Source organism: Rhizobium sp. SVR5-2C, assembly GCF_056755115.1.
Genome location: NZ_JBNDHT010000043.1, coordinates 1 through 47,227 on the forward strand (window position 1 = coordinate 1; position 47,227 = coordinate 47,227).

A 47,227-nucleotide genomic window follows, 5' to 3' on the forward strand; every position below is an offset into this window, starting at 1 on the left:
CTTCAGGATCGTCTAGGCGTATCACCGGCGACGATCCGGCGCGATATCGACAAGCTTCACGACTTAGGTAAAGCCAAGAAGGTCTATGGCGGTGTTTCAGCGTTTGAGCTTGGGGGGCGGTCGCCCGCAAGGCCTTATGACGAAAATCGCGACATCGCCGTTGAAGCCAAGCGCGCGATAGCGAGCCGCGCTGCATCGCTGCTCCGAGACGGGGACTCGATCATCGTTCACGCAGGCTCCACTTGCTTTCAGCTCGGCGTCCTGCTGGCGAAACGGAACCTGCGCATTTTCACGAACTCGATGCCTCTTGCAGCTTATCTCGGTGAGCATGGCAGCTGTCACCTGACTGTTGCTGGTGGCGAGCTTTATCGCGAGCCCGGCATCATCCATGATCCTTCGGCGGGAGCACCCGACTACTTTGCCTCACGGTTTTTTGTAGGCACGCAGGGCATCGGGAGCGCAGGGCTTCTTGAATCGCACCCGCTCCTGGTGAAGGCAATTGGGGAACTCAGCAATTGCGCTGATGAGGTCGTCTTACTTGCCGACAGCCGGAAGTTCTCCATACAGCCCCGCAATCTTGTTCTGCCTCTGTCGCGGGTCGGAACCGTTGTCACGGACGATGGCCTTTCTGACGCCGACGCCAAGATGCTCGAAAGCGCTGGAATATCGATCCTCATTGCAATTGTGGGAGGCCCGTGATGAAAGCACATCATCCAATCGCGGTGTTTGACCTCGGCAAAACCAACTCGAAGCTCTTCGTGATTGATGGAGACGGCAATGTCGTTGCCGAACGGCGCACGAGGCCGGTCTGGCGGGAGCATGCAGATCTCCGCGTCCTCGACGAGGACACCCTGTTTGCATGGATGAAGCGCGAGCTTGAGCAGGCAGTCGAGGCACATGGCGTGCGGCATGTTACGTTCTCCGGGCATGGATGCACCTTTGCACTGATCGGCAATAATACGCTTTGCCATCCGATCCTCGATTACGAGCAGGAACCCCCACAAGCGGTGGCCGCGCGGATCGATGCCTTGATCCCGAGCTTTTCGGAAACCTTTTCCCCTCGCCTGCCGCTCGGCTTCAACTATGGCCGGCATGTGCTCTGGCTCGCGGACCGCGATCCGAGGACACTTGAAGCAACCGATGCGATTCTCGCCTATCCCCAATTCTGGTCATGGAAATTCTCCGGGAAGGCCGTTTCCGAAGTCTCCTACCTCGGCTGCCATTCCCATCTGTGGGCTCCGATTGCCGATGATTTCAGCAGCCTGGTCGACGGTCAGGGCTGGCGTTCGAAAATGCCCGAATTCGCAGCCGCCGGTGCGTTGCTGGGTAATCACCGGGTCGCGCTCGGCAATGGCGATGCTGTCGATGTTTCCGTGCATAACGGCGTGCACGACAGCAACTCGGCGCTCTTCTACTATCGGTCCCTTGGCTTTGATGATTTCACGCTGATTTCGACTGGCACCTGGGTCATCATCTTCAATCAGGCCTGCCCTCTCGATGCGCTCGACCGAGACCGCGACATGCTCGCCAATGTCACCGTCGACCATGCGCCGGCCGCGACCATCCGCTTCATGGGCGGGCGTGAATATGATGTAGCAAGCGATGGCTGGACCAAGTCGATTTCGGTTGCGGCCATCGAAGCTGTCATCACCAAAGGCAGCTTTGCCCTGCCCTCCTTCGCCGCGGCTGGACCTTTCCCGGATGCAGAAGGTCGTTTTGCCGGCCCCTCCGTATCCGGCGAGGAACGTGCTGCCGTCGCGTTACTCTATGTCACGCTGATGACCGATCTTTCGCTTGATCTCATCCGCTCTGAAAACGAGATCGTCATCGACGGAGGTCTGGTCAAGACCGACCAATACGCGCCAATGCTGGCTGCATTACGAAACCAGACGGTCTTCACCAGTGCCAATCCCGAGGGCAGCGCCTTCGGAGCGGCAGCACTCGTGTTCCGCCAGGCGGGGTTGCGGCCTTTCAAAAATGTATCCGAAAAAATCCGCCCAGCCGAGATCAAGGGCCTCGAAGACTACCGTCGCGAATGGCGACGTCGTGTCGAGGAGATCCATTCGCGCTCGCCGAACACGATCCTGGTGAAGGAGATGAGGGAATGAGTACAGTTGCCGCACCCGATCGAAGTGACGCTCCCGTCCTCGAAATGCTGAACATCAGCAAGACCTTCGGCAACAGCCGCGCGCTGACCAATGTGTCGCTGACGGCCTATCCCGGCGAGGTTCACGCCCTGATGGGCGAGAATGGCGCAGGAAAGTCGACCTTGATGAAGGTGCTGTCGGGCGCCTATGTCGCCGATCCCGGCGGCAGCATCCTTGTCAGCGGCCGGCCTGCAGTTTCGGGCGATCCAATCAAGGCGAAGGCCAATGGCATCGCCGTCATTTATCAGGAATTGTCGCTCGCGCCGAACTTGACGGTTGCCCAGAACATGTTCCTGGGGGCTGAGCCTTCGCGCATGGGCTTGGTCGATCGCGTGGATATCAGAAAACGTGCCGAGCCGATCCTCAAGCGGCTCGGCATCAGCTTTTCGCCGAACCAGCTGGTCTCGACGCTGTCGCTCGGCGAGCGCCAGATGGTCGAAATTGCCCGGGCGCTGACGACGGACGCGCGCATCATCGTCATGGACGAGCCGACGACATCACTCACGAGCCGCGAGACCGAGAAGCTCTTCGAGGTTATCGCGAGCCTTAAGGCGCATGGGATCGCCATCATCTATATCAGCCACCGCATGGAAGAGATTTATGCGCTCGCCGATCGCGTCAGCGTGCTGCGCGACAGCGCCTATGTCGGAACGCTGGAGCGCAGCGAGCTTTCTGCCGCGCGTCTCGTTTCGATGATGGTCGGGCGCGATCTTTCCTCTTTTTACAAGAAGGAGCATCGCGCCGCCAGGCATGATCGCAAGGTCGTGCTATCAGTCAAGAACATCGGCGACGGCCGCCGCGTGCATGACTGCTCCGTCGATGCCTGCGCCGGCGAGGTACTCGGCATTGCAGGCCTGGTCGGTTCGGGACGCACCGAACTTGCCCGACTGATCTACGGCGCGGACCACAAGACGTCGGGAAGCGTCCTGCTTGATGGCCGCGAGCTTTCGCTGAACGGACCGCGAAGCGCCCTAGACGCAGGCATTGCCTATCTGACAGAGGACCGGAAGGGGCTTGGCCTCTTCCTCGACATGTCAATCAACGAGAACATCAATATCGGCGTGATTTCGGAAGATGCGCGTTCGGGCGGCTTTCTGGACTTCGGCAAGGCCAAGAAGCGGGCGGACAGCGCCGTTTCATCGCTTTCTATCCGCACGAAAAGCACGTCGATCAATGTCGGAGCCCTATCTGGCGGCAACCAGCAGAAGGTACTGCTTGCCCGTCTGCTCGAGACCAAGCCGCGGGTGATTATCCTCGACGAGCCGACGCGCGGTGTCGACGTGGGCGCGAAGTCGGAAATCTATCGCATCATCGACGAGCTTGCCCAGAGCGGCATCGCCATCGTCGTCATCTCCAGCGACCTACCCGAAATCATCGGCATCGCCGACCGCGTGCTGGTCATGCGCGAGGGCCGTATCGCGGGCGAGATCGTCGGATCCGAAGATCAACCGATCGGGCAGGAAGCCATCATGGCCCTGTCCACCGGCCCCGCCAAGCGAGACGCATAGAGCGCGACAAAAGAGAGAACCCGAAATGAGCGCAACGCAAAGCGAACAGACAGCAACGGACAAGATGAAGCTGCGGTCGACACTAACTGCCCTCGGCATGCTTCCCGTCCTCATTATTTTGGCGATCGGCTTTCATCTTCTCAGCGGCCGCTTCCTGAGCGTCAACAACCTGTCGATCGTCATGCAGCAGGCATCGATCAACACGGTGCTCGCGGCCGGCATGACCTTCGTCATCCTGACTGGCGGCATCGATCTCTCAGTGGGTTCGATCCTTGCGGCGTCCGCAATGGTCGGCGTCATCGTCTCGCTCTGGCCTGATATCGGCATGTTGGGCATCTCGGCCGCCATTGCCGTGGGTCTCGCCTGCGGCGTCGTCAACGGCTCGATCATCGCCTTTCTGAAGCTGCCGCCCTTCATCGTGACGCTCGGTTCGCTGACGGCCATGCGCGGCATCGCCCGACTGCTCGGCAATGATACGACCGTCTTCAACCCGGATCTGCCCTTCGACTTCATCGGCAACGGCAATTTCCTCGGTGTCCCGTGGCTTGCGATCATCGCGCTGCTAACGATCCTGATCTCCTGGGTTATCCTCAAGCGCAGCGTGCTCGGCACGTGGATCTATGCCGTCGGCGGCAATGTGGAAGCCGCGCGCCTGACGGGCATCAAGGTGCCGCTGGTCCTCCTCTTCGTTTATTCGATGTCCGGCCTTCTTTCCGGGCTCGGCGGGGTCATGTCGGCGGCGCGTCTCTACGCAGCCAACGGCCTGCAGCTTGGCCAGGCTTATGAGCTGGATGCGATCGCTGCCGTCATTCTCGGCGGCACCAGCTTCGTCGGCGGCGTCGGCTCGATCTGGGGAACGCTGATCGGAGCTCTCATCATCGCCGTTCTGTCGAACGGCCTCATCCTCGTCGGTGTCTCGGACATCTGGCAGTACATCATCAAGGGGCTTGTCATCATCGTTGCCGTGGCGCTCGACCGCTACCGGCTGAAAGGGCTTAGCCGCACCTGATGTGCGGCTCGAGGGACCGGGGTTACCGGATAACAGGGCGCAGGAAGCGCCATAAGGAGGAAATATGCGTATGATCTCTAAACTGCTCGCAGCCACCGCTCTGGCGGCAGCCATCGCCATGCCGGCTGCGGCAAAGGACCTTCAGAAGATCGGCATTTCGGTCGGCCTTCTCGGCAACCCGTTCTTCGTTGCGACCATCAAGGGCATCGAGGATCGTGCGAAGGAAATCAATCCGAACGTTCAGGTCACTTCGGTATCGGCCGACTATGACCTCAACAAGCAGGTTTCGCAGATCGACAGCTTCATCGCCGCCGGCGTTGACATCATCATGTTGAATGCCGTCGACGCCAAGGCAATCGCACCGGCCGTCAAGAAGGCACAGGCCGCCGGCGTCATCGTTGCCGCCTTCGACGTTTCGGCGCCCGGCGCCGACGTCACCGTCATGACAAACAACGTCAAGGCCGGTGAGGAGGCTTGCCAGTACATCGTCGATCAGCTGAAGGGTAAGGGCGACGTCGTCATCATCAACGGACCAGCTTCCTCCTCGATCCTCGACCGCGTCCAGGGTTGCAAGAACGTGCTGTCGAAGAGCCCCGACATCAAGATCCTCTCCGACGATCAGAACGGCCAGGGTTCGCGCGATGGCGGCCTCGCCGTCATGCAGGGTCTGCTGACGCGCTTCGACAAGATCGACGCCGTCTTCGCGATCAACGATCCGACGGGCATCGGCGCGGAACTCGCCGCCAAGCAGCTGAACCGCAACGAGTTCTTCATCACCGCCGTCGACGGCGCGCCCGATATCGAAAAGTCGCTTGCCAGCGGCAATTCGATGATCAAGGCTTCCGCTTCGCAGGATCCTTACGTGATGGCAGGCGATGCGCTCAAGATGGCCGTCGACGTTCTGAACGGCAAGAAGCCGGCGCAAAACACCGTCCTCCTCGACCCGAAGCTGATCACCGCTGACAACGTCAAGGATTACAAGGGCTGGACCGCAGCTCGCTAAGGTCTCCTCCCGGGCGGCCCGCCATTGCCTCGAGCGGGCGGGCCGCTAATTTCAATGCCAATCGGAAAGCGGCGTCCCATGTCCAAAATCGGTGTTCATTCCTTCGTCTGGAGCGCCGGCTCGTCGAAGAACGAGCTGGAAAAGGCTCTCGCAAGATCGCACGAACTCGGCTTCAAGCTGATCGAATTTTCCTATCTCGATCCGAAGCAAGTGGATGTGAAGTGGCTTGCGGCGCACCTCCAGGAGCTCGGCCTCGATGTCGCCGTCAGCATGGGTCTCCCCTCCGAGGGTGATATTTCCAGCGATGATCCGGCCGTCGTTTCAAATGGTCGGGACATCCTTGAGCGCGCCGTGGCGCTCGTACGCGACCTGGGCGGCACGAAGCTCGCTGGCATTCTGAGCTCGGCGCACGGCAAACAGGAACATGCGCTGACCAGAAAGGGCTGGGAGACCAGCGTTTCCGCGCTATCGAAAGTCGCCGACCAGGCAAAGGCCGCCGGCGTCACCCTCAATCTCGAAGTCGTCAACCGGTTCGAGAGCAACATGCTCAACACCGCCGCACAGGGCATGGCCTATATCAAGGACACCGGCGCCTCAAACGTCTTCCTGCATCTCGATACCTTCCACATGAACATCGAGGAAGCTGATGTGGGCCTGGCGATCCGCCATGCAGCCGACAAGATCGGCTACGTGCATATCGGCGAAAGCCATCGCGGATACCTCGGTACGGGCAATATCGATTTCGCCGCCATTTTCGATGCGCTGGTCGCTATCGGCTGGAACGATTACGTGACGTTCGAATCCTTTTCGACAGCCATCGTCGACAAGGATCTTTCCCTGAAGACAGCGATCTGGCGCAATCTCTGGGATGACAACGTGGCGCTAGCCAAGCATGCGCGCCAGTTCATCGAGCTTGGGCTGGAGACCGCCGGACGCAAGGCCGAGCTCGTTCGCCAGGCCCACGTCCATGGACCATAAGCGACGTCCAATCCTTGCCGCCCAAGTGGAAGTCGACCGGGTTGCAGACGATCAATCGTCTCCGCAGACAGCCGATCAGTCTCCTCCCGGTCCTCACAAAGTGTTTCCGATTGTTGCTAGGAAAGAACTTCGCATAACGGACGATCGAGACGGGTATTATGGGCGATAACGAGATCGGCGGGATCGACCATGGCATGCAGAAGTACAAAGTCAACCAACCAGCCGGCGACCAGTCCCCCGGTGATGTCGGTCAAGCGTAAGGTCAGCGGTATCGGAGTGCTCGGTTGGCGCAGCCCACCGTAGACGCCGGTAACGCCACCGATTTCACCCGTTTCGCTGAATGTGAAGCTGACGGCGCCGAACTCGACGATCTCATCCCTTATGGCTGATACCGATGGTTTCCGTGTCGATGATCGCACCCGTTAAAGCAAAACCCGCTCGTGCCCCTGTGCTTGTGGGCAACCTTTCCTATATGGACGTCACGATCAACGACCGCCGCTGCGGCGGAAAAAAAAGAGGCCAATGAGGGTAACTCATGGATGAAGCGTGGACAGTCAGCCGTGGACCGATTGCCGCGACCGATTTCGATGTGCGAAAGGCCGAAGCGATCAACGCCATGCTAGTTCGCCCGGCGGGCGTTCTGCCGATGAAGGCGGGGGAGCCGATCCGCCCGTTCGCCCTTGGTCTGTTCAACGAACTGCGCGCGCTACTCAAACCCGGCTATGGCGTGACCTGTCTGCGCCGCGCCACCGCCTTCTATGTCTATTCGAAACGCTATTATTTCGCGAGCGCCCAGCCAGACTCGATGCGCCATGACATCGACGGAAGGGCGGTCGAGCCGCTCAGCCCCGCGGACCGGCTTGCAGCGCAAAGAAGTTTTTTCAAACTGAAGCAGAACTATGCCGACGACATGGAAGGTGCCGCTACGCCAGACGGACAGTCGGACTGATCGCTCCGCGACCGCCAATTCGTGCCTTTTGCCGAAGGGCGCAGATGCCGGCAACTGGCGCGGCCCGGCCGCTGTCTGGCTCTCCTTGCCCGCTTCGGCACTCGACGCGGGCTCGCCGAACGAACCCCTCAGACGGCTGACAGATCGGCTCTGCCCAGTGTAGAAGACGGGCCAATCGATCTAAGACCGCGAGGCGGGAGCGCGACTTCTGGACAGTCGCCCGAATAGGATCGGACCTGTTCTGAATGCTCGATGATTTCGAATATGCATCGGAAATTGCGCGACCGGCAGCCGACTGACATCTTGCGCGCCGGATCCGGGACCGGCGCGCCGTCACCAGATCCGGGATCCAGGAATCTCCGATTCGACAACGGGCTCTCGCGCAATCGCCAAGGAGGATGTGCCACCGCCATCCCACCGGGGCGGGCCATAATGTCGCTCTCGAGCGGCGTGTCGCGAGACGCCTCGAAAGGTCCCGAGAGGGTGCTAGCGATTTGTTTTTGTTAATAGATATTAACCTTTGTACGGCTGACAACTGGCTTCAACCGCAGTTGCGTGCACGGGGATTTTCCCTGTCACGACAAGAGCATAGCCCTCGCCATAGACTGTTTCGATGCGAACGCCCTCGCACGTCGAGAGGACCTTGCGGAGACGCGCAATATGCACATCGACTGTCCGCAGGCCGATACCGGGCGTGGAAGGCCAAACGGCGGAACGCAGGTGCTGACGCGAACAAGCCGTTCCTGCCGCCTCGGACAGGAAGCGAAGGATCCGGGCCTCGATCGAAGACAGGCGCATCGGCTTTTCGCCGCCGAAGATATGATCGGCGCCGGGGGTTGCCAGGGGGATCTGTAAAGCGGCCGCGCCCGCAGTTTTGCGCGCTCGCCGGAGGAAATCCAGTAAACGGTCCGGTGCGAGCGGCCGTACGATTGCGTCGTCGAGTCCGGCCTTGATCATCTGGAGATGCATCGGCGTCATGCCGGCGCCCATCAGGGCGCAGACCGCAAAGCCCGCCCGTTTCGCGAACCTGCAAAGCGCCACGACATCGCCGCGCCATGTTTGGCCGTCGAACACGACGGCCAGCAGCCCTTGCTCGCTCACGCGGGCTTCGACATCGTGATCATTGTCGGCGAGCTCGCATCGAAAGCCCGCTACACGCAGGATATGGTCCAGCAGCAGATAGAGTTCCGGATCTTCGGTACAGATAAGAACAGGCAATCCGTGAAGAAGGACCTGCGGTTCAGCTCGGCGCGAATTCGCCGCCGTTGATGTCGAGGATCGCGCCATTGATGAAACCGGCCTCCCTGGATCCGAGAAATGCGATTGCCGCTGCCACCTCCTCCACCGTGCCCAGCCGTCCTGCGGGAATGCGGGATAAGGCCTCCCGGTTTGTCGGACTGGAGGCCGGTCCGGTCATGGCCGTAAGGATCCGCCCAGGTGCAACGACGTTCGCCGTGATACCGAAGCCGGCATATTGCGTCACGATCGAGCGCGACAAACCGGCAAGAGCGGCCTTCGAGACCGCATAGGCCGCACCTGCAATGCGCGGCCGGGTGCGGCCGGCCACCGAGCCCACCAGAATGATGCGTCCGAATCCCTGTTCCTGCATGACGGGAAGGACCGACTTGCAGCAGAGCATGGCGCCCGTCAGGTTGATCGCGAGAACCTCGTCCCACTCGCTGGGGGACAGGCTTCCGACCGCCGCCGGACCCTTCGCGCCTTTCGGTGAGATGCCGGCACTGGCAACGAAAACCGAAGGCGCGGCAAAGCGCCCCCGGACATCTGCGAAGAAACCGTCGATTGCCTCCGGATCCCGGACGTCGGCCTGAAGTGCGAGCACCCTTTCCGGGCCGCCGATCTCGGTCAGCGCTGCGCCTGCCGTCTTCACGGAGCTCGCACCATGTCCGAAGACCGCGACACGATATCCATCCTGCAGGAGACGGCTGGCCGTCGCCAGCCCGATACCCGACGTCCCGCCGCTGACGACGGCGACCGGCGCGCCCTCCGTCGCGCTCATGCGGCTTCGTCCATCGCGGCAAAGAGCGACAACGGTGGATGAGCTTCCGGATCGGTGATCACTTCGATCATCAGGGGGTCGACGCCCGAAAGCCCCGTCCTGATCGCATGAGTGAGTGCTCCGGGATCGCTGATGCGAACAGCAGGGCAACCGCAGGCCTCGGCAATCTTCCGGTGATCGACGCTGGAAAAGTGGCAGGCGCTGGTAAACCGGCCGAACTTCACGGTCTCCGCGTCTCGCTGGAAGGCGAGGATGCCGTTGTTGAGGACGATGATCAGCACCGGAATATTACTGCGCACCATGGTCTCGAGCTCAGCCCAGCTGTGGGCGAAACCGCCGTCGCCGACAAGAACGACCACGGGCTTCTCGGGTTCCGCAAGCTTTGCGCCAAGCGCCAGCGGCAGACCCCACCCAAGTCCCGCGAGACCGCGCGGGGTGATGAAGCGCATGCCGGGCGAAAGCCCACGAAGCTGTCCGGCAACCCACATCGACGAGTAGCTGGCATCGGCGAGAATGGTGGTATCGGATGTCAGCTGCGACTGAAGCTCGCGCATGATCCGCTCCGGCCGGATCGGCGACGCATCGGACTTGCTGACGCCAGCGCGGTCGGCCTCGAACTTCGCCCAGCAGTCGCGGATGCGATCTTCCAATTCCGGGCGTGCGGCGCGCCGCCGCGACAGATCGTGCCGTACGAGAGCCGTCCGCAGCGCATCGATGGTTTCGGCAGCGTCGCCGGAAAGCCGCACAGCCTCGTAGGTGCGGCCGATTTCTGAAGGATCGACATCGATGTGAATGACTGTTGCGGCGGGATCGATCTGGCGCCAGCTGTCGGTACCATTCTGGTTCGTCCGGGTTCCGACGAGCAGGACGAGGTCTGCCTCTTCGACGAGCGGAAGAGTGTGGCGACCGAGCGATCTCGGCCCGACGAGGGCTCCGAGCACGCCTGCAGACAGCGGATGGTGCTCGTCGACAGCACCCTTGCCCATATTGGTGGTGAACACCGGGAGCGACGCTTCTTCTTGCAACTTCGCAAGAGAGGAGGCGGCATGGCTTGCATGGATGCCGCCGCCGGCAATGACGACGGGCGCGCGGGCCGCAGCGATCAGGGCGGCCGCGCGCGCAATGTCGCTGTCTGCCGGGCGGTTGCGGTCGAGCGGCCAGTGCCCGAGACTTGCGGCGCGGCGTAGGGCTGGCGCCTCGATCCTTGCACGCAGCAGATCGGCAGGCAGCAAGAGCGCCGACGGCCCCGGCCGTCCGGTCGCCGCGGCCGTGAAGGCGGCGTCAACATAGTCGTCGATGCGCTCGGGCACGACGACCTTGCGCACCCATTTGGTGCAGGACTGGAAAAGAGCGATGTGATCGAGTTCCTGGAAAGCGTTGCGATCAGCCTGGTCCCGCTCAACCTCCTGGACGAGAGCAACAATCGGGACAGAGGCCTTCATGGCTTCGGCGAGCGGCGGCACGAGCAGCGTTGCTGCAGGCCCGTTCTGTGCGGCAACCACGCCGACTTTCCCCGAGCGCCGGGCATAACCGTCGGCCATGGTGCCGCCCATGTTCTCCTGGCGATAGGCGATCTGGCGGATCCCGATCGCCTCAGCCGCAAGGATGACGGCAGACGGCAGGCTCTGGGCGAAGATCATCGAAACGTCGTGGCGCTTCAGGCTGAGCGCAATGCGTTCAGCAACGGTATGGGTTTCTTTGACGCTGGTCATCGGGAAGCCTCGAATTCTTGAACGGCAGGTGTGGAGAGAAAATCAGCGAAGGTTGCGACGATCGCCTCCGCCTCATAGGGCGTCATTGCGGTCGACAGAGATGCCGCCGCTCCGTTTGGCAGCATGATGCCACGCTGGAGAAAGTGGTCGCAGAGCGCATTGCCGATGCTGCTTTCGGCCGGCGTCGGATAACCGCTGCGGAAATCGCGCGGCGGCGCCTTCTTCGTGTGAATGCGGAAGAGCGATGCCGCACCGGTGACGCTGAACGAGGCGCCGCTGCGGCCGATTGCCTCCCGCAGGCCGGACCGCACTTGATCCCCCAGCTTTTCAAGAGCGTCAAAGGCCTCCTCCGTCATCGCCTCCATGGCAACGCGGCCTGCAACCATCGAAACTGGATTTGCAGAAAATGTCCCGCCCTGCGGCAGGAGCGGTTTACCCTTGTCATTGGCAAAGACGCTCATCACGCCGGAACGGCCGCCGATGGCGCCGACGGGAAAGCCACCGCCGATGATCTTGCCACAGGCGATCAGGTCAGGCTCCATGCGGTAGCGGTCCGAAGCGCCGTGATAGGATTGCCGGAGATTGAGGACCTCGTCGGCGACGACCAGGATGCCATGCCGGCGCGCTGATGCCTGCAAGGCTTTGAGGAAGTCCGGATCCGGCCCGATCAGGCCGGCCCTGCTCGGCATTGGGTCAACCAGGATGCAGGCGGTTGTCGCGGCGACCTCATCCATACGCCGTTCAAGTCCGGCGGTGTCGTTGAACCGGATCACGGCGACGTCCTCGGCGACCGACGACGGGGTTCCGCGATAGACGGCGACGGCCGCGGGACGGTTCTCGTCCCCCCAGACGGAGGGCGCGCTCGCCTGCCCGGCCTCGGCCCAGTCATAGGCGCCATGGTAGGCGCCCTCCACGCGAATGATGCCGGAACGCCCGGTAAAAGCGCGGGCGGCCTTGATCGCGAACATGACCGCTTCCGTGCCGCTGTTGACGAAACGGACCTGCTCGATCGCCGGGATGCGATCGACCAGGAGCTCCGCCAGGGAGATTTCATGCTCGGTCGGATTGGAGAAGCATGTCCCGCGGTGAAGAAGATCGGCGACGGCTTCTGCGACCGGCAGGAAGCCGTGACCATGAATGAGTGTGGTGAAATTGTTGTTGAGGTCCAGGTATCGGTTGCCATCGACATCGAGGAGGTAAGCCCCTTCCCCGCGCGCGATGTAGAGCGGAACAGGCTGGCGCTCGACGGTGACGCGCGTTACGCCGGACGGAAAGATTTTCCGGCTCCTGTTGAAAAAATGTTGCGAACGGGCGCGCGACAGCGGCCGCCCTCCTGAAATGTCACGAGTATGAAGCATCTTTCTCCTCCGGAACGCACCATGCGTCCACACATTGCGATTTTGTTACAACAAAAATCACAATGCCGAAAAAGTTGCAACAAAAAAATCAGCCAGCCAGGGTAGCCGCTCCGCCGGGGCGCGAAAGTGCCGCCCTCTTCAGGCTGCGATAGCCGTCCCGGATGTCGTTCTCGATGGCGGCCCGTACGGCGGAAGCGTCCTTGTCGGCCAGCCCCTCGATCGCGACCATGTGGTTGTGAACACCATAGCGCTGCTCGGCAAATTCCGGGTAGAGATCGTGGAAGGACGAGCCGACGCGTAGCCAGAGGATCTCGATGGTTGCCAGGAGGTGCGGCATGCCGCACAGGCGGTAGATGGTAAAATGGAATTCCTTGTTGTCGTGGAGGGCATCGCGGTAGCGCTTCTCCTCGAGCGAGAGATTAATCTTTTTCTGAATGCTCATAAGGACTTGGACAGTCCCGTCGGTGGCGTTTGCCGTTCCCTTTTCGGCCGCCAGGCCCTCAAGCGCGAGCCGCATCTGGGTCACTTCATACAGGCCGGCCAGATCGAGATGCGGCACAATCACCGTCTTCGGTCCGGACATGACGAGCGCACCCTCGAAGACCAGCCTATTGATCGCCTCGCGCGCCGGGGTAGAGCCGACGCCCAGCGTTTCCGCAACGGTTCGAATTGGAAGCTTCTTGCCGGGACTGTAAGCGCCGCGCGCAAGCTGCTCCTTCAATGCTTCATAGACGAAGTCGCTAAGCCTTCCCTGGTACCCCTCCAGGTCGGCCTGACTTCCGGTTGTGTCTTCCCTCATATTTCCTCCCCAGGCATTGACACGCATCAATTTTTGTTGCAACAAAATGAACATTGCAGCAATATTACGTCTTAATGTGACAGCATAACGAGATTGTGAACATTCGCAACGCCGCATGTGCGCTGCCCCTGCACTGCCCACAGGCAGCACCTGGCCAACCGTATCAAAGGATGGCTGCGATGCATGCGAACGATTCCCAAGGAGGAGATAATTTGATCGGTGCTCCAGTCCATATTATCAACGCATGCAAGCAGTATGGCGCCTTCAGCGCGGTCAAGGACGTGTCCCTGGAGGTGGCGGCCGGCGAGTTCGTCTCCATCCTCGGGCCATCGGGTTCAGGCAAGACCTCACTCCTGACCATGATCGCCGGCTTTGAGCTGCCGAGCTCCGGCCAGATCGTCATCGGCGGGCGCGATGTCACCCGACTTGCGCCGAACCACCGCAATATCGGCATGGTCTTCCAGCGCTATGCGCTCTTCCCGCACATGACGATCGCCGAGAACGTCGCCTTCCCGCTGAAGATGCGGAAGGTCGCGCGGGCCGAACGCGATCGCCGGGTTGCCGAAACTCTCGATCTGGTCCAGCTCGCGACTTTCGCGGACCGGTATCCGCATCAGTTGTCCGGCGGGCAGCAGCAGCGTGTCGCGCTTGCCCGCGCCATCGTCTTCGAGCCGCCGGTACTCTTGATGGACGAGCCGCTCGGCGCGCTCGACAAGAAGCTGCGCGAGGCGTTGCAGCTCGAGATCAAGCAGCTGCAGCAGCGGCTGGGCGCCACCGTGATCTATGTGACCCACGACCAGGAGGAGGCGCTGACGATGTCGGACCGCGTTGCCGTCATGGCGGGCGGCCAGATCGTCCAGGCCGGAAGCCCGTCTGCGCTTTATGGGCGGCCGCAAACGCCTTTCGTCGCCGATTTCATCGGGCGGATGAGCTTCGCCGAGGCGGTCTATCTCGGGATTCGTGATGGCGCGCATCTGGTTCAGCTTGGTGAGTCCGTCGTTTTGCAGGCTGCCGACGTCGAAGAGCCGCTGAGCCCGGGCACGCGTCTCAGGATTGCCATGCGTCCGGAGCGGCTGGCGCTTACGGCGCACGGAAAGGGCGGGCGGAATTCCATTCCCGGCACCCTCGAGGCGAGCGTTTTTGCCGGTGCCTTCGACCTGCATCTGGTGCGCGCCGAGACCGACGGCAATCCGCTTCTGCAGATCCAGATGCCGGCCGAGACAGGCCGGGGCGCCTTTGCAGCGGGCATGCGGGTGGACGTCGTCGCCGATCCGCGGAACCTGCACGTCTTCGAACTGGCGGGAGCGTGAGCATGGACATGCCGGTTCCACGAAAGGTCGCCCGCGCCCGACGGATAAAGGCGCGCCGCGTGACGCCAGCGGGGCGCTACGGGCCGGCCCTGTCGGTTGCGCTGATCCTGCCGCTGCTTTGCCTGTTCGCCCTTGGCTTCCTCTACCCGATCGCAAGGCTCGTGCTCATCAGCTTCGGCGACGGCGCGCCCAATCTCGACCAGTACCGGCGCGTCTTCGAGACGCCGCTCTATATTGGGGTCCTGGTGCGCACGATATACGCCGCGGCGATGGTGACGGTCTTCAGCCTCATTCTCGGCTATCCGGTGGCGATCGCGATGGCGCGCGCGAAAGGACGCATGGCCCTTGTCATCGCCGCTGCGGTCCTCATTCCGCTCTGGACCTCGGTCCTCGTGCGCTCCTATGCCTGGATCGTGCTCCTGCAAAGAAGCGGCCTCGTCAACGTGCTCCTCACCGAGAGCGGTTTTGTTTCCTCGCCGCTGAAGCTGCTCTACACGGACGGCGCGGTGATCCTGGCGATGACCCATGTGCTGATGCCCTTCATGATCCTTCCGATCGCCAATGCACTGCGCTCGATCCCGCCCGACTATGCGAGGGCGGCCCGCAGCCTTGGAGCCGGCCCGGCCACGTGCTTCCTGCGCGTCACGCTGCCGCTATCGCTTCCCGGCGTGTTCGCCGGAAGCGTCATGTGCTTCATCCTGGCGATCGGCTTCTACATCACCCCGGCCCTCGTCGGCGGGCCGGAGGCGATGACCATGGCGACACTGATCGCCCAGCAGACCACAGTCGTCCTCGACTGGCCGTTTGCGGCCGCCCTTTCGAGTGTGCTTCTCCTGGTCACGCTTTTGGCCGTCGCCATCTTCCGCCGTGCGCTTTCGATCAGCAAAGGATTGAGCAGTGTCGCCTGATTTTCCAGTCACCTCTTCGAGCCCGACCCATCCTTTGTTGCGCGCCGCTGGTCGGCTTGCAGCCGGCCTTGGAACCGGCAGCATCCTGTTCTTCCTGCTGTTGCCGACGCTTCTCGTGATCCCGATGTCGCTCAACGCAACAGCCTACATCCAGCTGCCGCCGAGCAGCCTGACGCTCAAGTGGTATCTCGACTATCTGTCGGATCCGGACTGGCAGGCAGCGACGATCTTCAGTCTGAAGATCGCGCTCTCGACGACCGCGCTCGCGACCGCCGCCGGGACACTTGCGTCGCTTGCGATCGTGCGGGGCGTGCTTCCCGGCCGGGGCGCGATCCAGGCGCTCGCAATGGCGCCGATGATCGTCCCGCATGTCGTCTTCGGCGTTGCGCTCTATCTGGTCTTCTCACCGATCGGACTGACGGGCAATTTCGCGGGCTTCCTGATCGCCCATAGCGTGCTGTCGATCCCTTACGTAGTGATCACGGTCGGCGCGGCCCTGGAGCGGTTCGACCCGTCACTGGAGCTGGCGGCGCTGAGTTGCGGAGCCTCGCGCACCCGGGCGCTGCTCAGCGTCGTCTTTCCCGTCATTGCCCCTGCAATCGCTGCGGCCGCGGTCTTCGCCTTCCTTGCCTCGTTCGACGAGGCGACGGTCGCCTTCTTCATTTCGGACACCGGCGGCAAGACGATCAGCCGCAAGATGTTCGAAGACATCGATTTCAACCTGACCCCTGTGATTGCAGCAGTTTCGACCATGATGGTCGCCATCTCGCTCCTGCTGATGGGATCAGTCGAGCTCCTGAGAGGCCGCCGGGAGGAGTAGGCGGCCATTTTTCATGACGTGAGGAAAGACATGCATAGATCAATGACATTTCTTGCCGCCTTCTCGATGGCTCTCAATCTTGCCGTGCTGTTGCCGGAAAGGGCCGCCGCCGAAGAGCAGGTGGTGATTGCGACCACGGGCGGCGCCTATGATGCCGCGCTCAGAAAATACTGGTTCGATCCTTTCACAGCCGAGACGGGGATCAAGGTCGTCTCTGTCGCCGCGACCAATGCCGAGATGCGGGCAAAGGCGACCGCCATGGTCAAGACCGGTAACGTGACCTGGGATCTTTACCCCGACGGCGAGATCCAGGCGGGCTCGGATGCCCATAAGGCGACCTCTGAAGATCTCGGCGGGTTCTGCGAGACTTTCAAGGGCCGCTCCGATCTGGTTGGAGACGCCTGTATCGGCGCTGGCGCGCGACTTTTCTCGACAGCGACGCTGATGGTCTACAAGTCCGACGCCTTTTCCGGCGCAGCACCGGCGACCTGGGCAGACATGTGGGACACGAAGCGCTTTCCGGGAGGGCGGGCCTTTCCCAATTTCGACGACCCATGGCGGGTCATGGCTGCCGCATTGCTTGCGGACGGCGTAGCGAAGGACAAGCTGTTTCCCTTGGATATCGACCGGGCGCTCAAGAAGCTCGAAACCATCCGCGCCGACATTTCCGTCTGGTGGAAGACAGGCGACCAGAGCGTTCAAGGCTTCCGCAATGGCGACTACTCAATCGGCGAGATCTGGCTGACGCGTGCCAATGCGCTGAAGGAGGAAGGACGCGCTGTCGGCTGGTCCAACAAGGCATCCTTTCTGGTCGGCGACCGCCTGACGGTGATCAAGGGCGCCCCGAACCGGGAGAATGCCTTGAAACTCATCGCCTACTGGCTGGATAGCCCCGAGGCGCAGGCTCGGGTTTGCGAGGAGCTTCTGTGCACACCGCCAAGCAATAAGGCGATCGCGGTCATGTCTCCCGCGGCGCGCGCGGCGCAACCGAGCGAGGAAGATCTGCGCGATCACATTGTCGTTCCAGATGCTGACTGGATCAACACCAACGCAGCCATGATGCTCGAGCGCTGGAACGCCTGGATCCGCTAGAGGATAGAATGCGCGGCCGGCGTCATATGGCCGGCCGCATTTGCGCACCGCCATTGAGGCTTCGTCCTGCCGTTCATGGGTACAGGCGCTCGCAAAACTGGGCGGGTCCGACACGACGAGCGCCAAAGCCTCCCGCCAGTCCACGCACGATATCGATCTTAGCGATGAGCGTCGGCTTTGGTCGATTGTAGCGGCCGGAAGGTAGAGGACTATCACCACTGTTTGGGGAGGCAGCCGGGTTGATGGGAAGCAAGGATAATGAATCAGGGGGCCTCGCGTCAGCGCGCTAAAGCATGGGTATCCCAACGATAAGGATCGCGATTAGTCCTGTTATCATGAGCGAGGTTTCAATCAGGAATGTTGCCACATGGCGGCCCGTCATGTTCGGAAAATTGGATTTCACGTAAAGGTCCTTCTTGGGTTATTTTTCTAACAAGCCCACTATAGCACGCACATGCATAGAATTTTTTTATTTTTTCGGCTGACGTATCGAAGAGCGTGGTGGGTTGCCTTGTTTAAAACCGTTCGGGGCGCACAGGAACGGAGCGCGACCGGCGGAACCGTACCGGTTCGTCGACGCCGGCCCGGAAACTCAGGGCGACCATCGGCCCGACGCCCGGTGCCGTCATCAGCAGCTTGCAGGTGTCGTCGCTCTCGGCCAGCCGTTCCATGAGGTGGTTCGTCGCCGGTTCCGGCTGCTACTCGCTGTTAACGTAGCGCCAATTCATCATTGACGAGCAGCCTTTTCTGCCTACCTCATTATCGACGCTAATGCGCCAACCCACAGCAACCTACAGCAACCTACAGCAACCTACAGCGCCTGGCCGCGGCAACCCTTTCCCGGTCTAAATAGCCGGTGCCGTGGTCTGCGACAGGGTTCGCCTTCTTTGCAACACAGACGAGCCCTGTTCGTACGCCGGCATCACTTCACCGCGCTGTTCGACGCTCTCGAAATCGCACGCTCATGCAGCGCGACTTTGGGAAGCTCAAGCCGTTAATGGCCCATGGGATCTCTCCACCCCTACGAAGTCCAATGCGGCAAGGGCTCGTCATTTTTGAACATTTTGCGCGAGCCTTGGTCGTACCCTCCTAAACACCGGCATGCCTTGATCGAACTGGAACTCAGCGCCCGCTCGACTCGTTGATTCGATGGATTGCGCACGTTGCCTCTCTTGCAAGCGCATCCGGCCAGCAATGCTGGCGACCTGACCCCTCATCCACTCTCCACAGGCAGGCGGGGTTCTTTTTGTCCGTACGGTATCGAACGGGAACGCTCCCTGATGCTGATCGTTGATTGGGATGGCCGCGCGATAGTCTTCCTTACCTCAGTCGCCAGCCGACTAGCCTCCGGCTGGTGCCGCGTGGTCACCTTTTCTCCGTAGCCTGCCCCGCTTCGGCGGGGCTTTCTTTGGGAACATTACCGAACCAGACTTGTTGGAAGAGTGATCGGGCGGCGAACTTCCTGTTCACATGATGACACCCTTCATCATGATGTCGTCAGGTTCCACGTGCCGTAGGACTTTCGTAGGTTCACTACGGCATGAAGGACGGCGGGGGTTCGGTTCGTGAGTCGAGCCCTCGTCGTACAGACTATCTCCCGATGACGGCCGAACCAGTCCGGCGAATGGCGTCCGCAATGGCGGTGATGCTCTGTCGCGCACATGCGCACCAAAGAACGAAAGGGATCGTCCCCTGCCATTCGTCGAACGGCGCCGGCTTGGAATGCGCCACCCAAGCATGAAGCAGGTATCGAGGGTATTCGTCATAGGCCCGCTGCGTCACGCCGTTCATCGTTGCGCCGCCGGGGTTCTGCGGATTGTTGGAGTAACCGCCTTCGTTCACCAGCACCTTGGCGAGAGAACGTGCGAATTCTTTTGCAGAGTCGATGACCTGAATTGTTGAGCTCCAGATTGTGTTGGGTTAAGCGAAAGGCGGTCGCGAAGGGTGCCTGCTCATCCTGATATCTTGCGATAACGGGGCAGATTGCCGCCTGATATAGATAGTAGGTCTTGAGCACCTCACGGACGTTAGAGAGCGTCCGCAAGGGGTGAGTGGTTAAGCTGCGGCCCGCTCTTTCCTAATTTTTCGAGGTGCGCGAATGTTCTGGGATTTCTTCACGCTTGCTTTGATTTTCACTATGCTGCTCGTCGGTCGCGAAGCGCGGACAGTGCTTGCGAAGGCGCGACTATCAAACTGGCGCAGCTTCACACTCCGCTAATCGTCTCGGTTCGAAAGGTGCCCAGTGGATCTTAAACGGCGGTTATCACCTTACCGGTTCATTTCGATGGTCGAATCAGCAGATCCCAATCTACGTCCTCGGGTCGCACGTCCTCCTGCAGCAAAAGGAGACCCGGCAAGGCCCAGACCCGATGCTGGGTCTCTCCCCGTCACGGCCAGGTTATCTCCGGCCACGCGGCAACGAATGTTTTAATCGCCAGCTGCGGAGTTCCCCCCCGCCTCCCAAGGATTCTGAAAACTTGTCACGGCGCCCTATTTCACTCTCAAGCAAGGGAGGCTCTGATGAGATTTTACGTTTATGCCATTCATACCGACGAGACGCGAAACCGTCTGCACGATGTCTTTGACAATAGCGCTGACGCCGAGGCGCTTGAGAAGCACATGCAGGAGCAAATTCAACCCGGTGACAACTACTTCGTTACGATGTTCCCTGCTGAGAACGTCGATGAAGCCAGGGCCAAGGCGGACGAGATGCGCCCACTGCCTCAGCTGAATAGTTGATTTTCTACAGCTTCGCGATCGACGTCGATGTCAGGCCCTGCGTCTTGAGCACTGGCATGGCTTAACCTTGGGGGATGAGATGAATGAAATGGTAGACGGAAGCCGCATCAACCTAAAAAGGAAGGGCACCTGTGAGGCCGAAGCGGTATGGAGGTGTCCTGGCCTTCCAACGCGCGAGCAAGCGCACCTTGAGCGGCTCGGCAGCTTGAATGGTTGAAGCGTAGACGCTGATGTTGCAATCTCTGCTCTCATCTGAGAGCACGCATTGAGACATCTGCCGATCTCCTTACTCCGCGCAACCTCGGAGGCTCTGCATCGCAAGGCTTGCGAAGTGATTTCGTATTACTGAGAGCACCGCCTCAGCTCAGCTCTGCGAAAATCATCACCGCATATGCCACCTTGCAGGCCGCCCGTGGGCGGCGAGCATGTATATCAGCAGCTCGACGATATGCATTCACATCTCCAAAAGAAAAACCCGCCACACGGGCTGTCAGTAACGAGCCTGGCTGCGCCGAAGCGTTGCCGGTATTGTGTCGCCTCGATAGTCAGCGGCTGATGCCATACTCTTGGGCCATCTTGGCCTGAAGCGCGCACTGGGCCTTCTTCTCTTTTTCAATCATCGAATTGATCACCCGCGCCTGCATGCCTTGGGCATTGGTGAACTGCATTCTCGATGTTGCGTCGAGGTCGGCTATCTTGGCCATGAACGCGGTAAGCTTCTCATCATCAAGCTTGTAACCGCAGGCATCAGCACCGCCGATGACCTGCGCTGCTTGGTTGGCGAAGACGAAATCATCTGTGTTCAGCGTTTGAGCCGATGCGCTTCCGGCGAGGAGCGCAACATAGATGACGCCCAAATGCACACGCATGGCGAATCCTCCGTGAGGATTGCAACGTGACCCGCCTCAACCGGGTTTCATCATGATCGTTGGTTGGCTGATCGCCATTCTTGGAAGAGCGAGGCCGATTTCGGCCACGGTGTTCCCGGACGGGCTGGTGCCGTGGTTAGCGTGGGCGATTCCTCAACCTCACCGCTCCGACGGTGCAGGAGAGTCTGGCGCGTTATGATCATCGCGCATTGCAAGCATCGCAAGTAAAGCGTCGCGCTCTGGACCGAAGGGGCGCGTATTCAGAAACACCTCAACAGCAGATATCGTCTCATGCCCTCCGGAGGAGGGGTTACCGCGGTGGAGGACGAAATCCTCCTTGGTGACATCGTCAGTACCTAAAAACCAGCGATCACCATTCGAGCTAGCTGCAAAATGCATGAGACAGGTCATATCGCTCTCCTTGCTTAGAAGGATGTAGGGCGATCAGTACAATTTGCGAACCTTTTTGCGGCCCTTTGCTTTTGACGATCAGAAAACAAAAAAGGCCGGAGCGAAATCGCACCGATCTTCCTCACATCGCATCTCAAACCAGTGCCAGTACATCCGTGGTCAAAAGCAGAAAGCGACTGCGGCCTTGCGAGCGACAGATGCATGCCAGCGCTCAATCAGCAATGCCGATGACCATCATCTAGAGGCGCATTGTGTTGATAACAAGTTCCGCAGAAAATTCCCCTATTGGGTAGCAGATGCCGCCACGCCTTAGGGGGCGTATTCAGCGGCAACTAAGTAGATCGGTTCTGGCAGCCTGGGTCCCCAGCGGAGCCGTGCCGCCCACAACAAAAGGAGGCATTCGTGACACTGACGCGCAGAACTTGGCCGGCATCACGGTCGCAGGCACGGACTTCAGTGCCATATTCCGCGAAGATCGCCTGGGCTTTCGAGATGCTCGCTCGGAGCGGTCATTCAATCACGCCCTTGCGAATAGCTGCCGCCACGAGCGCCGTGTCCTTATAGACGGAGAAGGTATCCTTGAGAGATTCGATGTGCGTTCGAACGGTATGCACCGAGCACCCAAGGATCATAGCAATCTCTTGTGCGCTCTTGCCGTCGCACATCAGAGTGAGGATTTCCCTCTCCCGCTTTGTAATATGTAACTCGCTCAAACTCGGACTCTTCCAACTGCACGCTGCACTCTTCCGACTAGATATAAGATCGCTCACAGCTAATATTGAATGCATCGCTGTTATTTTCTCACAAGCCGCGACTTTCCTCTTTCCTCGCCTTCCGGCTCGACGGCTGAGCAGCATGCTCGCGGCTCGAATGGCGTTGATAGGCGCGACTGCATAAGCCAAATCTAATTTGCGGACGCTATTGAAGTTCCTTCATTCAGCCCAGTTAAGTACTTGTCTGCACGACGCGGACCAGAAAGCCCGTACAATGACAATCCCCGAGAACACGTGGGGATCGGCTGTTTTGCTGCATTGGACAGCAAACCGCAGATGGAAGATGGTCGGCAACGCCGCGCAAGCCTTCGATCTTTTGACCACAGAATGGCCTACCACCAGCGGAACGGCCTTCTTTCGTGCACTTCAGATGTGCTCTGGGGCCGGTGAAGGATTGTTCTCTCCGTTTCAAGCCCGCCTTGCCTTTCTGGAGGCGGTCCAGGAAGCTCATATCGCTACGCGCTGAAACGTGTGCGCCTCGAATTTTTGGATGTTGCGAACCTGCTGTACGTGCGTAACGTAATCGCTGCTGTTGAGGGGGCTCGGGCCATGACTAACAGGCGGTGGATCACACCCATTTTGGTAATCTGCAACAAAACTGGCGAGATCCTGTCAGTCAACACGACCAAAGATGCAGTGGACATCCTTACGAGCTCATGGCCTCAAAAAGAAGGCAACGCCTATACTAACGCTATTCAAATTTGTGCCGATGTTGCAGCCGGAATAGCGACGCCAGACCAGGCGCGGGAGGCGTTCATTGGGGCTGCCCGGGAGGCAAACGTTCCGATAGAAATCTCATTGGCTTTGTGAGCGGTCCATCAGGCGAGCGCCGGGAGGAGCTCGCCGAGCTGTTGACCGACAGCGACGTCGAAACGCTGCGCCGTCTGATCAACGAGGGCATGGGCGCCAAACTCCATCCGGGCGCTGACCTCGGACCTTGCCTACCTGCAGGCATGCTCGGTGGCCGCGACTGGCGGCCCACCATCGCTGGCGCCCGGGGCTGCACGAGATCGATGCCGACCACGGCATGCCAGATGCGGTGGAACAGACGCTGCGTGCCCGCGGTTCCTGAGCACCATAGGGCAGCATGCGGCATCGACGGTCAGGCGGCGGCTGGGCGCACTCTGCGACGCTGACCAAATGGCGCCGCCTGGACGGTGCCTTCCCCTGCCCTGCCCTGAAGTCCGCGATCCGGCTGGCGGTTCGGGCCAGCGGCCGACCCCGTCAGCGCAGCAGCAAGAAAGCGCTAACAGCCGACGTCTTGGCCCGTTTCTTCGCAACCTTGCCGCACCGGCAGCTTGCGTGACCTACGCAACCCGACAATCCTGATGATCGCCTTCGGATCCGGTGGCCGGCGCCGCATCGAAATCGCGTCTCTCCGGCGTGAATAGATTACGGCCGAGGAGCCGGGACGGCACGACGCTGCCTTCGATCTCGATCTATCTCGGCCGCAATAAGGCCAGCGAGGGCAATCGCGACGAGGTCGTCTACCTGATCGGTGCCCCCTGGATGCCTTGAACGGCTGGCTGCAGGCGGCGAAGATCGAGAAAGGCATCGTGTTTCGGGCAATCGACCAATGGAAACACCGTCTCGCGGCGGGTCATCGAGCCGCAGGCCATCAACGCAATCGTCAAACAAAGGGCAGCGATGGCGGATTGGATCCCATAGACTATTCGACCCACGGTCTACAGTCTGCCTACCTACCGAGGCTGCCATTCGAAACTTTTCCTTGCTTGAGGCCATGGATCAATCGCGCCATCGGTCGGTGCAACAAGTCTCAAGCTATTATAACAATGTAGAGAGACGGAGCGGACGCGAGGCGCGGATCCTGTGAGCCGTCGACGAGCGAGTTGCGCAACTCTCCGTCTAGGACAGTCCAAACGCGTTTCGCGCTGTGATGCAAGCATGATCGCCGGGAACGCATGCGCGGCACACGTGGGGTCGAACTTCATAGACGAGGCAAGATGTCTGTGCGCCGACGCGGCCCAGCAGCGCTGAACAGCGCGAGCCGTCGCAGCGCATGCCTCGTTGATCTGCGGCGACGAAATGCGCCGGAACCCTTTCGAGGGCTTCGTCGGTTTCCGTGGTAAATCTTGGCCAATCCGACGAATACGAGCAGCACGCGCCGCATGTCTGACAGTCGAGGTCGACTGATCCGAACTCGAGAGGCGCGACATCCCGAGGCCGGTCATCATGCCCGCTACCGGATGGCCGTGTTACTTGTGCTTCAACAGCCACATCTTTCCCGCCATCGTTATCGCGTGCGCGGAATCCGCGGTGCTGACGTCGGGATTAAGGCCGCGCACCAACCCCTGCTCTCGGAGCTGCTCCAAAGTGGCGGCCGTTATGAACTTTACCTTGATCGGGCGCTCCTTGAAGCGGTCAGACCTTGCATAGGTGACGGTGGCATTGAGATGCGTCCACCTTTTTGCATCTTGAGGATAAAGGTCGCCGTCCTTCGCAAGTTTCAACCCCCTTATTTGGGTTGGCGTCAACTCGGCCGTCGGTGCGGCTATGGTGGTGCTGTTCATCTCAGTACCTCTTATGGGAAACGCTCGCGGCCGATGTCCGCGACAAGGGCTATCCGGTCTTATGCAGCGGTTTTCCAGATATGGAACCAACCTGGACCGGAACGCGTCTTCGTGGCGCAGGTAACGATCGCCCGTCTGCTAGGACTCATCGGCCACAAAGTTCAGACGGAAAAGGCCAGACGTCAGCCTGGCCTTCAATGCTTTACCCGCCATGCCAGGACATCCGTGGTCATGGAAGGCTTGAAATTTAAGCGGCCTGAAGCTGGCCTGCAGACATCTTGCCGGATTTGCGATCCTGCTCCAGCTGGAAGCCGAGCTTCTGGCCTTCAACGATCGAGCTCATGCCGGCGCGCTCGACGGCGGAGATGTGAACGAAAACGTCGGCGCTGCCGTCGTCAGGCTGAATGAAGCCGAAGCCCTTGGTGGCATTGAACCATTTAACTGTGCCAGTGGTCATAACGAACCCTTTCATAGCAAAGATTGATCTGCCCGCCGGGCGACGCACGGCGGTTGTTTCGACTTTTGAGAGGGAAAGATGATCAAGAGGCGCGAGGCGCTCGCAAAAGCAAAGATCGGCAAACAAAGTATCGACAGTGCTTAGTAGGCCACGGGCTCACTGGGGTCAACCTTACATTTTGGTGGTATTAGTGTGGCTGCGACCCTGCGTAGAAGCTTTGGGCTCTTGGACCGACTATTGAGGGTTCGTCAGAAACCCTGCAGGAGCCTTCAGGGAGAGGCGGAGGCCCTCCGGCCGCAATTCCCGTATGATCTCGCCCTGCAGAGTGCGCGTAACCATTGCCTCTAGTCTGGTTCCGAAACCCGTCTGGTGACCTGGAGCAGCGGGCTGGTCAGGCCCGTTGATCTCCTTCCAGAGCAGATGGAACGTCTCAGCTTCCGAAACAGCCTGAATCTCCAGCCTGCCCCCCGGTACCGACAGCGCTCCGTACTTGGCAGCGTTGGTCGCGAGCTCGTGGAAAAGGAGAGCTAAGTTGGTGACGTGCTCTTTCGGAACCTCAATGTCTTCACCCGTTAGCGTCCATCGGCTGCCATCTTCTTCCGCGAACGGCTTCAGGATACTCGACAACAGTTGAAACAACGTCGCAGGCCTCTCGCGAAACGCATCGTCACCGGTGAAGCTCGGCAGGGTCATCTCATGAGCACGCGAAAGGGCCACCAGCCGGTCCTTCATGTCTGCTGCCAGCGCGGCGGCCGAACTGGCATTGCGCGCCGCCAGCGTGATGATGCTACTCGTGATGGCGAACAGGTTTTTCACGCGGTGGTGCATTTCCCGCAGCAACAGATCCTGATGCTCTGCGGCACGCCTTCGCTCCGAGATGTCGCGCGCGATCTTGGATGCACCGATGATTCTACCTTTGCGATCTCTGATCGGGGAAATTGTCAGAGAGACGTCGATCAGTGTTCCGTCCTTCCGCCGGCGGATCGTCTCAAAATGTTGGATCCGCTCGCCGGCGCGAATCCGCGCCAGGATGCCGGGCTCTTCGTCGAGCCGATCCTCGGGGATGAGCATCGTTACAGGCTGACCGACGGCCTCGCCGACGTTATAGCCAAAGAGCCTTTCGGCCGCTTTGTTCCAGGTGGTAATGGTGCCGGTGAGGCTCTTGCTGATAATGGCATCTTCAGATGACTCGACGATGGCAGCGAGGAAAGCTGCCGCGTCATGGCCGGGACGTGCAGCTTTTACGGTTTCCTCGAGTTCGAGAAACCTGCCTTCGAAGTCTGGTAAATGCGGCTGGTCGTCGAGAGCTGGCATACGGTCCATTCCCTCAGGGACTGCAATTTTGACGCAAGAGTAGTCTGAAGACCATAACGCCTATTCTCGATGAAGAAACCCCTAAGGCGATAAACGGTTGCAAATTCGCGTGACGATCCTACGGTGCGGCTAACACAGCGAGACGGGACGGCCTCTTTGACACAAACACTTCCACGACTGACGACGGGAATCGCAGGCCTGGACACGATCCTCAAAGGAGGATTGGTCGAGGGCGCCTCATACATCGTGCAGGGCCATCCAGGCGCAGGCAAGACGATCTTTGCCAATCAGGTCGCGTTCGCGAGCATTTCCAGCGGCAGGTCGGTTCTCTATGTGACCCTGTTGGCAGAAACCCATGAGCGTCTTTTTCAGGCTCTCGGAACCCTCGATTTTTTTGACCGGGAAAAACTCGGCACGAAGGTGTCCTACGTCAGCGTCTTTCAGACGCTAAGGGACGAGGGTCTGTCGGCCGTAGTAAAGCTGATCCGGGAGGAGATCGCGCGACAGGGGGCAACCCTTTTGGTCTTTGACGGCCTGCTGAACGCACACGATCGTGCAGACACAGATATCGACGTCAAGACTTTCGTTGCCGAGGTGCAAAGTCAGGCGGCGTTCGTTGGCTGCTCCGTCCTTTTCTTGACCAGTACACGCGTTGCCGAAGATAGCCCTGAGCATACGATGGTGGATGGGGTCATAGACCTACATAATGAGCTGGTCGGGGTGCGCTCCGTAAGACGGCTGCAAGTCAGGAAATCCAGAGGAAGTGCCGCTTTAGGCGGTCATCATCAGTTCGAGATCACTTCAGCTGGGATCGTTGTCTATCCGCGGCTTGAAGCAGCACTCGCAACATCAAGCGTTCCCGATCAGGCTGCGTCTGAGGTGCTGACTTCGGGAACTGAAGGCATGGACGCAATGGTGGGCGGCGGTCTGCAGGACGGTTCTGTTACGCTCGTTTTTGGTCCCTCCGGCTGCGGCAAGACTTCACTTGGTCTGAATTTCCTGGCGCGCGCCAGCGAGGAAGAGCCGGCGCTGCATTTCGGCTTCTACGAAACCCCTGAACGGCTGATGAGCAAGGCCCGCGCGCTTGGGCTGGATCTGGATAAGCCGGTGAAAGCGGGCACCTTGAAGGTCATCTGGAATCCGATGACTGAAAACCTTCTCGACAAGCTCGGGCATCGGCTACTCGACGAAGTAAGGGCACAGCGTACCAAGCGTTTGCTGATCGACGGACTGGGTGGTTTCGAACGCGCCGCAATCTACCCGCCGCGCCTGGTGGAATTTTTTGCGGCGCTTACGAACGAACTACGGGCGCTTGGCGTTACGGCTATTGCGACTTGGGAATTGCGCGAGCTTTTTGGCCCGAGCGTCATGGCGCCGGGATCGGAAATCTCCAGCCTCCTGGATAATCTGGTGATGCTGCGCCATGTAGAGATCAGCTCTCGCTTCGTACGGACCATTTCGGTGCTCAAGGTGAGAGATAGAGCTTACGAACCGGTGATCCGCGAAATCGGCTTCGGGTCGAAAGGACTGTTGGTTGGACCGCCGCTGGAGCCTGTCTCCGGCGCGACGACGGGATTGGCAAAACCGGTCGGACTCTAGCATTTTGAAGAGGAAGCAGGAGCTGGATGCCGCTGATCGTGATCGCCGAGGATGAATTCCTGATTGCCGACGTGCTCGTCATGATGCTGGAGGATGCCGGTTACGAAGTAGCGTCGGCTCCTCATGGAAGGGCAGCCCTTGCTCTGGTGCGTGAAAAGAACCCAGCGCTTGTGGTAACGGATTTTATGATGCCGCTGATGACGGGCCTTGAGCTCGCAAAGACGATGAGGGAAGATAAAGACCTCGCCCACATCCCTATCGTTTTGGTCACCGGCGCGCAGGGCGGTATCGGCCGAGCTCATCCAAACGTCTTCGATGCCGTACTGGACAAACCCTACAATGAAGAGAAGCTGATCGAGACCGTATCCCGCCTCCTGTCTTGATGGCGGATCGTTGGCCCCGTCGACCAGATCCCTCGCCGGCTCCCTACCGCTCCAACGCGCCGTTAACTGCTGCTGCAAGCGCGCGAATCTCATCCGCGGTGTGATCGGCGGTCGGGCAAATTCGCAAGCCGGCTCGACCGGAGGCCACAGTTGGGAAGAAAATCGCCGAGACATAACTTCCGGCATCGAGGACGAGCCTTGCCGCGCCGATTGCCGCCAGCTCTTCGCCAATGACGACCATCCGGATCGGCAGCGGCGATCCCGCCTGGGCCGTCGGCACCAGTTCATCGAAAAGCGCAATGTTTGCAGCAAGTCTCCGCTGCCGCAGCCCGAGTTCTTCCGTGCGATGGAGCCTTTCTGAGGCCGCCGCCGCTCCGATTGCAGCAACATTGATCGAAGCCGAAAACGCATGGGCGAGCGCGAAACGGCGAAAGATCTCCTCGTGCTCGCTTGTGCCGAGCATCAGCATGCCACCGGATGCGCCGAAGCCTTTACCGAGGGAGGCTGCGATGATCGTGCGGTCACCGAGCCCATGCGGTATCTGCGAGCGGGCATAGCCTGCGCCCTTCTCGCCGAAGATCGAGATGCCATGCGCATCATCGATGTAGAGGAACAGACCATAGCGCCGTTGCAATTCGAGGAGTGCGGCCACCGGAGCGCTTCCGCCCATGGAATAAACGCCGTCGCAAATGAAGGCGACACAGGGATGCGCCTGGCAGATCTCCTCCAGATCCGCAAGGTTGTTGTGAGATATGGTGCGCACATCGGCTTCCTCGGCGACGACCGGCTTGTGATAGGCAAGCGTTGCGTGCGCCAGGCGGTCGAAGACCATGACCGGCTTCACACCCTCCGTCAGCGCCCCCGAAGCAATCAGTGGCAAGGCGCTCATATTGGCGGCGAGCACGGTCGAATAGGTGATCACGCGCGCATCAAAGAGGTCTGAGAGCGCCTCCTCCAGTTCGCCAAGGGCTGCAAAGTTCAACTTGGTTCGCGCGCAGGACCAGTGAAGCGCGCCATAATGCATGACCAGCGCCGCAGCACCGGTGGTGATCGCCGTATGATTGTCGAGGCCGAGATAGGAACAGCGCACGAAATCGGTCACCTCCCGCGACTTGCCGTTGGGCACGCCGATCTCGACCCGCCGTCCTTTCAGCGGCCTGACATAAAGTGCCATCAGACCGTTGAGATGGGCGGCGGCGAAATGCGGCGCCGACGTCTGGATGAGGGCTGCCGTATTGCGATATCGCGAAGGCCGTTCGTCACGCTGCTTCTCATTCTGCATGGGATCCTCCTCCCGCACCAAACGGTTCAAGCGTAAGGAGGAGTGACCACTTCATACAACGAAGCCTGGACGAAGATTTCGATAAGATTGCGTGACGGCCGCCACGCGAATGTGACGGTGTTACGTCGTCTTGACGGCATAGCCCTCGCCGCGAACCGTCCGGATGATGTCGCGCCCAAGGGCCCTCTGCAGCGACCGGCGAAGACGCGCCACATGTACGTCGACCGTGCGCGGATCGACGAAATTGCCGGCCGGCCAGACAGCCTCGATAAGATCGAGCCTTGCAAAAACCCGCCCCGGCGTCGTCATCAAGGCCGACAGGATGCGGAACTCAATGGGGCTGAGGCCGACCGGGCTGCCATCTGCGAAAGCCTGGCGTGTGTCGGGGTCAAGCCGAAGGCCGGGATGCGGCGGTGGTGTGGACAAAGGGTCCGCCCCAGTCCCCTCCCCCAGCCGCGAATGAAGGTAGGAGAGAAGCCTTGAGGGTTTCAGGGGTCGGATGAAGTTTTCATCGGCGCCCGATTTCAACACGTCGATAAAGGGCACGCCGCCTGCCACCAGCGCAATGATGGGCACATTGCCTGGGAGGCTCTCCTGTCTGACGCGCGAGGAAAGCTCGGAAAGAACAGCCGATCCCGGCTGGCAATCGACGAGCACTGCAGCGACTTTCCCTTCGGCGATCAAGGCGATCGCAGCCTCGACGCCGTCGGCGAGAAGCGCGGGATAACCGTCGGTGGCGAGCACGTGCGAGAGCATCAGGTAGTAGTCGGCATCTTCCGAGAGGATTGCAATGCCGGTCTGTATGAGACTCGTGGGAATCTTGGCTTGAAAAGACATTTTGCTGTCACAACGGTTAGCGTGTGCGGGCCGACAGCAACAACTTACGGCCAGCAATTCCTCCATATAGGTGCATTAAAACACGTTATACGGGATTTATGAAGGCTTGCGCTGCATTTTTTGTTGTAACATAATAAAATTAGCCTGCATCGAAGGACGACGAGCCTGAGAGGCTGCCAGAGGACGGCACGTGATCGTGGCCCATTGCGGTTTCAACGTCCGGCATCCAATCATGATCAACTCGCGCTGACGGTGACAGGACATCGTCGATGCAAAATCCGATTGATGCGCTGGCCGGCCGGCTGGACGCTGCGGAGTCTGAAGGCATTTCTGTGGACGCGGCGGCTGGTGCTGCCCGCCTGGTCTATGGACATAACGCCAAAACCGCAGTCGCGTGGTGCGCGATTCATGCGCGCGGCAACGGGCGAAGCTCGGACTATTCGTTCTGGCTACGCGTCTTTCATCATCTCGGTCATGACGGCTGATCAGCCCTCCCCGACGTCGCGGCAGGGAGCATGTAAAAGAGGTACCGGCATCACTTACCGTGGGAGGCGAAAGCGAAGCCGCACGACCGCGAGACTATCGCTGACGACACGCGAGCCGCCGCTAAACCGATCACGGAATATTCAAACCCGGTTGGCAGACGCGCGCCGGGGCGCCCACCGCCCGGGCGCGGCTTGGTCCGTCCCCTCCCCTCCCCCGCTCCTTGCATCAGCGAGTACGTGGGGCAAAATCGGTGGCAGCGTTTCGGTGAGCGAGCATAGAAATGTGCATAACTCGGCGTTTTGGGACTTGATTGATAGCCTGGGGATTCTCCTGCAGGGGCAAATCATGATTCGATTCTGTCATGACGAAACGGCTCCCCTCCCCCGAGCATGCCGACACACTGTCGCTGAATGCGTTGCGCAGTCTTGTGTCCGGTCTGTTGGAGCGGTCGCAGCAGGCGGAAGCCCGGCTCGCGAAGCTTGAGGCCGACAACATCCAGCTGCGCGAGGAAAACGCCGCCCTTCGGCTCGAGAACACCCGCCTGAAACTCGACAACCAGCTGCTGCGCGACGAGATCGCCCGGTTGAAGAACCTGCCGCCGCGCCCGCCGTTTCGCTCCTCCGGTATGGACAAGGCGACGGATGCCAAATCCGATGACAAAGCCCAGACAACGAAGAAGCCGCGCGGTGCGAAGTTGGATGTGAAACGGGTGAGCCGGCAGGAGATCTTGCGCATCAATGCTCCGGCCGGCTCACGCTTCAAGGGGTACAAAAGCGTCTATGTTCGCGACCTGGTGCTCAAGGCGGAGCTCGTGCATTACCGTCGCGAATGCTGGATGACGCCGGATGGAAAGACGGTGCTGGCACCCTTGCCGGCGGGGATCATCGGTGGCTGTGGCACCAACCTCAGGCGGCTGTGCCTGATGTTGCATGCACAAGGACAGGTAACGACCGCGCGTCTGACGACATTGCTCAATGGCATTGGTCTCGACATCTCAAAACGCCAGATCGTACGGCTTTTGACCCGGCAGCTGGATGGCTTTGTTGCCGAGGACGCGGCGGTGTTGCATGCCGGTCTGGTGTCGTCGTCTTATGTCACCGTCGACGACACCGGCGCCCGACATTCCCATAATCCATATTACGCCACACACATCGGCGGCCCGAATTTTACCGTCTTCCGAACGGCAAAATCGAAGTCGCGCCTGAATTTCCTGTCGCTACTGCGCGGCGGCTACCAGGATTATGTGCTCAATGATGCCGCGTTCGATTACCTGAAAGAACGCCGTGCGGATGCGGCCATTACTGCCGGACTTCGCGCTCTTGAACCGCAGCGCTCTGCAATCAGGTGCCATTCATGGCGCATCTGGCCGAAAAGGGTATCGACATCCTCGACCGACAGGAGGTCGGCACGCATGCCGAGGCCGGCCTGTGGGGTTCTATCCGTCACCACGGCCTGATGGGCAACACGGTGATCGTCTCCGACGACGCCGGCCAGTTCCGCGTCGGCAATCACGCGCTGTGCTGGGTTCATGCCGAACGTCTTCTGCAAAAGCTGATGCCAGGAACCGCAAAAGAGGAGCGGTCGCTCACCATGGTCCGCGATCTCGTCTGGCGTTTCTACAAGGCGCTGAAAGCCTACAAGCAGAATCCTTCCCCGCGGGCCGTTCCGGCCTTCCGACGACGGTTCGACCGAATCTTCAGCCTGCGCACCGGTTATCAGGCACTCGATAAGCTGCTAGAGCGTCTGCTTCGAAGGAAGACCGAGCTGCTGAAGGTCCTCGAGCATCCCGAGATTCCGCTGCACACCAACGCATCGGAAAATGACCTGCGGAGTTTTGTCACGAAGCGAAAAATCTCCGGCGGCACGATGAGTCGCGATGGCCGTGTTGCGCGCGACGTCATGCTTGGTCTTATGAAGACCTGCCAGAAGCTTGGGCTGTCCTTTTACCACTATCTCGGTGACCGGCTTGGGATCGGTAACGTCGGGCAACCGGTCCCGCCCCTGTCGGCAATCATTCTCGCTCGGGCTTGAACACCCGGGGCCGCGTCGGCTTGGCTGCGCCACCACCGTTGCCCACTGAAACGGCACTGCCACCAAATCTGCCCCGCGTACCTCAGCGAACCCTTCGGTCCGCGCATCGCCGAGGTGTTAACACCATGTCAACCTTAACGAAAATTTGCAAACGGAACCAAACATCCGGTTTTGTTCGCTCAGGCAGATTGCCCTTCGGACGAATGAAATCATGGCTAGGCTCGCCGGGATGTCGAGGGCTGGCCACGCACAAGGGCCATCAGCATCGGACCAAGTGAAAATTCACCACGTTCGGCGCGTCGTGTCAAATCCCTGAGATAGCCGCCGGCCGACTGGATATGCCCTGCCCTTTCGAGGATGCAAGCCATGACGGCCGCGGAATTTTCAGGCCCGAGGATTTCGCAAGCATCCTGGTACGCCGACGGACTGACGCCGAGCATCGATCGAACGACGACCGCCGCCGACATCAGGTCGCGCCAACTGCCCACCGCGCCGCCTGGTCCGTAAGCGGCAATCTCCGGGCAGGCGTTCAGGACGAGCGATAAGGGAAACGCCTTGATCGGCTCCGGCATTGGCTTGGGCTCCACCCTCGGCTTCGCCTCCTGCTTCTTCTCGGAAGCTGGTTCAGGTTCATAGATGGATTCGGTATGTGAATTCTGTAGGTGGCAGCCGTTCTGGTCATCATTGCCGACTTTTTTTTGAACATTCAGTTGATTTTCCAGGACGATAAGGACTTCGTCGCGAAGCATGGCCATTTCCTCGGCGACATCTTCCAGCGTTGCGCGGTCCGGGTTACGCGGTAGCCTTGCAATAAGCGCCAGGAACTGCACCTCGATCGCAGCCCAATTGCCCGGAACCCCCTCCTCAATTGCGGCGCCGATCAGCTTGCGGACGTCGCGGCGGGCAATCGACAGCCTCTCGCGCGTCAGCCTGAAAGCCTTTCGTTCAGCCATCACTTGCTGCGCCATCAGTGCGAGTTCCCCCTGGCGGGCAAGTAAAGGCGACAGGTCGAAGCCAAAGGCTTCCTCGACCTTGCCGGCGTCGCTGCGACGGGCATAACGCTTGCCGTTCGGGCTGTCGTTGCGGATCACGAGCCCGGATTCGACGAGGCTTGCGAGATGCCGCCTGAGCGTCGTGCCGGTAATCCCGTTTGCCCTCAGCGAGAGTTGAGCATTGGACGGAAAGACGACGAGCGATTCATCGCCAGAGAGCTCCTGGCCGGGATGAAAGGAGAGCAGGGCGCTCAGGATAGCGAGCGCTCTGTCGGTCACGCCAAGGCGTTCGCGCGCCTCGCAGGCGTCGCGGTAGACGCGCCACTTGTCAACCGCGCCTTCCGTCTTTGCCTTTCGGGTTTCAAGCTGCCCTTTCACCAGGGCAAGCGTCATCGCCCGCCGCCCAAAGGGCGTCGATACACTTCCGCTCTGCATGTTCCTTCACCTTTCAAGAGGCAAAAGAAATCCGCTCGCCGAAACTAGCGCAAATATTCTTGACACTGATTCCCGGAAGTGCGATTCTCGAAGTTGTCCAGACTACGAGGAAAGCTTCCGTTGCGGTTTCGTGCGGGGGCTTTTTTCTTTTGCGCGTTAGCTCCTATTTATCACCTGCTTGCCGTCTGAACTCTTCGTAGAGACGATCGATATTATCCGACAGGTAGCGGCCGAATTTCCCGGCATTCTTCGCCTTCAGCGCCACTGTAAACGTCTTGCCCGACGGCTTGAATTCAGCCGACAGGGCCTTGTCGCTTGCCTCCCAGGAAGAGGCCGCGGCCTTGGCGCGCTTCGGCACCGCCTTCAGTTCCCTGACCAGCGCATCGAAGCGCAGATCCGATCCTATCGCCTGAAAAGCCGCCTCGCCAATCAGCGCCACTGCCCTGGCCGTATTCGACGGCTTTTCAATCAGCTGCGCGAAATCGATCCAGCGGTCGCGTCCGACCGATTTCGCCGGTCCGATCGCTGCAATCACCTCGGCAGGAACGCGCGAGGTCACCGAAAGCATGCGCGTCAGCATTGGTGCGTCGATCGACAGCGCCGTCTGCACGACAGCGCGCTCGTAGCCGAGCCCCGTCAGCCGATCGGCAAAGGAGGCGCGCTCTATAAAGGAAAGGTTCTCGCGGGCGGAGTTCTCCTGTCCCTGGGCGATCACGTGACCAATATCATCAACGGGCTTGACGACGGCCTTGACGGGACGGCCGAGAAGCTTTGCAGCACGCACACGGCGATGGCCGAAGACAAGCTGGTAGCGGCCTTCTGCGGTGGGATGAGGGCGCACCAGCACCGGCGTATCCTGTCCGCGCTCGCGAATGGCCGCGAGCAGCTCTTCGAAGGCCTGGTCGTCGGCCTCCATGCGATCGGAAACGAAAGAGGCGTCGACGATATCAGGATCAAGCTCGACGACGGCCTCGTCATGCAGCTGATCGGCGAGTGCTGCCTTCTCGGCGAGCTCGTTCAGCGAACTGATCATCGAGCGGGAGGCGCCGCGGCTGGCATAACCTGTGGCAACTGGGCGGCCCGACTTGACATCGGCCTGTGTGATCCCGAGCAAAACGTCACGGCGCGCCATGGAAGCCCCCCCCGATTCGGCCTAAACTGATGAAATTTCTCAGAAAAACCCTCGTTTGTACGGCTGACAAAAACCTATCCATTCTGTCGCCCCCAAGCTCTGTGCAACAAGGCGATGATTTCGCTGTTGACGCTGTCCATGGATTCCCGCGCCCGGTCGTAAGTGGTGGCGGTGAACTGCGAGCGTTCCACCTCGTAGAGCGACTGCTTGGTCAGCCCGGCATCCGAGATCGCCGTCGACTTGACCATCTGATGTTTGAGCATTTGCTCGGCGAACATGCTCTGCATGAAGCCGACCATCGACTGCTGGGGAATGTCGCCCGGCTCGTAGCGGGTGATCAGATAGCGGAACCAGTCGAGCGTGACGTTGACACCGGCGCCTTCGACGCTCTTCAGGATCCCCCCCAGCATCAGCAGGAACTGCGACATTGACATGATGTCGAGCATCTGCGGGTGGACCGTGATGAGCACGGAAGTGGAGGCGGTGAGCGCGGTTAGCGTCAGGTAGCCGAGCTGAGGAGGGCAGTCGACCACGACGACGTCATACTGGTCGTCAACCTCGGTAAGCGCCTGGCCGATGCGGGTATAGAAGAGCTTGCCGGCATTGCTGTCGCGCCGCTGCATAGCAATCGGTGTGTCGTATTCGTATTCCTGCAGCTCGAGATTGGCCGGCACGATGTCGAGGTTGGGAAAATTCGTGCGCTGGATGATCTCGCTGACCGGCCGGCGTTCGTCGTCGTATCGCAGCGCCTCATAGAAAGAGGGATTGGAATCGAGTTCCGGCTGGATGCCGAAGAGGGCCGACATCGAGGCCTGCGGGTCGAGGTCGACCGCAAGCACGCGGTAGCCGCGCAGCGACAGATATTGTGCAAGATGGACTGCGGTGGTGGTCTTGCCGGAGCCGCCCTTGAAATTGACGACGGAGATAACCTGGAGCTTTTCGCCCGGCTGGCGACGTGGCGAGCGGTCGATGACCTCGCGCAGCTCCCCGATCTGCTCAGCACTGTAATAGCGACGTCCGGTCGGCGTTGTTGTCGGCTGCGGTCCCTTGCCTTGCAGATGCAGCTTCTTCAGGTAGCTCGGCGAGACATTGAGGAATTCGGCAACCTCTGCAAGCGAGAAGACACGCAGGGTCTTCATCGCATTGGGCGGAAACTTCTCCATGCGCAGCATGTCGAGCTTCGTGGAGATCTCGTTGCCCTGATCGAGGATCGTGTCAGAGAAGCGGGGCGCCGGCGCGATGGCTTTTGGTGTCGCGTTCATCCAATAAAATACCTTGGTGTCGATTTTTATCGAAAATCATCGAATTATCGGCACTATCGGCCGATTCTCGAATTTGAACAAGGAATTTACAGTTAACGGCCCGGCGAGGGCCGCTTATCTACACGTTTCGGCAATATTGCCGCTGGATTTGGTGCTTCGGAAGCGTCTTACCGGAGAGCGAAGTCAGCGCGAAAAGCTTCGATGCTGGCGAATCGGTTTAACGCCGCGTCATCCCTCCAAGGTTTGACTGACTTGAATAAGGCAGTTAAAGATCGTTTTCAAGCACCAATGTCGAAAAAGAGCGACACCGCTCAAGAAGGGGAGGGGAGCAGCACCGGAGAAATCTCGAAGACCCTGGCCTTGCCGCGGCCCATCGCATTTGTCCCGACGCGCTCGACGAGCAGCCCTTTGCGCACGAGCGGGTCGAGCACTTCGTTGACGCCAGTCCGCGTCAATCCGGTTTCTGTCACGATCGCGGAGACTGTGAGCTCGCGGCCCAGTTCAAGCATGTATTGGAGGACATTCATCATGCCGATCTGCTTCAGGCGCGCCTGCGCCGTCTCATCGGGCAACCTGTCGTCAAGGATCATCCGCGAGGCGAGGGCGGAAAAGGCAAGGCTGTCGAGAGTGATCGAACCGCGAGGCGCCATGAGTGACTTTCGATAAAAGAGTTTAGACGCGGAAAGCATAGCGCCGGTCCATCCAACTGCAAACCGGCGTCCCTACAAACACAGCGCCAACACCCTTAGAAATTACGGTGGCGCCATGGCGAGAGCATCGCTAGATAGATGATTCAGCGGGAGTTTTGCCCTTGATGAAATCGAGCCTCGAACATCTGCCGGAAAAGAAGCAGCGCGAACTCGCGCGCGTCGTCGAAATCATTCACGAGGAGTTCGAGGATGCCTTGAGGGGAGGGGAGGCGGAGTTCAAGAAGAAGGGCCGCATCTGGAAAATCATTCTCTTCGGCTCCTATGCGCGCGGCACCTGGGTCGACGAACCGCACACGACGAAGGGCTACCGATCCGACTACGACATCCTGATCATCGTCAGCACGAAGAAGCTCACCGAACCCGAATACTGGTATGGCGCCAAGGATCGCCTGATGCGCGATCGCGGCATCAAAACCCCGGTTGGTGTCATCGTTCACACTCGCCGGGACGTTGGCGACCACCTTCACAAAGGCCAACACTTCTTCTCCGACATACGTCGCGACGGGATCGTTCTTTACGAGCTAAACGATGATCCTTTGCCAATGCCCAAACCGATGTCGCCGGAAGAAGAGTATCTAATCGCAAAGGAACAATTTGAGGAGCGCTTTCCGTCAGCGCAATCGTTCATCGACACCTACCGGTTCCTTTTACAGAAGGCCCAGCTTAGCCACGCTGCGTTCGAACTTCACCAAGCGATCGAGCAAACTTACTCAACATTGCTTCTCACTTTGACGAACTATGCGCCAGCGTCTCACAATATCAGTTTCCTTCGTGCACTTTCCGAAGACAGAGACCTTCGTATAGCGCTCGCCTGGCCGCGTGAGAGGCAGCGCTTTACAGCCTGGTTCAATCTGATCAACGAAGCCTACGTGAAGGCGCGTTATTCCCGGCACTATAAAATTAGCAAAGAAGCCTTGATATGGCTTGGAGAGCGCACCGAGGAACTTCATCAGCTTGTGGCAATGGTATGCAGAGAGCACTTGGCGCACCTAAAATCACAGCTTTGATAGAGCTTAACTCACAAGGAGCGCCTGATATGTCTACTTGCGACTAGCGCTAAAAACTGGTGAGAACCGTATCGGTGGTTTTTCTCTCTGGTCGAAGATCAGTGCTCATCCTTCAGCAAATCCCAAGCGGTCATCCCTTCGTTGTGAGCTGCCGCCATTTACCGCCCGCGTCTGCGGCCATCGCGGCAGCCTTGAGGTTTGTTCCAGCACCGCTGGAACCACTTTTTCCTCTACGATGCCTATGAACTAGGTCGACCCGCGGATCACGAATGCATCGAGCTTCGGGCGTTCACGCCGCTGCGCTTCGGCAACATCGTTGAAGAGGGTTGTGCCGCCCAGATCCTCCAGCACGACATCCGACTTCAGGCGCCAGTTCTGGTGCTCATCCTGTGTTCCGGGAATGTTCGTCGCACGTCGCTCGCCCACCATATCTGCAAGCCGTACAGTTACCAGCATACTGTTCGTCCGGGCCAGAAGGCGATGGATCGCCACTATGATTTGAGCGCTTACCATGTCCTCGACCCCAGAGAGTATCGATCGGGCGTCAAGCACTCCCGCATCTACTGCCGCCCGAATGAGAGATGTCTTTCGGGCAAGTCTTTCTGCCCTTAGGGCCTGCGCCTCAACCGGAGCACACCAGCCGAAAGTTTCCGCGAACGCAATGTCGTCGGCACTCCACCATCCGATCAGGGGTGGAAGATCATGCGTGGATAGGCAGGCAAGGGAAAGCTCTTGTGTCCCTGACCGGTCGACGTCCTCAGGCGCGACATCTTCGAAGTATAGGACTCGATAGCCGAACACTCCCGCGGACCGCATTGCCGGCCTGAAGCCAACGGGCACGTTGCCGAGATCTTCGCCGATCACCAACATCTCGTAAGAACGAGAGACTTTTGCCAGATCCGACATCAACTCCATAAACGGGTACCGAAGGTATCCACCAGCCGACGGCGGATCGCCCTGCGGGATCAAGAACAGTTGCCAGAGGCTCATTGCATGGTCCAACCTAAGCGCTCCGGCGAAGCGCGCCGTCTGACCAAGGAGAGCTTCGTAGTGCAACGCGCTGCGATCAAGCAACGGTTGGGGAGATAATGGAACAAGACCCCAATCCTGTCCTCTAACACTAAATGCATCCGGAGGAGCGCCTATGTGCAATCCCGGCAAGACCATCCGGGGTAACGACCACGTTGAAGAGCCGTCGGGAACTTCGCCAACCGCGAAATCGAGATACAATCCGACGCGCATTCCGATCGTCTTGGCTTGGGCTGCAACCTCCTTTAGCTGTATAGTCGTCAGCCATTGGAGCCACATCTGAAACTCGACGCCATCGCTGTGATTGACAGCAAATTGCCGAACTTGGACGCCTTGGTAGTCTTGAAGCTCCTGGGGCCAGTCGGTCCAGCCGCTTCCATGTCCCGATCGGGTCATTTCCAAAGAGAGGGTCTCGAAAAGGCAATGCCCGTAAAGCGCATCGCCACCCTCGGATTTGAATTTCTCGAAGGCCTCCGCGGGCAGATCACCACGTTGCGCCTCATCATTTTGCCATAGATGCCAAAGCTCTTTCAGAGCGGCGATCTTGATTTCAGCCACTCCGGAGTAATCAATGAAATCGCAAGATCGCAGGGCCGCGAGCCTCGCATCGTCGACCAGAGAGCCTCGATCGATTGGTATCGTGTCGACGGCGAGAAACAATGGATTTAGAAAGCGCCGATTGGAGGGGGAATAAGGGCTGCTGCGTTCGGGTGCGGCGAGGAAGAGCGCATGGACAGGGCTAAGCCCAACGAAGTCGGCTCCGGCCTCAGCAGCGATCGCGCAAAGAGCTTTGACATCCTCGAAGTCGCCAATTCCCCAGTTGCGCAACGAGCGCAGTTCGTAGATCTGGCAAGATATGCCCCACATTCCCCGTGGTGGCGGGGATGGCGGAATGTGGCAATGTGTGCCGTCAGGTACGAGCAGTTGCGGCCGAGGCCAATCTTCTACTGCCTTCTGGTCGAGCGGATTGAGCGCACTAAGCTCTCGCACGATGAGAGATCTGGTACCTTCTGGAACCTCTTGAACGATCCCTTGCAGATCCTCATAGGTTTCCGGGATGATCGACTTCTCCGCCAGCTGCGATAGTAAAAGCTGGCCGATTTCGTATGATGCACTCATTACCGTGTCTAGCCTCCCACCACGTCAGACGCCCGGCCAGCGCGATGTACCTGATGCAAAGGTAGTGGGCGTCAACTATCCAGGCTCGCCCGGTCTCCGGGCATGGAAAGCAATCGACGCCTTGTTCCCGAATTCACCTTCTCCCACTCTCTCGAATGAGCGACTGTCGAACCTTGGTTAAAAACGAAAGTTCCCGGCCAAGCAGATTGATTGGACCGGCTCGTGCGTCGCGCGAGGTCGGGTTGCGATGGTCGGAGGCAACAAGCACCATGTCGACAGGAAATGTCGATCGACAGGAAAAAGGACGTGGCAGCCGGAAAGAAAGAAGCAGAAAGGGTGTCAGACACGACATGGAGGAGAAACATGAACGCCGAGGGATTATTAGAGCAATCGAGCTGCTCGTCCGCTCCGCCGCATGGCGTTGCTGTAGTAGCTCGACGCCTGTTGAACCGACCTATGGCGCGACTGCTCCATGGCCTCGGGCAGGGGAATGCCGCGGTTCGCCGCCTCCGTAAGATAGCCCGACCGCAGCCCGTGCGCTGAAAACTCTCTCGGCTCCAGGCCTGCGAGCTTGGCCCGTTGCTTGACGATGTCGTTGACCGCCTTCGGATCCAGCGGGCGGTGGGCAACATTGCCCCAGCGGTCGATCGCTCGGAACATGGGTCCCCTCTCGATCCTGGCGACCTCGAGCCAGGCATTCAGCGCCTCGACTGGCCGGCCGGTGAGATAGACGACCTCGTCCTGATCGGCACCGGAGGTTTTCGTGCGGCCGAGATGAATGGCGAGCGAGGGCAGGGGAGGGCCGTCCTTGACCCCTATCGCGGGCTCGACCACGAGCTGCTCCTTGCGCATTCCGGCGATCTCGCTGCGGCGGCGACCGCCGGACGCGAAGGCGACCATCAGGATCGCCCGGTCGCGGATATCGCGCAGGCTTCCCGTGCTGCAGGTCGCCAGCAGTCTAGCCAGCACATCCGATGTCACCGCTTTCGCGCTTTTGCGGCGACGCGGCCGCGACGTGGCGCGCACCGCCAGGCGGATCGCCGATTTCAGGGCAGGGGAAGCGGAGAACCCTGTCAGGCCGCGCCATTTGGTGAGCGTCGACCAGCTGGCCAGCCGTCGGCGCACCGTGTCGGGGGCATGCGGTCCCGCCGATCGCAGGAACCCTTGGGCGCGAAGGCTGTGCTCGATGCTGGCCGGCATCCCATGGTCGGGATCGGTGCTACGCTTTTCCGGATCCCACAAATGCTGGGCGACGAACTTCAACAGCAGCGCTTCCGGCGCCGGCCAGGGCAGGGGGCTGCCGGTGGCGGCCAGCGACCAGGCCTGCAGATAGGCAAGATCGGAGGTCAGAGCCCTCAGCGTGTTTGCACCCATCCCCGCATTGACCAGATGGCGGAGGGTCTCGACATCCTCGTCGGTCAGCAGTTCGGCAAGCTCATCGCGGCGCTCGATCGGCAGCACCGCGGCGATCGTGTCGAGGTCCTGGGCGCGACGATCAGCGCCGATGTCCTTGGCTCTGGTCATGCCGTCGACGATGCCGGATGACGTTTCAGGTCCGTCTGCCCGAAATCACGCCCCTTGAACAGCAGCGGCGCCTTAGCAATCGCAGCGACGGCATAGGACAGGCAGTCGCCCATGTTCAATGCCGCCGGATGGCGCCCCTTGCCGAACCGCTCAAACGCCTGCTCGGCGGCGTGATAGTGCCGTTCGCCGAAGGTCACTGCGCTGACATTCGACAGCGCGACGAGCTGCGCAATGATGGCAGCGGCATTCGGAAATCCCCTGCCGGTCAGCACCATCCGGGCCTCGAGGAGCGTCGGCCAGCCGATGGCGACCGATTCGCGAACGACGATCGCCTTGAATGTTTCAGCCTCCGGCTCTGCCAGAGACATTGCCAGAATGACCGAGGTATCGAGCGCGATCATATCGGCAGGCCGTTCTCGTCATAAAAATCGTCGTGCGCCGATGTCGCGCCGGCCGGAACCGCGCGGCGACCTTCGGCCATGAGGTCCCAAAGCACCTCCTCCGGCCTGCGCGCCGTCGACTGCCGCAATTCCAGGTCAAAATGCTCCAACGCCTGCTCGACCAGCTTGTTGATCGGCTGGCCGGTGCGTTTGGCAAGCGCGTGCGCCAGATCCCGGGCCTTGGCGCTGCGCACGGAGAGTTGCGGTTCGGACATCGTGTTCCTCGTCGAATTGAATGTGTAAAATAGCGATTGCGGCGCCAGATGGCAAGGTTTTGCTTCCTGCCATCTTACTTCCGATAAGCGCTACTTATCGATGGTTATGACGCCCAACCGGCAATCATACCATCTGAGGAATAGTAATTTAGATATAGAGTTCGTTTAGCAATTCGTTTACCATAATATCAATGGCTTACGATCTTGCGAAAATCAGCATGGCAGCCCTGATGCGACCGGCGTTCGACGCCGGTGTCGCTCTCACGCGTCTCGACGAGCGCATCGCCCGCTCACCGGTCGGTGCGGGCTGGATCGAACGCCAAAACTTCGCCGATGCCTGCGCCTCGCTGTGGATCGACGGCGAACTCGTCCACCTCGAAGACTTGGTTCTGCACGACGCCACGCGGGATATTCGCACACCCACCCATGAGCTGACCATCGCCCGTGACGTCCTGCGCACCCGCCGACGTATCGCTGCGCAGTCGCCGGACTGGGCGTTGTCTCCGGACGGTATCCGAACGTTGCGACAGACGGCGGACGTCACCCTGGTCCGTGCTGAGGCGGCGGAGCCGGCCGGCGTCATTCGGCCCGCTGTCAGGGCCAATGCAGAAGGTGAGGGGAAGGAAATCGACGAAGCCGAAGGGCTTCCCGGCATGGACTATGCCGCCATCGACGCGGTGCTCGCCCGATCAGAAGCGGCGATCGAAGAGGCCAAGCGTCCTGGCCACGTCGGCCGGAGCGGTGCTGCGGAAAAGGATCCGCTGGTCTATGATCTCGACTGGGACGAGGACGAGCGGCTGGAGGAATGGCGCGGGGTGCTGCGCCAGGCCGAACACCTGCCGGCGGTGCTGCAGGCGATCATCGCCCTCGATGCCTGGAACGAGCTGGCCGTCCTGCAGCATGCGCCGTGGCTCGGCCGGCTATTTGCCGCCTCCATCCTGCGGCAGGCTGGCATCACCAGCGGCGCCCATCTGGCCCCCATCAATCTCGGCCTAAAAACCATTCCCGTCGATCGGCGCCGGCATCGTAGCCGAGATGTCCGGTTGCTCGCGATCGCCGGCGGGCTGATTGCGGCCGCCGAGATCGGCATGAAGGAGCATGACCGGCTGGCGCTGGCGCGCACGCTGTTTGAGCGAAAGCTGGAAGGGCGGCGGACATCGTCGAAACTGCCGGAGCTGGTCGAGCTGGTGATGGCAAAGCCGCTCGTGTCGGCCGGGATGGTGGCGAAAACGCTGGACGTCACGCCGCAGGCGGCGCGGCGGATTGTTTTGGAGCTCGGCCTGCGCGAGATGACCGGGAGGGGGAGGTTTCGGGCGTGGGGTGTTCTTTAAGTTTAGGACAAAGGTGAATTGACCATCCGCCCCTGTGCATCGCGGCGGTCGACGGAGTCAGCGCTCAGGCAGGAGGGCGAGGCCCCCTTGGCTCAGGACCAAGTTAAGGGACGTGACCACCTCGCGTCTGGCGGCCTCCAACTCATCTTGGATGTCGCAGTCGTGGAACATGAACCAGTCTGACTGTTGGCTCACCTTGCCGACGCGCTCGGCGTTCACCAACGTGGCACGGAAATCATCAAGGCGGGCGGAGACGGTCTCCATGCCGCTTCGAAGGCCAGCGTCGCTGAGGGTGCGCACCCCCCCAGCCAAGCGGCGAACCCTGCGACCTTCTCGATCTACGAGTTCGCCAGTGGCGAGCACTCTTTGAGTGTCCGCGACTGCCCTCTTGAAATTGTCCGGATGCTCGCAACTCAAGCGATCTCGGAAAGCGGGGCGTAGAAATGCCTCGGCGAACAGGCCGAGCATCAAAGTGTCACGCTCTGCAGCTGTCAGACCTTGCGCTACGGTGCGGTAGTAGTCGTTCTGCAGGCGATCATCGCGATTGAGCGCAGCATCGTAGTCGCCCCATGACCATGTCATGACTGCGAACTTTCCGGCCTTCCTACGATCTTTCGAAATCTCCGCCGCCTCATTTTGGATAATCGTGTCTGGCTTCGCTGTCGTGGCAAGAATAAAAAGGTCGAGCTTTGCAGGATGGGTTTCGACGTCCTTAATAGCTTGAGCAAGTATTTCGCGGGTGATTACACCACCGACCTTGGGCCGATTCTCGTGGTCGAGGTCGTCGCGGCGCTTGCACTGTATTCCGATCGTTCGACCATCCTCTGCGGTGAGTAGGACATCCAAGCCACCCTGAGATTGGCCATGGCGGCCCACCTTTTGAGGCACTGGATCGCCAAAAACGACCCGCGCAACGCCCACGGTGAGGTCTTCAAACTGTTGCCAGTAAGCGGGTACCGCGAAGGCCTGGGTGATATCCGGCATAGTGGGACCTCCGAAGTCAGCGCAGACGGTCGATGCTTGCGATATAGCCGTTTAGCCGGGATTTAATCAAGCAAACAGAATTGTAACTTGGGTCTGAGGTCGTTGACCGAGGTGGCGAAAGATGATTGATCATTCTGAAATACGAGTGGCTTGATGTTTGACGCGAAACGCCTCGGATGGAAGGTTCGAAAACTGCCCGATGTCGCCTCGGTTGCATCAAGTTTATGAACCTGTCCGCTGCGCGTACTGAGTACTTAAAGAGGATTTCCAGCATGCATGTTCTGCTTTCGAGAGCGTTGGCTTCTACTGTTCGTGACGAAATCCCGTTGCCCGAAGGCGCAAAGTACGATGTCGCTTTGGGCGCCTGGCTTGGAGAGAGCGGGCTTTTGGCCTATGATCCCGACACGGATCGGGTGAGCAAGAAGCAGGATGTCGAAACTGGCGAAGACCAAAAAGGGCAATGAGCTCCGCCGCATTGGTAGACGTTCTCATCCTCGCCAGTATTCACGACTTTCCTACCGATCGAGTCTGCGTAGCACTCGAGAAGGCCGGCGCATCGTACTTGCGTCTGAATTCCGAGAGTCTTAGCACGGCAAAAGTACGGCTAGATCCTCAAGAACCAAGGCTGGAAATTGGTCTTGGTGATCATACGTGGGTGGTCGATGGTGGTCTCAAGTCAGTATGGTGGCGGCAACCTACGTTCCTTCGTAATGTCCCTCACGAGGCCTTGACTCTCGATGAGCAGCTTTCCCGATCGCAGTGGCCCGCTTTCTTGCGCGGATTGATGGTGTTCGACGACGCAGAGTGGATCAACCATCCTGCGATGACGTATCGCGCAGAGTCCAAACCCTGGCAGCTTCATATCGCGGCGAAGCTGGGGTTCGACATCCCTAAGACGATTATGACGAACGACCCTGTTGCTCCGATTGTGGAGACAATCGGAAATTGTGTCGCCGTCAAATCAATTGATACGGTCCTACTGCGCGAAGGCAATCAGCAATACTTTGCCTACACCCAATTGCTTGACTGGTCTGACATCGCCACAAGCGATCTTAGCGCCGCACCCGTTGTGATCCAAGAAGCCATTTCACCGAAGCTCGACCTGCGCGTTACGGTTTTAGGCGAACAAGCTTGGGCTGTGGCTGTGACCGCTGACGGCGGAGCCATTGATGGTGACTGGCGGCTGAAAAAAAAGGGCGAGCTTGCCTATCCAACTTTCGACCTCCCTCTGGACGTAGAGCAACGCTGTATTGAACTGGTTCGCAGCATGGGGCTCGTCTACGGGGCGATCGATCTGGCTGTTAGTGGGGATCGCTTCGTCTTCATTGAAATCAACCCAACCGGAGAATGGGGATGGCTAGACAACCCGGAGCGTCCTCTCGCGAAGGCTATTGCCGCCGCCTTGCAAAAATGATTGGCTCTTGTCTAGCTGATGCCTGGTTTCAGGTTTTTCCGTTTCCTCGTTTGATTGCCGTTAATCTAACAGTGCGCGGCAACAGGAATAAGGTGGACGAGAGACAACTTGCGTGGGTTGCTCTCGGACGTCAGGCTCTGCTTCCGATCCTTGCCGAGGAATGGGAGCGGGCCAAATTTATTGACGAAAAGCTGTTCAAGCTCACCGCCGCCCTCTCGCTTGCTGTCGCTGCTGTTGGCGTCGCTTCCAAGGCTGTACTGGACGCAATGCCGGCTGGTCCGCTCAAGGTCAGCGTCACCGTGGTCCTGCTC

45 protein-coding genes and 5 pseudogenes are annotated in these 47,227 nt (G+C 59.8%); 24 read left to right on the plus strand and 26 right to left on the minus strand.

The features are described from left to right. The 6 genes from ACPYOI_RS14520 to ACPYOI_RS14545 form a co-directional block, all read left to right on the plus strand. Nucleotides 1–699, plus strand: a 699-nt coding sequence (locus tag ACPYOI_RS14520; RefSeq protein ID WP_481422973.1) for a DeoR/GlpR family DNA-binding transcription regulator, incomplete at its 5' end; no start/stop codon positions are given. Next, entirely contained in the window at nt 699–2,108 is a 1,410-nt protein-coding gene (locus ACPYOI_RS14525) for an FGGY-family carbohydrate kinase (RefSeq protein ID WP_481422974.1), read from the plus strand. The genes ACPYOI_RS14520 and ACPYOI_RS14525, both read left to right, overlap by 1 nt. Then, on the plus strand, nt 2,105–3,655 hold the full coding sequence (locus ACPYOI_RS14530) for a sugar ABC transporter ATP-binding protein (RefSeq protein ID WP_481416483.1): 1,551 nt from the start codon (nt 2,105–2,107) through the stop codon (nt 3,653–3,655). The genes ACPYOI_RS14525 and ACPYOI_RS14530 overlap by 4 nt, the downstream gene beginning before the upstream one ends. Nucleotides 3,656–3,680: 25 nt before the next feature. After that, a complete protein-coding gene (locus ACPYOI_RS14535; RefSeq protein WP_481422975.1) occupies nt 3,681–4,664 on the plus strand; it encodes an ABC transporter permease subunit in 984 nt (327 codons plus the stop codon). A gap of 64 nt (nt 4,665–4,728) precedes the next feature. Continuing rightward, on the plus strand, nt 4,729–5,667 hold the full coding sequence (locus ACPYOI_RS14540; RefSeq protein ID WP_168833140.1) for an ABC transporter substrate-binding protein: 939 nt from the start codon (nt 4,729–4,731) through the stop codon (nt 5,665–5,667). A gap of 78 nt (nt 5,668–5,745) precedes the next feature. Next, on the plus strand, nt 5,746–6,645 hold the full coding sequence (locus tag ACPYOI_RS14545) for a sugar phosphate isomerase/epimerase family protein (RefSeq protein WP_481416482.1): 900 nt from the start codon (nt 5,746–5,748) through the stop codon (nt 6,643–6,645). A gap of 116 nt (nt 6,646–6,761) precedes the next feature. On the opposite strand, the gene ACPYOI_RS14550 is transcribed toward ACPYOI_RS14545, so the two are convergent. Further along, nucleotides 6,762–7,064 (minus strand): hypothetical protein, encoded by a 303-nt coding sequence (locus tag ACPYOI_RS14550; RefSeq protein WP_481422976.1) that lies wholly within the window; start codon nt 7,062–7,064, stop codon nt 6,762–6,764. A 116-nt stretch (nt 7,065–7,180) separates the two neighbouring features. Here ACPYOI_RS14550 and ACPYOI_RS14555 point away from each other — a divergent pair, with 116 nt between their 5' ends. Beyond that, nucleotides 7,181–7,594, plus strand: a complete 414-nt coding sequence (locus ACPYOI_RS14555; protein ID WP_481416480.1) for a ProQ/FINO family protein — start codon at nt 7,181–7,183, stop codon at nt 7,592–7,594. A 513-nt stretch (nt 7,595–8,107) separates the two neighbouring features. Here ACPYOI_RS14555 and ACPYOI_RS14560 read toward each other — a convergent pair. The 5 genes from ACPYOI_RS14560 to ACPYOI_RS14580 form a co-directional block, all read right to left on the minus strand. Next, nucleotides 8,108–8,812, minus strand: coding sequence for a winged helix-turn-helix domain-containing protein (locus ACPYOI_RS14560; protein WP_481422977.1), 705 nt, complete (start codon nt 8,810–8,812; stop codon nt 8,108–8,110). 22 nt (nt 8,813–8,834) lie between these two features. After that, nucleotides 8,835–9,611, minus strand: a complete 777-nt coding sequence (locus tag ACPYOI_RS14565; RefSeq protein WP_481416478.1) for an SDR family NAD(P)-dependent oxidoreductase — start codon at nt 9,609–9,611, stop codon at nt 8,835–8,837. Continuing rightward, nucleotides 9,608–11,323: an acetolactate synthase catalytic subunit gene (locus tag ACPYOI_RS14570; protein WP_481422978.1), complete on the minus strand. Its 1,716-nt coding sequence runs from the start codon at nt 11,321–11,323 to the stop codon at nt 9,608–9,610. Before ACPYOI_RS14570 ends, ACPYOI_RS14565 begins: the two co-directional genes overlap by 4 nt. Next, on the minus strand, nt 11,320–12,681 hold the full coding sequence (locus ACPYOI_RS14575) for an aspartate aminotransferase family protein (protein ID WP_481422979.1): 1,362 nt from the start codon (nt 12,679–12,681) through the stop codon (nt 11,320–11,322). Before ACPYOI_RS14575 ends, ACPYOI_RS14570 begins: the two co-directional genes overlap by 4 nt. Before the next feature lie 88 nt (nt 12,682–12,769). After that, a complete protein-coding gene (locus tag ACPYOI_RS14580) occupies nt 12,770–13,480 on the minus strand; it encodes a GntR family transcriptional regulator (protein WP_481416476.1) in 711 nt (236 codons plus the stop codon). 212 nt (nt 13,481–13,692) lie between these two features. On the opposite strand from ACPYOI_RS14580, the gene ACPYOI_RS14585 reads away from it, so the two are divergent. The 4 genes from ACPYOI_RS14585 to ACPYOI_RS14600 all read left to right on the plus strand — a co-directional run bounded on the left by ACPYOI_RS14585 (nt 13,693) and on the right by ACPYOI_RS14600 (nt 17,610). Next, nucleotides 13,693–14,790 (plus strand): ABC transporter ATP-binding protein, encoded by a 1,098-nt coding sequence (locus ACPYOI_RS14585; RefSeq protein WP_481416475.1) that lies wholly within the window; start codon nt 13,693–13,695, stop codon nt 14,788–14,790. An 8-nt stretch (nt 14,791–14,798) separates the two neighbouring features. Further along, nucleotides 14,799–15,698 (plus strand): ABC transporter permease, encoded by a 900-nt coding sequence (locus tag ACPYOI_RS14590; protein ID WP_481422991.1) that lies wholly within the window; start codon nt 14,799–14,801, stop codon nt 15,696–15,698. Nucleotides 15,699–15,732: 34 nt separating this feature from the next. Continuing rightward, complete coding sequence (locus tag ACPYOI_RS14595) at nt 15,733–16,518, plus strand: ABC transporter permease (RefSeq protein ID WP_481422992.1); 786 nt, start codon at nt 15,733–15,735, stop codon at nt 16,516–16,518. A gap of 66 nt (nt 16,519–16,584) precedes the next feature. Next, nucleotides 16,585–17,610 carry an extracellular solute-binding protein gene (locus ACPYOI_RS14600; protein WP_481416520.1) on the plus strand — a complete coding sequence of 342 codons (1,026 nt, stop codon included), beginning with the start codon at nt 16,585–16,587 and terminating at the stop codon, nt 17,608–17,610. Nucleotides 17,611–18,149: 539 nt separating this feature from the next. On the opposite strand, the pseudogene ACPYOI_RS14605 reads toward ACPYOI_RS14600, so the two are convergent. Then, nucleotides 18,150–18,251 (minus strand): annotated as a pseudogene (locus ACPYOI_RS14605) (transposase); the annotation flags it as partial. A 949-nt stretch (nt 18,252–19,200) separates the two neighbouring features. Further along, nucleotides 19,201–19,452: a glycosyl hydrolase 108 family protein gene (locus tag ACPYOI_RS14610; protein WP_481422980.1), complete on the minus strand. Its 252-nt coding sequence runs from the start codon at nt 19,450–19,452 to the stop codon at nt 19,201–19,203. Between the two features lie 678 nt (nt 19,453–20,130). Between ACPYOI_RS14610 and ACPYOI_RS14615 the strand changes: the two genes are divergently transcribed. Continuing rightward, nucleotides 20,131–20,349 carry a hypothetical protein gene (locus ACPYOI_RS14615; protein WP_481422981.1) on the plus strand — a complete coding sequence of 73 codons (219 nt, stop codon included), beginning with the start codon at nt 20,131–20,133 and terminating at the stop codon, nt 20,347–20,349. Nucleotides 20,350–20,894: 545 nt separating this feature from the next. On the opposite strand, the gene ACPYOI_RS14620 is transcribed toward ACPYOI_RS14615, so the two are convergent. From ACPYOI_RS14620 to ACPYOI_RS14630, 3 genes are all read right to left on the minus strand, one after another. Beyond that, nucleotides 20,895–21,206 (minus strand): hypothetical protein, encoded by a 312-nt coding sequence (locus ACPYOI_RS14620; protein ID WP_481422982.1) that lies wholly within the window; start codon nt 21,204–21,206, stop codon nt 20,895–20,897. A 171-nt stretch (nt 21,207–21,377) separates the two neighbouring features. Continuing rightward, on the minus strand, nt 21,378–21,629 hold the full coding sequence (locus ACPYOI_RS14625; RefSeq protein WP_481416471.1) for a hypothetical protein: 252 nt from the start codon (nt 21,627–21,629) through the stop codon (nt 21,378–21,380). Nucleotides 21,630–22,138: 509 nt separating this feature from the next. After that, entirely contained in the window at nt 22,139–22,342 is a 204-nt protein-coding gene (locus ACPYOI_RS14630; RefSeq protein ID WP_281408129.1) for a response regulator transcription factor, read from the minus strand. A 274-nt stretch (nt 22,343–22,616) separates the two neighbouring features. On the opposite strand from ACPYOI_RS14630, the gene ACPYOI_RS14635 reads away from it, so the two are divergent. The 3 genes and pseudogenes from ACPYOI_RS14635 (at nt 22,617) to ACPYOI_RS14645 (ending at nt 24,236) form a co-directional block, all read left to right on the plus strand. Then, nucleotides 22,617–22,868, plus strand: a complete 252-nt coding sequence (locus ACPYOI_RS14635; RefSeq protein WP_481416519.1) for a DUF982 domain-containing protein — start codon at nt 22,617–22,619, stop codon at nt 22,866–22,868. 83 nt (nt 22,869–22,951) lie between these two features. Next, nucleotides 22,952–23,212, plus strand: coding sequence for a DUF982 domain-containing protein (locus ACPYOI_RS14640; protein WP_481416470.1), 261 nt, complete (start codon nt 22,952–22,954; stop codon nt 23,210–23,212). Further along, nucleotides 23,200–24,236, plus strand: a pseudogene (locus ACPYOI_RS14645) (site-specific integrase). The gene ACPYOI_RS14640 and the pseudogene ACPYOI_RS14645 overlap by 13 nt, the downstream one beginning before the upstream one ends. A gap of 32 nt (nt 24,237–24,268) precedes the next feature. Here ACPYOI_RS14645 and ACPYOI_RS14650 read toward each other — a convergent pair. The 4 genes and pseudogenes from ACPYOI_RS14650 to ACPYOI_RS14665 all read right to left on the minus strand — a co-directional run. Then, a pseudogene (locus ACPYOI_RS14650) lies at nt 24,269–24,553 on the minus strand (YkgJ family cysteine cluster protein); the annotation flags it as partial. 65 nt (nt 24,554–24,618) lie between these two features. Beyond that, on the minus strand, nt 24,619–24,933 hold the full coding sequence (locus ACPYOI_RS14655; RefSeq protein ID WP_168833165.1) for a hypothetical protein: 315 nt from the start codon (nt 24,931–24,933) through the stop codon (nt 24,619–24,621). A gap of 247 nt (nt 24,934–25,180) precedes the next feature. Next, nucleotides 25,181–25,390, minus strand: a complete 210-nt coding sequence (locus ACPYOI_RS14660) for a cold-shock protein (RefSeq protein WP_481416469.1) — start codon at nt 25,388–25,390, stop codon at nt 25,181–25,183. 234 nt (nt 25,391–25,624) lie between these two features. Beyond that, a complete protein-coding gene (locus tag ACPYOI_RS14665; protein ID WP_481416468.1) occupies nt 25,625–26,704 on the minus strand; it encodes a PAS domain S-box protein in 1,080 nt (359 codons plus the stop codon). 123 nt (nt 26,705–26,827) lie between these two features. Here ACPYOI_RS14665 and ACPYOI_RS14670 point away from each other — a divergent pair, with 123 nt between their 5' ends. Beyond that, nucleotides 26,828–28,303, plus strand: a complete 1,476-nt coding sequence (locus ACPYOI_RS14670) for a DUF7125 family protein (RefSeq protein ID WP_481422983.1) — start codon at nt 26,828–26,830, stop codon at nt 28,301–28,303. Between the two features lie 26 nt (nt 28,304–28,329). Further along, nucleotides 28,330–28,686, plus strand: coding sequence for a response regulator (locus ACPYOI_RS14675; protein ID WP_481416466.1), 357 nt, complete (start codon nt 28,330–28,332; stop codon nt 28,684–28,686). Nucleotides 28,687–28,729: 43 nt separating this feature from the next. Here the strand turns inward: ACPYOI_RS14675 and ACPYOI_RS14680 are convergent, their stop codons facing one another. Both ACPYOI_RS14680 and ACPYOI_RS14685 read right to left on the minus strand, forming a co-directional pair. After that, complete coding sequence (locus tag ACPYOI_RS14680) at nt 28,730–29,968, minus strand: aminotransferase class I/II-fold pyridoxal phosphate-dependent enzyme (RefSeq protein ID WP_481422984.1); 1,239 nt, start codon at nt 29,966–29,968, stop codon at nt 28,730–28,732. A 120-nt stretch (nt 29,969–30,088) separates the two neighbouring features. Then, complete coding sequence (locus ACPYOI_RS14685; RefSeq protein ID WP_481422985.1) at nt 30,089–30,805, minus strand: winged helix-turn-helix transcriptional regulator; 717 nt, start codon at nt 30,803–30,805, stop codon at nt 30,089–30,091. A 269-nt stretch (nt 30,806–31,074) separates the two neighbouring features. Here ACPYOI_RS14685 and ACPYOI_RS14690 point away from each other — a divergent pair, with 269 nt between their 5' ends. Continuing rightward, nucleotides 31,075–31,290 carry a hypothetical protein gene (locus tag ACPYOI_RS14690; RefSeq protein ID WP_481416462.1) on the plus strand — a complete coding sequence of 72 codons (216 nt, stop codon included), beginning with the start codon at nt 31,075–31,077 and terminating at the stop codon, nt 31,288–31,290. A 362-nt stretch (nt 31,291–31,652) separates the two neighbouring features. Next, nucleotides 31,653–33,322 (plus strand): annotated as a pseudogene (locus ACPYOI_RS14695) (IS66 family transposase). A gap of 215 nt (nt 33,323–33,537) precedes the next feature. On the opposite strand, the gene repC reads toward ACPYOI_RS14695, so the two are convergent. The 4 genes from repC to ACPYOI_RS14715 all read right to left on the minus strand — a co-directional run bounded on the left by repC (nt 33,538) and on the right by ACPYOI_RS14715 (nt 37,793). Continuing rightward, nucleotides 33,538–34,749, minus strand: a complete 1,212-nt coding sequence (gene repC, locus ACPYOI_RS14700; protein WP_481419939.1) for a plasmid replication protein RepC — start codon at nt 34,747–34,749, stop codon at nt 33,538–33,540. 163 nt (nt 34,750–34,912) lie between these two features. After that, nucleotides 34,913–35,881: a plasmid partitioning protein RepB gene (gene repB, locus ACPYOI_RS14705; RefSeq protein ID WP_481419940.1), complete on the minus strand. Its 969-nt coding sequence runs from the start codon at nt 35,879–35,881 to the stop codon at nt 34,913–34,915. Between the two features lie 74 nt (nt 35,882–35,955). Then, nucleotides 35,956–37,143 carry a plasmid partitioning protein RepA gene (gene repA, locus ACPYOI_RS14710; RefSeq protein WP_481419941.1) on the minus strand — a complete coding sequence of 396 codons (1,188 nt, stop codon included), beginning with the start codon at nt 37,141–37,143 and terminating at the stop codon, nt 35,956–35,958. Between the two features lie 311 nt (nt 37,144–37,454). Next, entirely contained in the window at nt 37,455–37,793 is a 339-nt protein-coding gene (locus ACPYOI_RS14715) for a MarR family transcriptional regulator (RefSeq protein WP_481419942.1), read from the minus strand. 164 nt (nt 37,794–37,957) lie between these two features. Here ACPYOI_RS14715 and ACPYOI_RS14720 point away from each other — a divergent pair, with 164 nt between their 5' ends. Continuing rightward, nucleotides 37,958–38,860 carry a nucleotidyltransferase and HEPN domain-containing protein gene (locus ACPYOI_RS14720; RefSeq protein ID WP_481419943.1) on the plus strand — a complete coding sequence of 301 codons (903 nt, stop codon included), beginning with the start codon at nt 37,958–37,960 and terminating at the stop codon, nt 38,858–38,860. 246 nt (nt 38,861–39,106) lie between these two features. Here the strand turns inward: ACPYOI_RS14720 and malQ are convergent, their stop codons facing one another. The 4 genes from malQ to ACPYOI_RS14740 all read right to left on the minus strand — a co-directional run bounded on the left by malQ (nt 39,107) and on the right by ACPYOI_RS14740 (nt 43,187). Beyond that, nucleotides 39,107–41,008, minus strand: a complete 1,902-nt coding sequence (gene malQ, locus ACPYOI_RS14725) for a 4-alpha-glucanotransferase (protein ID WP_481422986.1) — start codon at nt 41,006–41,008, stop codon at nt 39,107–39,109. A 381-nt stretch (nt 41,009–41,389) separates the two neighbouring features. Continuing rightward, a complete protein-coding gene (locus tag ACPYOI_RS14730) occupies nt 41,390–42,532 on the minus strand; it encodes a site-specific integrase (protein ID WP_481419945.1) in 1,143 nt (380 codons plus the stop codon). Further along, nucleotides 42,529–42,933, minus strand: a complete 405-nt coding sequence (locus tag ACPYOI_RS14735) for a type II toxin-antitoxin system VapC family toxin (RefSeq protein WP_481422987.1) — start codon at nt 42,931–42,933, stop codon at nt 42,529–42,531. Before ACPYOI_RS14735 ends, ACPYOI_RS14730 begins: the two co-directional genes overlap by 4 nt. After that, entirely contained in the window at nt 42,930–43,187 is a 258-nt protein-coding gene (locus tag ACPYOI_RS14740) for a type II toxin-antitoxin system VapB family antitoxin (RefSeq protein WP_481419947.1), read from the minus strand. The genes ACPYOI_RS14735 and ACPYOI_RS14740 overlap by 4 nt, the downstream gene beginning before the upstream one ends. 191 nt (nt 43,188–43,378) lie before the next feature. On the opposite strand from ACPYOI_RS14740, the gene ACPYOI_RS14745 reads away from it, so the two are divergent. Beyond that, complete coding sequence (locus ACPYOI_RS14745; RefSeq protein ID WP_481422988.1) at nt 43,379–44,518, plus strand: RHE_PE00001 family protein; 1,140 nt, start codon at nt 43,379–43,381, stop codon at nt 44,516–44,518. A 57-nt stretch (nt 44,519–44,575) separates the two neighbouring features. Here ACPYOI_RS14745 and ACPYOI_RS14750 read toward each other — a convergent pair whose 3' ends face one another. After that, entirely contained in the window at nt 44,576–45,502 is a 927-nt protein-coding gene (locus tag ACPYOI_RS14750; RefSeq protein WP_481422989.1) for a hypothetical protein, read from the minus strand. A gap of 272 nt (nt 45,503–45,774) precedes the next feature. Between ACPYOI_RS14750 and ACPYOI_RS14755 the strand changes: the two genes are divergently transcribed. The 3 genes and pseudogenes from ACPYOI_RS14755 to ACPYOI_RS14765 all read left to right on the plus strand — a co-directional run. Next, a complete protein-coding gene (locus ACPYOI_RS14755; protein WP_246719460.1) occupies nt 45,775–45,966 on the plus strand; it encodes a hypothetical protein in 192 nt (63 codons plus the stop codon). Then, nucleotides 45,963–46,916, plus strand: a complete 954-nt coding sequence (locus ACPYOI_RS14760) for an MvdC/MvdD family ATP grasp protein (RefSeq protein WP_481422990.1) — start codon at nt 45,963–45,965, stop codon at nt 46,914–46,916. The genes ACPYOI_RS14755 and ACPYOI_RS14760 overlap by 4 nt, the downstream gene beginning before the upstream one ends. Nucleotides 46,917–47,008: 92 nt before the next feature. Beyond that, nucleotides 47,009–47,227: pseudogene (locus tag ACPYOI_RS14765) on the plus strand (hypothetical protein); the annotation flags it as partial.

Bases quoted from the DNA above. Each gene is read 5' to 3' on its own strand.
- ACPYOI_RS14660 (WP_481416469.1), bottom strand. From the start codon at position 25,390: ATGACCACTGGCACAGTTAAATGGTTCAATGCCACCAAGGGCTTCGGC.
- repC (WP_481419939.1), bottom strand. From the start codon at position 34,749: ATGCAGAGCGGAAGTGTATCGACGCCCTTTGGGCGGCGGGCGATGACG.
- ACPYOI_RS14625 (WP_481416471.1), bottom strand. From the start codon at position 21,629: ATGACCTGTCTCATGCATTTTGCAGCTAGCTCGAATGGTGATCGCTGG.
- ACPYOI_RS14525 (WP_481422974.1), top strand. From the start codon at position 699: ATGAAAGCACATCATCCAATCGCGGTGTTTGACCTCGGCAAAACCAAC.
- ACPYOI_RS14600 (WP_481416520.1), top strand. From the start codon at position 16,585: ATGGCTCTCAATCTTGCCGTGCTGTTGCCGGAAAGGGCCGCCGCCGAA.
- ACPYOI_RS14690 (WP_481416462.1), top strand. From the start codon at position 31,075: ATGCAAAATCCGATTGATGCGCTGGCCGGCCGGCTGGACGCTGCGGAG.
- ACPYOI_RS14685 (WP_481422985.1), bottom strand. From the start codon at position 30,805: ATGTCTTTTCAAGCCAAGATTCCCACGAGTCTCATACAGACCGGCATT.
- ACPYOI_RS14635 (WP_481416519.1), top strand. From the start codon at position 22,617: ATGACAATCCCCGAGAACACGTGGGGATCGGCTGTTTTGCTGCATTGG.
- ACPYOI_RS14680 (WP_481422984.1), bottom strand. From the start codon at position 29,968: ATGCAGAATGAGAAGCAGCGTGACGAACGGCCTTCGCGATATCGCAAT.
- ACPYOI_RS14740 (WP_481419947.1), bottom strand. From the start codon at position 43,187: ATGTCCGAACCGCAACTCTCCGTGCGCAGCGCCAAGGCCCGGGATCTG.
- malQ (WP_481422986.1), bottom strand. From the start codon at position 41,008: ATGAGTGCATCATACGAAATCGGCCAGCTTTTACTATCGCAGCTGGCG.
- ACPYOI_RS14720 (WP_481419943.1), top strand. From the start codon at position 37,958: ATGAAATCGAGCCTCGAACATCTGCCGGAAAAGAAGCAGCGCGAACTC.
- ACPYOI_RS14750 (WP_481422989.1), bottom strand. From the start codon at position 45,502: ATGCCGGATATCACCCAGGCCTTCGCGGTACCCGCTTACTGGCAACAG.
- ACPYOI_RS14640 (WP_481416470.1), top strand. From the start codon at position 22,952: ATGACTAACAGGCGGTGGATCACACCCATTTTGGTAATCTGCAACAAA.
- ACPYOI_RS14745 (WP_481422988.1), top strand. From the start codon at position 43,379: ATGGCTTACGATCTTGCGAAAATCAGCATGGCAGCCCTGATGCGACCG.
- ACPYOI_RS14565 (WP_481416478.1), bottom strand. From the start codon at position 9,611: ATGAGCGCGACGGAGGGCGCGCCGGTCGCCGTCGTCAGCGGCGGGACG.
- ACPYOI_RS14665 (WP_481416468.1), bottom strand. From the start codon at position 26,704: ATGCCAGCTCTCGACGACCAGCCGCATTTACCAGACTTCGAAGGCAGG.
- ACPYOI_RS14655 (WP_168833165.1), bottom strand. From the start codon at position 24,933: ATGAACAGCACCACCATAGCCGCACCGACGGCCGAGTTGACGCCAACC.
- ACPYOI_RS14540 (WP_168833140.1), top strand. From the start codon at position 4,729: ATGCGTATGATCTCTAAACTGCTCGCAGCCACCGCTCTGGCGGCAGCC.
- ACPYOI_RS14615 (WP_481422981.1), top strand. From the start codon at position 20,131: ATGAGATTTTACGTTTATGCCATTCATACCGACGAGACGCGAAACCGT.
- ACPYOI_RS14755 (WP_246719460.1), top strand. From the start codon at position 45,775: ATGCATGTTCTGCTTTCGAGAGCGTTGGCTTCTACTGTTCGTGACGAA.
- ACPYOI_RS14575 (WP_481422979.1), bottom strand. From the start codon at position 12,681: ATGCTTCATACTCGTGACATTTCAGGAGGGCGGCCGCTGTCGCGCGCC.
- ACPYOI_RS14580 (WP_481416476.1), bottom strand. From the start codon at position 13,480: ATGAGGGAAGACACAACCGGAAGTCAGGCCGACCTGGAGGGGTACCAG.
- ACPYOI_RS14590 (WP_481422991.1), top strand. From the start codon at position 14,799: ATGCCGGTTCCACGAAAGGTCGCCCGCGCCCGACGGATAAAGGCGCGC.
- ACPYOI_RS14715 (WP_481419942.1), bottom strand. From the start codon at position 37,793: ATGGCGCCTCGCGGTTCGATCACTCTCGACAGCCTTGCCTTTTCCGCC.
- repB (WP_481419940.1), bottom strand. From the start codon at position 35,881: ATGGCGCGCCGTGACGTTTTGCTCGGGATCACACAGGCCGATGTCAAG.
- ACPYOI_RS14535 (WP_481422975.1), top strand. From the start codon at position 3,681: ATGAGCGCAACGCAAAGCGAACAGACAGCAACGGACAAGATGAAGCTG.
- ACPYOI_RS14530 (WP_481416483.1), top strand. From the start codon at position 2,105: ATGAGTACAGTTGCCGCACCCGATCGAAGTGACGCTCCCGTCCTCGAA.
- ACPYOI_RS14735 (WP_481422987.1), bottom strand. From the start codon at position 42,933: ATGATCGCGCTCGATACCTCGGTCATTCTGGCAATGTCTCTGGCAGAG.
- ACPYOI_RS14555 (WP_481416480.1), top strand. From the start codon at position 7,181: ATGGATGAAGCGTGGACAGTCAGCCGTGGACCGATTGCCGCGACCGAT.
- repA (WP_481419941.1), bottom strand. From the start codon at position 37,143: ATGAACGCGACACCAAAAGCCATCGCGCCGGCGCCCCGCTTCTCTGAC.
- ACPYOI_RS14570 (WP_481422978.1), bottom strand. From the start codon at position 11,323: ATGACCAGCGTCAAAGAAACCCATACCGTTGCTGAACGCATTGCGCTC.
- ACPYOI_RS14760 (WP_481422990.1), top strand. From the start codon at position 45,963: ATGAGCTCCGCCGCATTGGTAGACGTTCTCATCCTCGCCAGTATTCAC.
- ACPYOI_RS14545 (WP_481416482.1), top strand. From the start codon at position 5,746: ATGTCCAAAATCGGTGTTCATTCCTTCGTCTGGAGCGCCGGCTCGTCG.
- ACPYOI_RS14675 (WP_481416466.1), top strand. From the start codon at position 28,330: ATGCCGCTGATCGTGATCGCCGAGGATGAATTCCTGATTGCCGACGTG.
- ACPYOI_RS14730 (WP_481419945.1), bottom strand. From the start codon at position 42,532: ATGACCAGAGCCAAGGACATCGGCGCTGATCGTCGCGCCCAGGACCTC.